Origin of the sequence: Flavobacterium sp. NPDC079362, assembly GCF_050267765.1 — a bacterium.
In the GTDB taxonomy this organism is placed as follows: domain Bacteria; phylum Bacteroidota; class Bacteroidia; order Flavobacteriales; family Flavobacteriaceae; genus Flavobacterium; species Flavobacterium azizsancarii.
Map to the genome: position 1 here is coordinate 57,672 of NZ_JBNNFM010000013.1, position 57,671 is coordinate 115,342.

The window sequence follows — 57,671 nt, forward strand, 5'->3', positions numbered from 1 at the left end:
GTATCGAAAGTTCGTGTGAATTTATGTAATTTTAATGTATGAATCTAAAAACTAAACAGTTATGTCCTTAAAGAAACAATTTATTAAAACAAAGCCTGTAGTTAAAGTTACATTTTCTATAGTTGCCAAAGATGCTGATTCGGCAGCGGTTGTTGGTGATTTTAACAACTGGAATATTGAAGAAGGAGCTTTAAGTAAGTTGAAAAACGGAACGTTTAAAGCGACTTACGACCTGGTTAAAGATGCGATTTACGAGTTTAAGTACGTGATTGACGGAAGTTATGTTAATGATCCTGAGGCAGATTCGTACAAGTGGAATGATTTTGCAGGAAGCGAAAACAGTGTTTTGGTAATATGAAAAATGATATAAAAAAATCCGCTTAATCGATTAAGCGGATTTTTTTATATTTTATACAGCAACACTGCCTTTTATACCGGCATGTGGTTCGTAATCTACAAGTGTAAAGTCATTATAATCAAAATCAAAAATATTCTTAATCTCTGGATTCAGGATCATTTTTGGCAATGGCTTTGGTTCACGGGTTAATTGCAGTTCTAATTGTTCAAAATGGTTGTTGTAGATGTGTGCGTCTCCAAAAGTGTGAATAAAGTCGCCAGCTTCCAGATCGCAAACCTGAGCAATCATCATTGTTAACAAAGCATAAGATGCAATATTAAAAGGAACTCCTAAAAAGATATCAGCGCTTCGCTGGTACAACTGGCAGGATAATTTTCCTTTTGTTTCTCCTTTTTCAAGATCAGGACTACTTACATAAAACTGAAAAAAAGCATGACAAGGAGGTAAAGCAGCTTTGTTATTAGCTACGTTTTCTTCAAATGATTTTTTAGTATCGGGCAAAACAGATGGATTCCATGCAGAAACCAGCATTCTTCGGCTATTTGGGTTTGTTTTAAGTTCTGTAATCAATTCAGAGATCTGGTCAATTTCTTCACTATTCCAATTGCGCCATTGATGTCCGTAAACAGGTCCTAAATCACCATTAGAATCTGCCCATGCATCCCAGATTTTCACTCCGTTTTCCTGAAGGTATTTAATATTTGTATCACCTTTTAGAAACCAAAGCAATTCGTAAATAATAGATTTTAAATGTAATTTTTTGGTTGTGACCATTGGGAAACCTTCACTTAAATCAAAACGCATTTGGTAGCCAAAAACACTTTTGGTTCCCGTTCCTGTTCTATCTCCCTTTTGACAACCGTTTTCTAAAACATGTTGTACTAAATCTAAGTATTGCTTCATGGTGCTTTAAGCTTTAGGCTTTAAGCTTTAGGCTTTCTCCTAATGCTTATAAGCTTGATTTTTATGTTGACGCTTAAGCTTACAGCCTAACGCCTATGGCTTATAGCCTTAAATTATCTTTTTGAGATTTCGTCTCTAATCTTAGCTGCTTTTTCATAATCTTCCTGAGAAACAGCCTGATCTAAAAGCTCGTTTAGTTCCTGCAAACTATGTTTAGCATAAAGATCGCCGGATTGATTGCTTTCTTCCTCGCGGCCAAAAGTTTCAGGATTAGAAAGTACATCATCAATTTCCTGAGAACCCTGATCAGTTTCTGCAGTATTCGATTTTAAATATATACCAGCTTTGTCCAAAATGTTTTTATAAGTAAAGATTGGTGCGTTAAAACGTAAAGCCAATGCAATTGCATCAGATGTTCTCGCGTCAATAATTTCTTCGATTTTGTCTCTTTCACAAATTAAACTCGAATAAAAAACACCATCAACTAACTTGTGGATAATTACTTGTTTTACAACAATATCAAACCTTTCTGCAAAGTTTTTGAATAAGTCGTGCGTAAGCGGACGTGGAGGTTTAATTTCTTTCTCTAACGCAATAGCGATTGACTGGGCTTCGAAAGCTCCAATAACTATTGGTAATTTTCTTTCGCCATCAACTTCATTCAAAATTAAGGCATAAGCGCCATTTTGAGTTTGACTGTATGAAATTCCTTTTATGGATAATTTTACTAGACTCATATATGTGGGTAAAAAAGGGCAATTAATGCCTCATTTTAAGACTTTTTTTGATTGAAAAATAAAGGTGCAATTTTAATCAAAAAATATGGAACAAAAAAGCCACCTAAAACAAAGATACGATTATCTTGTTTTTAGGCAGCTATATTTTTATAGAGAATTTTTAAATTAAGAATGTTGAGCTTTAAAAGCTTTCAATTTCTCAATTAATTTTGGTACAATTTCGAATGCATCTCCAACAACTCCATAATCTGCAACTTTAAAGAAAGGAGCTTCAGGATCGTTATTGATAACCAACTTTACTTTTGATGAATTAATACCTGCAATATGCTGGATTGCTCCGGAGATTCCAATAGCGATATACAAGTTTGTCGCAACAGGTTTTCCTGTTTGACCAACGTGTTCACTGTGAGGTCTCCATCCTAAATCAGAAACTGGTTTAGAACATGCAGTTGCAGCGCCTAAAACAGCCGCAAGATCTTCGATTAATCCCCAGTTTTCAGGACCTTTTAATCCACGTCCGCCAGAAACTACGATATCAGCGTCAGCGATAGATACTTTTCCACTTACTTTTTCTACAGATTCTACTTTTACTCCAAAGTCATTGTCGCCAATTGATGGATTAAAATCTTCTTCGGTCGCAGATCCTGCGCTTTCGAAGATTCCGTAAGAGTTTTTAGCTAAGCCAAGAACTTTTACATCTGTATTAATTTCTGTAATGTTGAACGCTTTGTTTGAGAAAGCATTTCTTTTTACCTGAAAAGGAGAAGTGCTTACCGGTAATCCAACAACATTTGATGCAAAACCAGCATTTAAAGCCACAGCAACCAATGATGAAAGATAAATACTATCTGTAGAAGAAGAAAGTAAAACTACTTTTGTTCCTTCTTTTTCAGCAGCTTGTTTGATAACATCGGCGTAAGCCTTAGCAGTAAAACCAGCTAATTTATCGTTAGTTACTTTTAATACTTTGTCAACTCCGTATTTAGCTAATTCGCTAACATCGCTGTTATTTATAGTTAGAGCTGTAACAGTTGTTCCAAGTGATTCTGCTATTTTTTTAGCATAAGAAGCTAATTCAAAAGCAACTTTTTTAAATTTTCCTTCTGCAGATTCTGCATATATTAATATTGACATAATTTTTTGTTTAGAGGTTGTAAGTTTCAGGTTTCAGGTTTGCTTCGCCTGTTCGAGCATAGCTCTCGGGTTAAGTTCATAAACTGAGACTGAAAACCGAGACTGAAAACTGATTACTAGATTACTTTAGCTTCGTTGTGTAATAAATTGATTAACTCATCTAAATTATCAGGAGAAACTAATTTTACTGCTGATTTTGGAGCTGGTTTTTCAAATTTCACTGCTTTTGTATTTACAGGAGCGTCAACTGGCTCAAGAATAGTAAGTGCTTTTGTTCTTGCAGTCATGATTCCTCTCATGTTAGGGATACGAAGATCTTTTTCTTCAACAAGACCTTTTTGACCACCAATGATTAAGGGTAAAGAAGTGCTTACAGTTTCTTTTCCACCATCGATTTCACGAACTGCTTTTACGTTATTCCCGTCAACGGTAATTGCAGTACATGAATTTAAAAAATTAGAACCTAAAATTCCTGCAATCATTCCGGGAACCATTCCGCCATTATAATCCAAAGATTCTTTTCCTGCAATTACAAGATCATAACCACCGTTTTTAATTACTTCAGCTAATTGTTTTGCAACAAAAAAACCATCAGTTGGGTTGGCATTTACGCGAATTGCTTCGTTTGCACCAATTGCTAATGCTTTACGTAAAGTTGGTTCAGTATCCGGTCCTCCAACATTTACTACAGTTACAGTAGCGCCTTGTTGTTCCTGGAACCAAATTGCACGTGTCAAACCAAACTCGTCATTAGGATTAATTACATATTGTACACCATTGGTATCGAATTCTGAGTCACCATTAGAGAAGTTAATTTTGGAAGTAGTATCAGGCACGTGGCTGATGCAAACTAATATTTTCATAAGTATATATTTTATAATTTATAATATGCTTTTACAAATTTAGAATATTATTTGGAATAATTATACTATGCATGCATAATAATTTTAAAAACTATTACGATTTCGCGGATTGTGAAATTTAGAAGCTGTTTCGTTGTAATCGAAAAGAGATTATGTATTCATTTCTGTTGATTCTTAGCAATTTTGCAATTTAGCCAACTTGTGCAACTGTTAAATTTTGTTTGGTTTATACTACTTTTTGAATTGTTGCGTTTTAGAAAAAGAATTTCGTGCACAGTAGAATTAAACAAAAAGAGCTGAATTTGTATGATAAGCGTTTTTATGAACGAAATAATTGCAATTATATCGATTTCGTAAATGTCACAATTTTTTTTAAAAAGTTAAAAGCGCAAGGCTGGAGGAAGATGATGTGATTTTAAATCTAATTTATGCTTTTAAGTTATTTAAAATAATTATTTTTGCTCTTCAGAAAATTCAACATACAATATAAATATGAGAACAATACAATTTAGAGAGGCCATTTGCGAAGCGATGAGCGAAGAAATGCGTCACGATGAATCCATATATTTAATGGGCGAAGAAGTTGCAGAATACAACGGGGCATACAAAGCTTCAAAAGGAATGCTTGCTGAGTTTGGCGAAAAAAGAGTAATTGATACTCCAATTGCTGAGCTTGGTTTTACAGGAATTGCAGTAGGATCAGCTATGAATGGTTGTCGTCCTATTGTCGAGTACATGACTTTCAACTTCTGTTTAGTAGGTATTGATCAAATTATAAATAATGCTGCTAAAATGCGTCAAATGACAGGGGGACAATTTAATGTGCCTATCGTTTTTCGTGGACCAACTGCTTCTGCAGGTCAATTAGGAGCTACACACTCACAAGCTTTAGAAAACTGGTTTGCTAATACTCCGGGTCTTAAAGTAGTTGTGCCATCAACTCCTTATGATGCAAAAGGACTTTTGAAAGCTGCCATTCGTGATAATGATCCTGTAATTTTTATGGAGTCTGAGCAAATGTACGGTGACAAAGGCGAAGTGCCGGACGGAGAATATACAATTCCTCTAGGAGTTGCTGATATCAAACGTGAAGGAACAGATGTTACTATTGTATCTTTTGGTAAAATTATCAAAGAAGCTTTTATTGCTGCTGATGAATTAGCTAAAGAAGGTATTTCTTGTGAAATTATCGATTTAAGAACAGTTCGTCCTATGGATAAAGATGCTATCTTGAAATCTGTTAAAAAAACAAACCGTTTAGTAATTTTAGAAGAAGCATGGCCGTTTGCAAGTATTTCATCTGAAATCACTTATATTGTTCAGGAACAAGCTTTTGATTTTCTTGATGCGCCAATTCAACGTATTACAACAGCAGATACTCCTGCACCTTATTCTCCAGTATTATTAAAAGACTGGTTGCCAAATGCAGGTGATGTAGTAAAAGCAGTTAAAAAAGTGTTATACAAATAATACACATTCAAAATACTCACAAAACTTCATCATTCATAGTTAATTGATGAAGTTTTTTTTTTTGCTCAGACAATGAAAAAAATAATTTTACTCAGCCTGTTTTTTGTATTCGCATTTGCGGCTATTGCTACTGCACAAACGAAAGTGAGTGGAATTGTTTTGGATAAAACGAATCAGCCTGTTCCGTTTGCAAATGTTGTTTTTAAAGGATCAAACACAGGAATCGTTTCAAATGAAGACGGTCGTTTCTATCTTGAATCTCCAGTTACTTACACAGCATTATTAATAAGTTCTGCAGGATTTTCAGACAAGGAAGTTCCTTTGGAGAAAGCTGTGAATTATGATTTCAAAATTATTTTAAGTGAAGCCGAAGCACTTAATGAAGTCGTAATTTATACCGGAAAAACTTCTAAAAAGAATAATCCGGCATTAGATATATTGAGAAAAATATGGGAACGAAAGCGTAAAAACGGTTTGTACCAGTTCAATCAGTATCAAATGCAAAAGTACGAGAAAGTAGAGTTCGATATGAACACAATCGACAGTGCTTTTATGAAAAATAAACTCTTTAAAGGAATGGAGTTTGTGTTTAAGCATGTTGACACGTCTGATGTTACAGGTAAAACTTATCTGCCAATTTTCATCAACGAATCAGTTTATGATGTTTATGGAGATAATAAATTAAAGAAAGTAAAAGAAAACATTACAGGGAATAAAATGTCTGGTTTCAACGGAAATCAACAGATTTTATCCTTCGTAAAAGATCTTTATTCAGATTATAATATTTACGATAATCACCTTAAGTTTTTCGATAAAAGTTTTACAAGTCCGCTTTCGAGAACCGGAATAGACGTGTATAATTATGTACTAAAAGACAGCGCTTATATTGACAAAAAATGGTGTTACAATATTGTTTTTTATCCAAGGCGTAAAAATGAATTAACCTTTAAAGGAGATTTTTGGGTAAATGATACCACTTTTGCAATCAAAAAAATTAATATGGGCGTTACTAAAAGTGCCAATATTAACTGGGTAAAAGATATTTATATCGAACAGGAATTTGAAGTAGAGAATGATTCGACTTTTTTGCTGACCAGGGATTATATGATGTCTGATTTTGCGTTGAATAAAAAAGAAAAATCAAAAGGAGTTTACGGAAAAAGAACCACTTTATATCGAAATCATAAATTTAATATTCCAAAGCCGGAGAAATTTTATAAAGAAGAAGTCAATTATATAGACAACGCTGTTTATGACCGACCGCCTGAGTTTTGGGAAGAAAATCGTTTTGAAAAATTAAATAAAGACGAAGCGGGTATTTATAAAATGCTCGATACATTACAGACTGTCAAAAGATTCAAACAGCTTTATAGCCTGGTTTCTATATTAGGAAGTGGTTATGTAGAATTTAAGAATTTTGATTTCGGGCCTATATTTTCGACATTTGGTTATAACGAAGTCGAAGGTGTAAGAATCCGTGCAGGAGGAAGAACCTATTTTGGACCAAATGATCCCTGGCGTATTCAAGCGTATACAGCTTACGGTTTTAATGATAATAAGTTTAAATACGGTGTTTCCGGAAAATGGATGCTCGATAAAAAAAATCGGGTTATTATCTCTGGAGGAAACAGGAGAGACATTGAACAAATTGGTGCCAGTTTAACCACAACAAATGATATTTTAGGGCGAAGTTTTGCATCTTCGGCATTGTTTACAACGAGCAGCAACGGAAAATTAACCAACATTAATCTGAGTAACGTTTCTGTTGAAATAGAACCTATAAAGAACTTTGTTGTTCAGGCAGGGGTTTCGTATCGAACATTAGAATCAGCTTCACCAACATTTAGTTTAGATTATTATACCACTATGCCAACTGCAGCAAATCCTGCAGGTGTTATTGCAAGTGCTGTAAAACAATCAGAAGCCAATATTCAGTTCGAATATATGCCAAATCGAAAAACAATTGGTTTTGGAGTAGAAAGAGATCTTGTTGACAGTCCGTTCAGTCATTTCTTTGTGAATTTTAGTTATGGATTGAAAGGAGTATTAGATAGTGATTTTGCTTATGAAAAAGTGCAATTATTCTACAAACAGCCTATTATAATAGGGCCATTAGGAAGATCGAATATTATACTTGAAACCGGAAAAACTTTTGGTACAATTCCGTTAGGGTTAATGAGCGTAATTCCTGGTAACCAGACTTATTTTACAATCGAAAATACGTTTAGTAATTTGAATTTCTATGAATTCGTAACCGATCAGTATACAACTCTACAATGGAATCATGATTTTGGCGGAAGGTTATTTGCCAGAATTCCGTTTATGAGAAAACTGAACTGGAGAGAATTTGTTGGTGTAAAAGGTGTTTACGGAACTATCTCAAATGCAAACAGAGCGATCAATGCATCTGGACAACCTTATAATGCGCCTGAAAACGTATATTGGGAATACAACGCCGGAATAGGAAACATTTTTAAAGTATTCCGTATCGATTTCTCCTGGAGAGGAAGTTATTTAGATGATCCGGGCGCCAATAAATTTGCAGTAAAAGGATCTTTCGGATTCTATTTCTAAGTTTTTTGTCCGGTTGAGCGAAGTCGAAACTTATTTGATAATCTCCCAAAAACGCCAAGTTGCTAAGTTTTATTTCTTGCAGCTTGGCGTTTTTGCTTGAGATAAATACATAATATTGTCATTGCCTGTTCGCAAAACCCGACAGGTTTTTAAAACCTGTCGGGTTTACTATGCGTTAAGGTTGGGATATGATTTTTCTTTTGTAATTACAAATTGAAGCGTTTCTGTTTTTTTATCATAAGAAAGATCAAAAAAAATCTGCTTAATCTGCAAAATCTGCGTGAGAAAAAAACTTTGCGTTTACGAGTCATTGCGAGATTTTTAATTAATTTTAGGAGCTAATCCCGCTATTCGTTCCAATCTTTTGTGTCTCCCGAAGCCTCGGGTCGACACAAAAGGATTTCCACTGCTATCGGGGCTAAAAAAACATATTATGCAAGAAGCCATTGATTTTCTATCAGCTAAAAATCTAATTTTTCTGGAAATCATCGAGAAATATGGATTACCACCAATCCCGAAACGTCCGCAAGGTTTCGAAACTTTAGTTTTATTGATTCTCGAGCAACAAGTTTCTATAGACTCAGCAAAAGCCACATTCTTAAAAATAAAGGCTTATGCCACTTGTAATCCGGAAACGATGTCTGTCTTGCCAGACGAAGAATTTCGTGCTCTTGGAGTAAGCAGGCAGAAAACAAAATATATTAAAATCCTTGCTGATGCTGTTTTAAATAAAGAATTAGATATCGAAAGTTTAGCCAGTAAATCAGCAAAAGAGGTTAGGGAAGAGCTCATCAAATTGAAAGGAATTGGAAACTGGACAATTGATATTTACTTAATGTTTTGTCTTGAGGAACCGGATTTGATTCCGTTAGGAGATATTGCAGTTGTAAATACGATCAAGGAATTACTCAATATTCACGACAAACAAGAAATGGAAATCCATGCCCAACAATGGAGTCCGTACCGATCTTATGCAACATATTTGCTGTGGCATTATTACTTAAACAAGCGAAACAGGAAAATTACCTATTAACTGTCTGTTATTTAAAAGAAATGTAAGTAGATTAATGCCGTTTTGTATTGTAAAAAAGGATTCTTTAGTTACTTTTGCAATCGAAATTATAGAAATAATAAAAAACGAAAATGACCGCAGACAAACTAACAACTTTCGATGTATTAATCGAAATACCAAGAGGAAGCAGAAATAAATACGAGTACGATTTTGAAATCAAAAGAATGCGTTTCGACAGAATGTTATTCTCTTCAATGATGTATCCGGCTGATTACGGATTTATTCCGGAAACTTTAGCACTTGACGGAGATCCTCTTGATGTATTGGTTTTGGTAAACGAGCCAACTTTTCCAGGATGTGTTATGGAAGTAAAACCAATTGGTGTTTTCCATATGGCAGATGATAAAGGACCGGACGAAAAAATTATTTGTGTACCTGTTTCTGATCCAATCTGGAATTCTTTGACTGATCTTTCAGATATGAATCCACACTTAGTAAAAGAGATCGAACATTTCTTTCAGGTTTATAAAGATCTTGAAAATAAAAAAGTAGATGTTGGAGGTTGGGGAGACGTAAAAGAAGCATTTGCAATTATTGCTGAGTGCACGAAGCGTTTTGATGATATCGAAAACAAACCGGAAGGATTATTTAGTATTAAATAATTTTAACCCTATTCTATTATAAAAAAAGCAATATTACGGTCAGTAGTATTGCTTTTTTGTTTAAATTCGTTTTAGTTAGTTTATTGAATATTAACCAATAACCATTAAAATATTATGAACGAATTTATGATTTACTTGCCAATTGTTATGGCAATTATAGGTTTACTTTTCATGGCAATAAAAAGAACTTGGGTTTTAAAGCAAGATGCCGGGGATGGTAAGATGAAAGAGATTTCAGATTACATTTATGAAGGCGCATTAGCATTTTTAAAGGCCGAATATCGATTGCTGACCTTTTTTGTAATTGGTGCAAGTTTAGTTTTAGCCGGAATATCTTTTATTGTTCCTACTACACATATATTAATAGTGGTGGCGTTTATTTTTGGAGCATTTTTCTCGGCTTTGGCCGGAAATATGGGAATGAAAATAGCGACTAAAACAAATGTCAGAACAACTCAGGCTGCTCGTACGAGTTTGCCACAAGCCCTGAAGGTTTCTTTTGGCGGTGGAACTGTAATGGGATTAGGAGTTGCTGGTTTGGCTGTTTTAGGATTGACAGGATTCTTTATTATTTTCTTTCAAATATTCATGCATGGGGTTTGGACTTCATCCGAAGATATGACTAAGGTTTTAGAAACTTTAGCAGGATTTTCATTGGGTGCAGAGTCAATTGCTTTGTTTGCCAGAGTTGGTGGCGGAATCTACACAAAAGCTGCCGATGTTGGAGCCGATTTAGTGGGGAAAGTTGAAGCCGGAATTCCGGAAGATGACCCTCGTAATCCGGCAACAATTGCAGATAACGTTGGAGACAATGTTGGAGATGTTGCAGGAATGGGAGCTGATTTATTTGGTTCTTATGTGGCAACAGTTTTGGCAGCGATGGTTTTAGGAAACTACGTAATCAAAGATATGGGTGGAAATATTCAGGATATTTTTGGCGGAATTGGTCCAATTTTATTGCCAATGGCGATTGCCGGTTTCGGAATCTTATTTTCGATTATTGGAACTACTCTGGTAAAAATTACCGATGATAACGCCAAAGAAGCACAAGTACAAAAAGCATTAAATATAGGAAACTGGGTTTCGATTGTCTTAACTGCAATTGCGTGTTTCTTTTTAGTAAGATATATGTTGCCGGAAACTATGCAGATGAGCTTTTTTGGAGAAGGTTTTAAGGATATCTCATCAATGCGTGTTTTCTATGCGACTTTAGTTGGTTTAGTAGTTGGTGGAGCTATCTCATCAGTAACAGAATATTATACAGGATTAGGTACAAAACCCGTTATGGCAATTGTGCAAAAATCATCTACAGGAGCAGGGACAAACGTTATTGCAGGATTGGCAACCGGAATGATTTCTACTTTTCCAACCGTATTATTGTTTGCAGCTGCAATCTGGATTTCATATGCATTAGCAGGATTTTACGGAGTGGCGCTGGCAGCTTCAGCAATGATGGCAACTACAGCGATGCAATTGGCAATTGATGCTTTTGGACCAATATCTGACAACGCAGGTGGAATTGCAGAAATGAGCGAATTACCAAAAGAAGTTCGTACCAGAACAGATATTTTAGATTCAGTAGGAAATACAACTGCAGCAACCGGAAAAGGTTTTGCAATTGCTTCAGCAGCATTAACATCATTGGCTTTATTTGCTGCTTATGTAACGTTTACAGGAATTGATGGAATTAATATTTTTAAAGCACCTGTTTTAGCGATGTTATTTGTGGGCGGAATGATTCCGGTAGTTTTCTCGGCTTTGGCTATGAATTCAGTAGGGAAAGCAGCTATGGATATGGTTTACGAAGTTCGTCGCCAGTTTAGAGAGATTCCGGGAATTATGGAAGGAACAGGGAAACCTGAATACGCAAAATGTGTAGATATTTCGACCAAAGCAGCTTTACGCGAAATGATGTTGCCGGGAATTTTAACGATTGGTTTCCCAATTGCAATTGTGCTTTTAGGTAAATTAGTTTACGCAGATAACAATCAGTTAATTGCCGAAATGCTAGGCGGATATATGGCCGGAGTAACTGTTTCAGGAGTACTTTGGGCAGTTTTTCAAAACAATGCCGGAGGTGCCTGGGATAATGCTAAAAAATCTTTTGAAGCAGGAGTTCTTATCAACGGAGAAATGACGTACAAAGGTTCTGATGCACATAAAGCGGCCGTAACTGGAGATACAGTAGGAGATCCGTTTAAAGATACTTCTGGGCCATCAATGAATATTTTAATCAAATTAACTTGTTTGATTGGTTTGGTAATTGCACCTATTTTAGGCGAAGGACATTCAGCTCCAGGTTTGACAGAAAAAGGTTCATGTTGTACCAAAACAGAAATGCATGCAGCTGGTGTTTCTAAATGCGGAGACATGGCAGGTATGACCAAAGAAGAGTGCATTAAAATGTGCAAAGACAAAGGTTGTACACCAGAAGAAACAGCAAAATGTTTAGCGCATTATGATGCAAAGGGAAAATATCTGTACCAAAAAACAGATTGTTTTGATACAACTAAATACAGTAAAAACAGGCTTGAGGTTAACCTAGCAACTGTAAACGGTATTACAGTAGGAACGGTAACCAAAACTGTAAACGGTACAACAACAATCGAAGTTTATGAAGGTACAGAAGCTGAAGTAAAAGCGAAAATCGAAGCAGCGAAATAAAAAATATCCTATCCTGACAGGTTTTAAAAACCTGTTAGGTTTAGTTAAGTTAATTCAAATAAACAGAATAAAAAATGCCTCTAATTTTAGAGGCATTTTTGTTATTACAATTTTTTAATTCTAAGTATATCTGTTTTATTATTCTCCAGGCAATGAATTTCGATAGGCATCCCGACATAAACTTCTGAAAAGATAAAAATAGGGTTATTGACCAAGGATCAATCCTTCTATATTCGGTTTGTATTACATATTGGCGTGATCCATTGTAAATCCATCCTGATTCTATATTGGTAACAAATGTAGATATGATCAATTTATTTACCTCTTTAAGATTTTTGTATGATCTTCTGTAAAATGGTATTACATATTTAAATACTAAAAAACAGATTAGGCTAATTAACGCGATAGGAAAAAATGATAGCTCAAAATCATAATATGGAGAAGTAACATAATCAATAATAAAGAACAATACTGGGGAAACGAGTAAAATCGAAAAAATCAAACGAATTTTAAATGCTCTTCGGAGTAGTTTTTTTTCATTATCTGATAAAGGCTGAGTTGTAATCGTCATCTGACTTCAAAATTAAATTCAGATCAAAGGTAATCTTTTTCTTTAAAACGATGTGTTTGATCAAAGTATTAGACAAACTGTAAAGTTATGTAACTAAAAATGCCTCTAAATTTAGAGGCATTTTTTATTCTATAAGTCTGTAAAATTTTTGTTTTCTAAAACAATCCGTTCAATTCAGCATCGATTCTATTAATGATATTTCCTAAATCTTCAGGATTATCCACAAAATTGATATTGTCAACATCGATAATTAATAATTTTCCTTTCGTATAAGTTTGTACCCAGGCTTCATATCTTTCGTTCAGACGACTTAAATAATCGATAGAAATGGAGTTTTCGTAATCACGTCCGCGTTTGTGAATTTGTCCGACAAGATTAGGAATCGAGCTTCTTAAATAAATCAATAAATCAGGAGCTTTTACCAATGATTCCATTAATTCAAAAAGAGAAGTATAATTTTCGAAATCGCGGCTGGTCATTAATCCCATCGAATATAAGTTGGGAGCAAAAATATACGCATCTTCATAAATCGTTCTGTCCTGAATGATTTTCTTACCGCTTTCGCGAATTTGTAATACCTGACGGAAACGACTGTTCAAGAAATAAATTTGCAAATTAAACGACCAACGTTCCATTTGGTGGTAAAAATCATCCAAATACGGATTATCAACTACATCTTCATAATGAGGTTCCCATTTGAAATGTTTGGCTAATAATTTAGTTAAAGTTGTTTTGCCTGCTCCTATATTTCCTGCTATTGCTATGTGCATTACCGTGTTACGATTTTATAATTTGTTATTTCTTAATCTGTAAAAATAGATAAAATTTGGTGTTTGCAGCAGAATTTGTTAAACGATTTTTTTAAAATTTCAATTTCAGAAAATCTGCTTCAATTTCTAGCCGTAATGTCTTTAAAATACAACAAATTAGCTTTGCTGAAAAAATGTGGATTGATTGGTAGTTATTTCAATTGAATTAAAATCAGACACCTTCCGTAAAGTAATTGCTTTTCTAAAAAAAATACACAATAATATAGAAGAACAAGCAAAGTTTGTTTATGAGATCCAGATCATTTTAGAGCCAAAATAGAAAAAACTGCAATAAGCATTACTTCAATAATCGAGATGTAATCTATAAACCTTATTTTGATGTAATGGTCTAATTAATAGCCTATTTTGTCTATGTCTTAGAGGTGTTGATATATTTAATTTTTTGTATTTTAAAATAAACAATACATTTGAGTGTAGGTATTATGGGATTTATCCAAATTTAAAAAAAATGTAATGAAAAAAACAATCTATTATATGTTCATGATGCTTGTATTTACTCAAATGCAGGCTCAGAAAGATTTTCAGGGAATGGCAGTTTACGAATCCAAAACACAACCGCCAAAGTTGGATGGTATGCGTGGTCCTCGTGATATCACACCAGAAATGCAAAAGAGTATGGAAGAGCGAATGAAAAAAATGCTGGAAAAAACATTTATCCTGAATTTTGACAAATCGGCTTCGATTTATAAAGAAGAAGAAAGATTAGAAAATCCGGGACAACAAGGAGGTGGAATGCGTGTGATGATGAACTCATTTATGGGCGGTGGAGGAACTTTTTATAAAGATGTAAAAAACAAATCCTATACTGTTGATAAAGAATTTATGGGGAAAGAATTTCTGGTAGTAGATTCTTTGCCGAAGTTGAATTGGAAAATGGAATCTGAAACCAAACAAATTGGTGGTTATACCTGTTATAAAGCAACGGCCGTTAAAGAAGCCAGCAAAACTGATTTTAGAAACTTCAGACCTAAAAACAACGATGATAAAAAACCGGAAGAGAAAAAAGAGGATGTAAAGAAAACTTCGGGAGTAACGAAAACCAACTTTGAGGATAATTTCGAAATGCCAAAAGAAGTAACTATTACTGCTTGGTATACACCAGAAATTCCCGTAAATCAGGGACCTGAGAATTATTGGGGATTGCCGGGTTTAATTCTCGAAGTAAATGATGGGAGAACTACTATTTTGTGTTCAAAGATAGTCTTGAATGCTAAAGAAAAAGTAGAAATAAAACCATCTAAAAGAGGAAAAGTAATTTCTCAGAAAGATTATGACGAAACAGTGATCAAAAAGATGGAAGAATTTAGAGAAACGAATCGTGGTCGTACACTAAGTGCCCCTCCAATGATGGGAAGATAAAACGTCAGTCTAAAATTATTTTATCCTAAATCATTTTTTTTAATGAACAAGTCTCTTTTTATACTCGCCTTTTTGTTTACTTCTATATGTTTTTCTCAAAGTGTCCGTTTTGATGGTTTTATTCAGGATGAGCAAAAAAATCCCTTAGAAATGGCCAACATTATGGCTGTAAACATTACTACAAAAGCAATGGATTCTTACGGGATTACCAATGACAAAGGAAAATTTCAACTTACATTAAAGCCTAATACGTCTTATTCAATAAAAGTCAGTTATCTGGGAATGAAATCGAAAGAGATTTCAGTTGTGACTCAAAGTGCAAATATTGTTCAGAACATTGTTATGGATGATGCCGGAATTGAACTTCAAGGCGTTGAGATTGTGCGTGAAATGCCTGTTTCTATAAAAGGGGATACCATTGTATATAATGCTGATTCGTTTAAATCAGGAACAGAAAAAAAGCTCGAAGATGTATTGAAAAAACTGCCGGGAGTTGAGGTAAATGCTGACGGAGAAATTGAAGTTGAAGGTAAAAAAGTTACCAAATTAATGGTTGAAGGCAAAGATTTTTTTGACGGAGATACAAAACTTGGTGTTAAAAATATTCCTGCAGATGCCATTGATAAAATTCAGGTTTTAAGAAATTATAACGAAGTTAAGGCTCTAAAAGGATTGGAAAATGATCAGGATAATGTGGCGATGAATATTAAACTGAAAGAAGGTAAAAAGAATTTTTGGTTTGGTGATGTGACCGCCGGAACTGGAGTTGGAGAACTTGACAGCAGGTATATTATTAATCCAAAACTGTTCTATTACAGTCCAAAATATAGCATTAATCTAATCACTAATTTTAATAATATTGGTGAATTACCTTTAACAGCGCAGGATTATTTTAAGTTTACAGGAGGGTTTAAAAACCTGATGAAAAAAGGCGGAAGTAATTTTAATGTTTCCTCAAATGATTTAGGAATTTCGATATTGAGAAACAATCGCGCAAAAGAAATTGAAACAAAATTTGGAGCAACAAATTTTGCTTATTCCGTTACTAAAAAATGGAATATTAGCGGTTTCGGAATATTGTCGACTTCAAAAACAGACTTGGAAACAAAATCTCAAACTACCATTTTAGACTCTGGAGATGAGCAAAAAAGGGAGGAAGAAACACATCAAAAAAATAATCTGGGACTTTTTAAATTAAGTTCGACTTATAAGCCAAATGACAAATTTCAGTTTGATTATGATATTTTGACGAAGATATCCAGACAAAATGAAAATACTGATCTGTTGCGTGAATCTGTTGTGAATAATGTATCTGCTTTAGAAACAATTTTAACCAATAAAAAGCAAGATCCTACATCTATCAATCAAAATTTGAGTTTGTATTATACACAAAGTGACAAGAATATTTTTGCTTTTGAAATGCAACATTTGTATCAGGAAGAAAATCCATTTTACAATGCCAATCTAAAAACACAACCTTTTGATCTTTCAGGTTATACTTCAGGGCAAAACAGGAACGATCTTAATCAGGATAGATTTGTAAAAACCAATAAAGTAGATGCCAAGCTAGATTATTACTACATGGTAACGCCAAAAAGCAATATCAATATTACGTTAGGAAACACATATTCGTATCAGGATTTTAACTCTCATATTTTTCAGATGCTGGATAATGGAGATAAAAATGATTTGAATGATCCTGAAAATAATAATAAAGTCAACTACGATTTTAATGATGTTTTTATGGGTTTTCATTACAAGATTTTATCCGGAAAATTTACCTTAACTCCCGGAGTCAGCGTGCATTCATATACAATGAAAAACACACAATTAGGAACTGATTATTCGCAGAATTTCATGAAGGTATTACCTGATTTTTTTGCTTTGTATCAAATTAAAAAATCAGAAACACTAACGTATAATTTCTCATTGTCAAATGATTTTACAGATATCAATCAATTGGCTTCGGGTTATGTTTTGTCAGATTACAGTAGTTTGTTCCGCGGAAATCGTTTCTTGGAAAACGCTACGTCGCAAGTACATTCGTTACGTTATTTTAAATATAATATGTTCAATTTTGAGAACATTTTTGCCAATGCAACGTATACCAAAAAAGTAGACGCCATTAAAACCAAAGCTGATTTCGAAGGAATTAATCAATCATCATCACCTTATAATTCTAATTTAGCCGATGAAACTTTTTCAGGAATGGGAAATTACGGACGTTCTTTTTTAAAGAATTACAAAGCTTCCGTAAATGCAACTTTCAATTGGTCAAAATTCAATAATATCCAAAATGATGTATTGGCAACAACAGAAAGTTTTAGTCAAAGTTATACCGTAAAAGCTTCAACAAACTATAAAAACTTTCCCAATATCGAGTTTGGTTATAATGCGCTTATTAATAAATATAGCGGCTCTACTTATTACACAGATAAGCCCTTTGCGAGATTGGATTATTATTTTCTGGAAAGCTTTTCGTTTGTTTCAGAGTATGAATTCTATCATTATTACAATGGCAATAAAACAGTCGATAACGAATATGATTTTTTAAGTGCCAGTTTAATCTATCAGAAAAAGAACAGCAAATGGGAGTATAAAATAGCGGCAACTAACTTACTCAATACAAAATATCTCAATGATGACAGCTTCTCTCAGTTTTCTACAAGGGTTTCACAATATACTGTGCAGCCTCGCTACATCATGTTTTCGATGAAATATAATTTATAGTATTTTGGTTACAAATTTTTGTATCTTTTGGTGCTTTTTTAAATAAGAAAGAAATACCTTTGCGCTAATTAGTAACAACTAAAATAATAGTTATGCGTAATTTTATATGGAGTTTCTTAGCGTTCTTTTGTTTAATATCCAGCGCTTTTTGTCAAACAACAAATATTGAAAAAGGATCTTATTTGTCTACAGGCCAAAGTCAAAAAATCAAATTGAATTTATTAGATAATAATAAATACGAATTGGTTTTTTACTCCGGCGATTATGAGATAAAAGGAGATTCATTATTATTTACTCCAAGCGTAAAAGCAGAGAATATGTTTGATCTTACCTTTAAAAATGATAAAAAGGCAAAGAAAATTAAGGTAAAATTCGTAAATCCTAACTACAATTCTTTTTATATAGGGACACAAAAAAAATCAGATCCAATTCAGTATGAAAGATTAGCTGACATAGGAGCCAGAGTTAATCCTAATTATGACAAAATAGATGTAGATTTTGAAATTGATCGTGCTGATTACTTGTATTTAATTTATGAACTATATGGAGGAGACAGCAAAGTTTCGAAATTTGCTTTACCAAAAGATGTTTCAGAAGTTACAATCCAATATAATTTAGATGCTACAGCTGATTTGAATATTACCGGTTTTTATGATCAAAAAACAAAGGATTTAATGATCTTAGAACAATCAGTACCAACCCCATTGATTTTTCGTAATGCAAAGGATGTTCAGCCTGAAAAAGTTTCAAAAGTAATTGCTTTAGAAAATAAAACAATTACCAATTGGACTTATCCTGGAAAAGAACCTTTGGTTAGTGACGATTTTGGGACAGCAGTTGATTCTACCGTCGTCGTAGCTGATACTACTTCTGTAGCAACATATGATTTTAAATTAAAAATCGAAAACAATTTAAAAAGTGCTATTTCATTTAATAAAACTGCTAAAACTAAATTTTTGGTAGTGGAACTTGATAGTAAAAATGCTTCGGCAAAAACTGACTTCGATGCTTTTATTAAAGATCAGGAAACGCAGATTGGTTATGCCATGAGTGATTCATACAAAGCTGAATATGACTTATATAATTTTTATTTGGCTACAGCCGATGATGCAAAATGGTTAAAAGCAAATAAAATTACACATATACCAAGTTTAGCAATTTTGAACGCAGATGGAAATATTATAGCAACTGTAAAGTCTAATTTAGACGATAAAAAATATGAGTTAAATTATTACGATCCCTTTTACAAAAAATTACAAAGTGTAAGTGGATTATATGATTTTGATAGAACAATAAAAGATAAGAAAGCAAAAGATACAGATTTAGTTCTTGCTTTTAATAAAGTAGCTCTTCTTGAAATACCATACGATTATTATGCGGATACTGGTGAAACACCTGTTGAAACCCCTATGGATTTTAAGTATGTAAGTACGGTTTTAGATAAAAAAGAAGTTGCTCAAATCTGGAAGAAACTAATAGAAGCACATCAAAAAGATGCTAAACCAAATATGTATTTGGTAGAAACTATTGTAAAAGAAATTAAAAATCAGGGATTCTCGAAACAGTTTATTAAAGATGATAAAGTTTTAAACGATACTGATTATCTGGCGATAGATTATTTGATCAGGCATTATGATGCTATTGATGCTCAACGTTTAGAATTTAATAGTAAAGAAGGTGAAACACATTCAATAGAAAGCCTGAATACTGAAATTGCGGCAGCATTACAGCAAAATAAAGATGTTGAACAAAATGACATTTCAGGAAGCAAAAATAAAAATCAAAACAAAACAATTTCAATTTATAAAAAATTAATTGCCCTCGGGAAAGGAAACTTTGACTGTTACCAGAATTACTTTATCTATCTCGCAGAATTGGAAGATAAAGATGGATCTAACACCACCTACTTAAAAGAATTCAGTACTTATTTTGATAGTTACTTAACAACAGATAGAGTAAATCCTATTGTACGATTAGATGAATTGTTTACTTTGTTAGATGAGAATTCAGGTTACTCTAGTTGGAATTACTTCAAAGAATATCATTCTAATTTGGCCAATTCCGCCGCATGGACCGTAGTTTCAAAACCCGGAAATACCGCTTTTATAAAATCAGCAATTATCTGGTCTGAATATAGTCTGGTAGTAACGAAAAATAATCCTTATTACTTAGATACTCTGGCTCAGTTGTATTATAAAGATGGGCAAAAACAAAAAGCAATCGAAACACAAACTCTCGCGGTTAAGTATTTAACTGATTATGTAGAAGAAGAAACAGCAACAGAAATAAAAGAGACGTTAAGCAAAATGCAAAACGGAACGTATTAAAATGAGAAAGCCTTTGAAGTAGTTCAAAGGCTTTCTTTTTAGTTCTTAATTTTTACCAGAAGCTTTATATTGTAACTGTTTAATACTTTTTTATTGTTTTTAATTTTGCCATTGGCATTCAGATAAGTGATCAAAATTTTATACTTAGGGGTTTCTAGTTCCTGAGTTATTTTTTTATTTAGATTGTTGTTTTGATCAAAATCAGAATTTTTATTCACAAAATTACTAATTTCCAGCGGAATACTATCTTGATTAATCTGTAGCTTGATACCGTAATCTTCAACGGTCGCTTTAATCGAATAGCTCTTATTTTCAATCTTTACACAATCTTTGCATTCAAAATTTTTATCATAAAAAGACAGCGTAAATGCCATATCATATCCGTGAATGTTTTCTATAGTGTTTTGGTCATTTTCATAATAATAGTAGTAAAATTCGTTTTTGTATTTTTCTGGTCTATCATAGGATGTTTTGTAATTATAACCCAAAGCTTCCATTATTTTATAATCACTGGGAGACTTGTCTTTTTTAATCAGCGCTTCTAACTTGGTTTTCGCATAAGGAACCATAATTTCTACACCATAATTATTTTGGAGAAAAGAAACAATACTGCTTAAATCCTGTTCTTGTTCGAAAGTTAGTTTTTTGTGATTTGAATTTTGCACATAAGCTTCAAATCGGGATAACTGGCTGTGTTTTGAGATAGAGTTCGCACTTTGCGGGCCAGCAATCGAAAACAATCCGGCCAGACACATACTTATTGGAATAAACTTAATTTTAGGATTCTTTTGAATTAAAAAATATCCCACAACAATAGAAAGCCATATCGATAACAAGAGAACATAATAACGTTCATGGGTAAATCCGTAAAGATTGATTCGGTATAAAATTGCCCAAAAAAGTAATCCAAGTAGTGGAATCAATAGAAAGTAAAACCAACGATTGAAGGTTCGCATCCAAAGATTACTGGTTTCAGTCGCAATAGGATGAACCAATAAAAAGGAAAGAATCCCAAAAATTGCAAACACCAAAACAAGATACGAAACCCAGCCAACAGGCAAGGAAAGCGTAACAAGAATTTTAGCTTCATAACAGATTAAAATCACGAGATAAAGGCTTATCAAAGGCAACAAAACATATTGAGTAAAGTTTTTAAGCCCTTTTGGGTAATTCAAAACCAACGGAACCTCGTTATTATTGGTTTCCGGAACTCCGCTTAAAAAGAAAATGGTATTAAAAATGCCGACAATGACAAAAAAGATGTGAAAGTAAATATGATCATAGAATTCAACCTTAAACAGCTTATCAACGGCTAATATAGCCAATGCCAAACCCGAATAAAGTACAATGCTGTACAATGCTGCCGTTAAAATTCGAAGAAAAAGCTGTTTATTGAACTCCCAGAATTCATCCTGATTATATTTCCTTGGTAAGAAACCCGCAAATGAAACCAACAAATGCAGAGCAATATTAAGTACTAAAAATTGTTGTATTTCAATTTCTGTAATGTATTTATGAAAATTAAAAATAAAAAGAACGATAAAACCGCCAAGAACTAAACTCGTTATGAAACGTAAAAGAATGCCCTTTTTTGAAGCTAAGAAAAATAAACTGACAGAAAGAAATAAAACCAAACATAAAGAACAGCTCATTATTGCTTTTTGATAAAGCTCTCTATTAGGATCATTATATTCTTTCTCGTTAAGAATTATTGCCAGAATAGTACCCAAAATCACAGTTATAGTTTCTAACGGAAATCTAAGAACTGTTTTTAGTGTTGCACTTAGAACATTTTGTAACGAAGGAAGTCTGCCCATTTTTTATCAGTTATTTTGTATAAAGTAAACTAAATTGCAAGGGATAACCAAATAAAATAATGATACAAAAAAAAGGAGACCATCATTTTGTCAAATTTACATTTCAGTACTATTTCAAATGTAAACAGGCTTTTTTTCTCTATAAATTACTAAGTTTGGGTTATTAAATTAAAACGTATGAAAAATAAAATGATTCTCGTTTTGATTGCCTGTGGAGGAGTAGTTTTTTCGCAAGCAATTAAAAAACCGCTAGTTTCAGCAATTACAGATAAAGACCTGAGAACGGATATGTATCAAATGGCCGGTGATCATTTTAATGGTCGTGAGGCAGGAACTTTAGATGAATTAAAGGTCTCGATGTGGCTGGCAAATAAAGCAAAAGAAGCAGGAATGGCTCCAGCGGGTGATGATGGAACTTATTTTCAGTTTTTTGATTTGTACAGGCATCAGGTAACTCCAAATACAAAATTCAAAATTGGGCAAAAAGAATATAAACTGTGGAAAGATGTTCTGGTAGCAGAAACGACAAACATAAAAGTTGATGCGCCATTAGTATATCTAGGAGCAGCAACAAAAGAAGAAATCGAAAAAGCAGATATCAAAGGAAAAGCAGTAGTCATATTAGCTTCTAAAGAAGGAATTGCAGATGATATTTCGCTTTTTGACAGACGTTATCCGGGTCTTGTACGAAATAAATATTATGATCTTGTAGTCAAAAAAGGCGCTGCAGCAATGATTATGGTAGCAGACCAATTAGGAGAGGAAAGCTGGTCTCAGGTTGAACCACAAATGACAAGAGGTATTTACGGAATCGAAGGTGTTCGCGATAAAATTGGCGCTACAATGCCGGTTTTTTGGCTACACAACGATCAATTAGCATATCTTAAAACTACGAAAGATCTTTTATCAACAGAGGTAATTTCTGAAACCTATAAATATCCTTCAGTAAATGTTGTAGGTAAGATAGATGGAACTGATGCTAAATTAAAAAACGAATATGTTCTTTTTAGCGGACATCAGGATCATGATGGTGTGAGACAAAAATACGGGCAGGATTCTATTTATAACGGAGCCGATGATAATGCAAGTACTTGTGTCGCAATGTTAGCCATTGCAAGAGCTTACAAGAAACAACCCGGGAAAAGATCTGCCTTATTCGTATTTCATGGTTCAGAGGAGCGCGGATTGTTAGGATCAAGATGGTATGCGTCGCACCCTACAGTTCCGGAAAAGGATATTATTGCGGTACTAAACGGTGATATGATTGGTAGAAATAATGTAAATCAGGCTGCTTTATTGGGTTCCAGTTCACCTCATGAAAACTCTTCAGATTTAGTGGCTATTGCCAAAAGAGCAAATGATGAAGGCCCTAAATTCGATTTAGATAAACTTTGGGACAGACCAGAGCATCCGGAATATTTTTATTTCCGTTCAGATCACTTGCCATATGCAAAAAGAGGAATTCCAGCTGTTTTTTATACCAGTGTTTTACACAGTCAATACCATACGCCAATGGATGAATCTGAAAATATTGATTTCGTAAAATTGCATAAAATGACTGAATGGATCTACCGTACAGGCTGGATTTTATCTAACGAGGCCAATCGTCCTAAAACATTACCAAATGTACAATTAGAGCGATAAAGGATTTACAGATTATATTATATTTGGATTGAAATTTAGACGCGGATGAAACGGATTCGCTACCGCGAAAACGCAGATAAAAACAGATTTTTTTCTTTATTTATTTTCTACTTTAAGCAGGATATAAATAAAATCCGTTTTTATCCGCGTCTTTACGAAGTAAATCCGTTTCATCCGTGTTCAAATAAACACATAGAATATTGCAAAATCTACTAAATAAGAGAGGCTGTCCAAATAAATAGACAGCCTCTCTTTGTATGTAAATGTTTTCAGATTGAATTACAATCCAAATTCAGCTTTTACTTTGTCTACGAAATCAAGTTTTTCCCAGGTAAATAACTCAACAGTAACAGTTTTTACATTTCCTCCCGGAGCAGAAAAAGTTTTAGTTACCACTTCCGGCGTACGTCCCATATGTCCATAAGCAGCAGTTTCGCTATAAATAGGATTTCTTAATTTCAAACGTTGCTCAATAAAGTAAGGACGCATATCAAAGATAGCTTCTACTTTTTTAGCAATTTCACCATTAGTCAAGTTTACTTTAGAAGTTCCGTAAGTATCAATGAAGATTCCCATTGGTTGAGCAACTCCAATTGCGTAAGAAACCTGTACTAAAATCTCGTCAGCAACACCAGCTGCAACTAAATTTTTAGCGATATGACGTGTAGCATAAGCAGCACTTCTGTCTACTTTACTTGGATCTTTTCCAGAGAATGCACCACCACCGTGAGCACCTTTTCCACCGTAAGTATCCACAATGATTTTTCTTCCTGTTAAACCAGTATCTCCGTGAGGTCCTCCAATAACGAATTTTCCTGTTGGGTTAATATGATAGTTGATCTTGTCATTGAATAAATGCGCGTGACTTGGATTTTTAGCAATGATTCTTGGAATCAGGATTTCGATAATATCTTTTTTGATTTTAGCCAGCATTGTAGCTTCTTCATCAAAATCATCGTGTTGAGTCGAGATTACAATCGCATCAATACGAGTTGGTTTGTTATCGTCGCTATATTCTAAAGTTACCTGCGATTTTGCATCAGGACGTAAATAAGTGATTTCTTTATTCTCACGTCTTAAGATTGCTAATTCCTGCAATAAACTATGAGATAAATCAAGTGCCAATGGCATGTAGTTTTCAGTCTCGTTAGTTGCGTAACCAAACATCATTCCCTGGTCTCCTGCACCTTGCTCCTCTGGCTTAGCTCTGTCAACACCTTGATTAATATCTGCAGATTGCTCATGAATTGCAGAAAGAATCCCACAAGAATTTGCTTCAAACATATATTCACTCTTAGTATATCCAATTTTACGGATTACGTCACGAGCAATTTGCTGAACATCAAGATAGGTATTCGATTTTACTTCACCAGCTAAAATTACCTGACCTGTAGTAACAAGAGTTTCACAAGCTACTTTTGAGTCAGCATCAAATGCCAAAAAGTTATCAATTAATGCATCCGAAATTTGATCTGCAACTTTGTCTGGATGCCCTTCACTAACAGATTCTGACGTAAATAAATAAGCCATAATAATTTATTAAATTAAAATTAAGTGAGGAAAAAAATTGCTAAAAAGGGCTAAAGGAGAATGTCTGCTTTAGCATTTTTTACTACCGAAATTAAAAACTTTCAGTATTCATAACGAACCATTTCATTATGAAGAGGTTGCAATCAGTTCAAATTTTTCCTCTGTATTAGGGTGCAAAGGTATAAAACCATTTTGATTTGCAAATTAAAGTTTTGATTTTTTTGATTTTATAAGTAGAAATTTAACATAACATACTATTTTGATAGGGTAATAGAAATTATTTCTGTTTTTGTTTGGTCGATTAAAAAATAGTTTGCAAATTTGCCCCATCAAAATAATAGAAAAGATGAAATTAACAGTTTGCAATATGTCTTGTAAGATGCCGGAGCCTTCCGCAGAGACGATATTGTAGTTTTATTTCAAAAATACATATAGAGCCTCTGCCAACTGCAGGGGCTTTTTTTTATTTCAAAAAGTACCAAATTGTAAATAACTTCTTAACTTTAAATAGTAATTAATCAAAGAAAACCAAATGAAAAAAAATGTACTATTAGCATTGGGTCTTTTAACATTTTCTGGAATCTATGCTCAGAATAATAAAAAAGAGCAAGATACTTTAAAGAACAATGAACTGTCTGAAATAACGATAGTAGGATCCAGAAGTAAAAACCGGGTAAAAACTGATGTTCCTGTTCCTGTAGATGTTTTTAATATCTCAGAGATTACAAAAGGTTCGCCGCAAACAAGCGTTACTCAGATCTTAAATTATGTCGCACCTTCTTTTACCAGTAACGCGACTTCTACAGCAGATGCTACAGATCACGTCGATCCGGCACAATTAAGAGGTTTAGGACCGGATCAGGTTTTGATTTTGGTAAACGGAAAAAGAAGACATTCAAGTGCATTAGTAAATATTAACGGATCTCCGGGAAGAGGATCTGTTGGAACAGATTTAAATGCAATCCCATCATTCGCTATCGAAAGAATCGAGGTATTGCGTGATGGTGCAGCAGCTCAATATGGTTCAGACGCCATTGCGGGAGTTATCAATATTGTATTAAAAAAAGATGCTAATTTTATTTCGGGAGGTATTCAATATGGATCGAATTTATCTTCAGGGTCTAACAATTTTAAAGGCGGATCTGATGGACAGAATTTACAAGTAGATTTAAACTACGGTACATCATTAGGTAAAGCAGGAAGTTTCCTGAATGTTACCGGAAGTGCCGTAACCAGACAAGCAACAAGCAGAGCGGGAATTAGAAATAATGGTATTTTTAATGCTTACAATGCTGTAGAGAATAGAGCAGCCCAAAATGGTGTAGCTATTAATTCATTGTTTAGTAATATCAATAACACGCCAAACTCAGCACAAATTCTTACTTCATTAAAGCAATATGCACCGCAGGTAGGTTATTTTACACCGGCACAGCAAACTGCAATTTCATCTGCCGGAACACTAGCCCAAATGCAGACAGCTTTGAACTTTGATGTAACCAATAACGAGATTGCTTATAGAGGTCAGGAAAGAAGCGATTATAATATGAGTGTAGGTCAGTCAGAATTGGCTTCAGGACAATTGTACTATAACGCTAAATATCCTATAAGTGATATTACATCTTTGTACTCTTTTGGTGGAGTTTCGTATAGAAATGGTAAATCGTATGCATTCAACAGACTTCCTAATGGTTCAGGAACTTTTACGCAAGTGTATCAAAACGGATTCCTGCCAGAAATACAATCTAATATTTTAGATGCATCTTCTGCAGTTGGAGTAACAACAGAATTATTTGGTTTTGATACTGATCTTAGTACAAACCTGGGAACAAACTCTTTTCAATATGATGTGAACAATACTATTAATGCTACTTTAGGAGCTAATTCGGCTACAAGTTTTGATGCCGGAAAAGTTTCATTTTTACAAAGTACAACCAATCTTGATTTCAGTAAAAAGTTAGATGTTTTAGAAGGACTAAACGTTGCTTTTGGTGGAGAATTCAGATATGAAAACTATCAAATTAAAGCAGGAGAAGAAGCTTCTTATGGATTATATGATATAAACGGAAATTTGGTTTCAGGAATTCTGCCAAGTAATTCACCATTAATAGTTACAGACTTTTTTGGAAACAAACGTGGAGCAGGAGCACAGGGTTTTTCCGGGTTTCAACCAACAGATGCTAAAGAAAAAGACAGAAAAAGTGGCGCTGCTTATCTTGATTTAGAATTAAATGCGACGAAAAACTGGCTTTTGAACGGAGCAGTTCGTTATGAGAATTATTCTGATTTTGGAAGTACGGTGATCTTTAAACTAGCCTCTCTTTTAAAATTAAACGATAATATCAATTGGAGAATTTCCGGACAAACAGGATTTAGAGCACCATCATTACAGCAAAAATATTTTGAAGCGAGTTCAACCCAGTTCATAAATGGTTCACCTTATCAGGTAGGTTATTTTACAAATGATTCTCAGGCAGCAAAAAGTATAGGAGTTGAAAGTCTGAAACCTGAAAAATCTAAAAGCATCAGTACAGGATTTACATTCAAAATTCCTGCAGCAAATATTACCATTGCAACAGATGCGTATTTTACAAGAATCAATGATCGAGTTGTGTTAACAGGGCAATATGCAAGGCCAACAGATGCGCAGATAAATGCGGCAACAACGCCACAGCAAAAAGATGCATTGACATTGTTTCAACAAGCATTTGATTTAAAAGGAGTAGAAAGAGCTTCGTTCTGGACCAACGGAATTGATTCTGAAACAAAAGGTATAGATGTGGTAATTTCTCAAAAATACAATGTAATCCAGGATTTTACCATCAGAAACGATTTTGCATTAAGTTATAACACTACAAAAAGAGTAGGTAAGCTAAATGTACCTCAATCTATTATTGATGCAGGTGGAGATCCTTATGTATATTCGTTTTTCCCGGAATCAAGCAGAATTTATTTAGAAGAAGCAATTCCTAAATTGAAAGCAAATTTAATGACCACTTTCAATATTAAAAAACTGGATATTTATTTAAGAAACAGTTATTTTGGAAAAGTTACTGATCCGGGAGCAACAGATGTAAATTTAGACGGATCATCTTCAGTTTACGAACATCCTGAATACAGTTCAAAAATAGTTACAGATTTATCTTTCGGATATCAAATCAACGAAAAGTTCAGATTCACACTTGGATTTAATAATATAGGAGACGTTTATCCGGATAGAAATAATCCTGCAACTCCTGCATTTACCAATACAACCCCAACATTGTCTCCTGCACCAAGTACAGATTTAACGAATGCAAATCAGTTTGCTTATTCAAGAGCAGTATCACAATTTGGATTAAACGGAAGATTTGGTTTTGCCAGATTAAGTTTCAAATTCTAAAAGTAAAAGATTTGCCCACGGATTGTACGGATCAAACGGATTTGCACAGATTTTTTAATCCTTTTAATCTTTTATCCCGATAGCTATCGGGAGCGGCTAATTTTAGAAGTAGATAAAGGAGAATAAAAAAAATAATCCGTATTCATCAGTTTAAATCTGTTCAATCCGCGTGCTAAATTTTTTAGTCAGGAGAGAAAAATAAAAAAATCCGCGTAAACCGGTTTAAACCAGTACAATCCGTGGACTAATATTTTTAAGATATTCCCTGTATTTGCAGGCTAATAAAAAAATAATGTTAAATGTTCTTTTTTGATTTGGTAGATCTAAAAATAGTTTCTATATTTACTCTATCAAATTAGTCGAGTTTAAAAAAGAGAATTAATTTAAATAAAATGATAATGAAAACAATAGCGAATAATATGATGATATGTTGTGAGATGATGCAAATGTGCATCCAAAATCGCTGTTGCTAAAAGTGAAAGAGTAAATCTTTGTTATAGTTAGAACTATAAGCCCTTTTGGTAGCCATCCGAAAGGGCTTTTTTTATTTCAACACTTTTAAATCAAAAATCATGAAAACATTAAATTCAATAGCAATAGAATATTTATTAAGAAACGATTCTCAAAAAAACAACAATAAATCAGAAGACATAACCAGAGAGGTTATAAGGATAAATGCAGAGCAACTTATAAAAAGTCAAAAATCCTTATTGTTTCACATGTATGATCTTGAAGAAGAAGGAGAAGAGTTTTTTGTTTAAATCAAATTCATCCTCTTTCAAAACTAATTGCATGAAGATGAAAATCTTTTTGTATAACTTAGAAACATTTTTATAAAAAAAATATAAACGAATTAACAACATTAAAAAACTAAGAAATCATGAGTACAAAAAAATTCGCCACCAACGCATTACACGCAGGACACGATGTTACTAAAAATGCAGGAACCAGAGCAGTGCCAATTTATCAGACATCGTCATATGTTTTTAACGATTCAGATCACGCTGCTAATTTATTTGGTCTTGCCGAAGCCGGATTTATCTATACGAGATTAAATAATCCAACAAACGACATTCTTGAACAACGACTTGCAGCGCTTGAAGGCGGAATTGGAGCTGTTGTTACTGCATCAGGAGCATCAGCAATTTCTACAGCTTTATTGACTTTATTAAAAGCGGGTGATCACATTGTAGCTTCAAACAGTTTATACGGAGGAACTTATAATCTACTAAACGTAACTTTACCTCGTTTAGGGATTACAACCACGTTTGTAGATCCATCTCAACCGGAAAACTTTACAAAAGCTGCTAAAGAAAATACAAGAGCCTTTTTTGTAGAATCTTTAGGGAATCCAAAATTAGATGTATTAGACTTAAAAGGAATTTCGGCAGAAGCCAAAAACTTCAAAGTTCCTTTTATTGTAGACAATACGGTTGCTACACCTTATTTATTGAACCCAATTGAATATGGAGCAGATATCGTAATTCATTCCTTGACCAAATATATTTCAGGAAACGGAACTTCATTAGGAGGTGCTATTATTGACGCTGGAAAATTTGACTGGTCTAACGGAAAATTTCCTGAATTTACAGAACCTTCTGCAGGATATCACGGATTAGTATATCATGAAGCTCTAGGAAATGCAGCTTTCATAGCAAAAGCAAGAATCGAAGGTTTGCGTGATTTTGGCGCAGCTTTAAGTCCTTTTAATGCTTTTCAGATTATTCAGGGATTAGAAACATTACCAATTAGAATCCAGAAACATAGCGAAAATGCTTTGGCTTTAGCCTCTTGGTTAGAAAAACAAGATGAGGTAGTCTGGGTAAATTATCCAGGTCTAAAAACTAATAAATATTATGATTTAGCACAGCAATATTTGCCAAAAGGTCAAAGTGGCGTGATCACTTTTGGACTAAAGGGTGGTTTTGATGCTGCTAAAAAAGTGGTTGATAGCACGAAGTTGTTCTCGCTTTTGGCGAATATTGGTGATACAAAATCATTAATTATTCATCCGGCAAGCACAACGCACCAACAATTGTCAGATGCAGACCAACTAGAAACAGGAGTTTCTAAAGATCTGGTGCGACTTTCTGTCGGGATAGAAGATATCGAAGATTTAATAGCTGATTTGAAGGCTGCATTCGCAAGCGTGGCCCAATCGCAATACAGCGTTAATAAAAATTAGGTTTTTTTGTTTTTTGTTTGAAAAATTGCCTTTAGTAGCGTGAGTTCTGCTAGAGGTGATTTTTTATAAAAAGCATTCCATATAAAAGTTTTTTCACCATATAAGTGATATGAGTTCATTTTAGTAGAGGCGCACATTAGTAGAGACGCACAGCAGTGCGTTTAACATTGGATGACGATTATACGTTGATAATTAAAATGAACTTATATCACTTATATGGTTTAATTAACCCCCAATAAATTAAAAATTATGTCAAAGCTTAAAATAAATATCATCCTTTTTGGAATTGGAAATATCGGAAGTACTTTGATCAATCAAATCATCGAAAGTCAGGAGTTTTTTCTCGAAAGTAAAAATGTCGACTTTCATTTTCCGATAATCACAAATTCAACAGTAGCTTTTTTCGAGAAAGAAGGCGTAGGATATGCTTGGGAAACCAATTTTTTAGAATTGGCAGTTCCGTTTAAAGTGCAGGATATTATTGAATTTGCCAAAGAAAATGAATTTGAAAATCTAATTGCAGTGGATGCAACGGCAAGCGACGAGCTAATTCATCATTATAATACCCTGATCGAAAACGGATTTAATATTGTAGCGGTAAATAAAAAAGCCAATACATTACCTATTGATTTATATAAAGAAATTAGGGTAAATCTTAAAAAATACGACAAAGAGTTTTTGTACGAGACATCAGTAGATACAGGATTTCCGGTTTTGCAAACCTTAAGAGATTTGTATTACTCCGGAGAGAAAATCACCAAAATACGAGGTGTTTTCTCTGATAATCTAAGTTATGTCTTTAATAGATTTGCCAATGAAGAATCTACTTTTTCGTCACTTCTAAAAGATGCCAGTTTACTCGGATTAATGCGTTCTACTTTTAAGGAAGATTTATCCGGAAATGATACAGCAAGAAAACTATTGATTCTGACCAGGGAAATAGGAAAGGATTTTGATCTTTCGGATATTAAAATCAACTCTCTTATTACAGAAGAACATCTGGAGAAAAACGGAATACTGAACAAAGATGCAATCGACAAATCATTTAAAATTGCAAAAATAACCCAAAAAGACAATCACGTATTAAGATATGTGGGAGAATTTGATGTCGAGAAAAATACGCTGGAAGTCAAGTTGGTTTCAGAACCGGTTACATCAGCAATTGGTCAGTTAAAAGGATCAGATACCATTTTCGAAATCTACACACAATCATACGCAGATGTTCCAATAGCAATTCAAAGCGCTTCGGCATGTAAACAAGCTATTTCAAGAGGGATAATAACTGACATTTTGAAAATAGCAGAAAAAATTAAAAATAAAGAAGCAGTTTGGTCGTAAGTGGTTTTAATAGTAGTTAGTTGTTCTTTGATATAATGAAACAGGAAAATCATTAGATATTTTTTTGTAGGTTTTTACGTTAATTTTTTTAAATCTTAAATTTGTAAGATGTTTTTTAACGTTAAAAAGGTAATTTTTAACGTTTTTTAAGATTAATTTGCTGATCCTCACTTGCGTAATTGAAAAAATATTCGCACATTTGTAATACCTCAAAACTACCAAAAGTAAATTTTCAATTCTGAAGAATTGTTATGTCGATTGGAACAAATGTTGAATGACTTTATTTCTTATTTAATTAAAAAAAGAAGGATAAAAGTAAAAACAGTCAATAGTTTCGAGAAGTTAAATAAAACAAAAAAATGCAAGAATTTTTTCAAATAGCAAGTAAATCACAGATGAATAAATCCCTACAGATGAACAAGATGTTTAACGTCGCACGTATTTGTGTATGCGTCTGTTGATACTAAAAGTATATATAAGTTGTAAAAAACTTAAACCCTTTTGGTATTCAAACCCAAAAGGGTTTTTTTATTCCATTTGGTTGCCATAACAAAAAATTAAACAAATAATAAAGATTATAAAATATAAACTAACGTAAACTTAAATATCATGAGCACATTAAACTACTTAACAAAGACTTTTTCTACATTGAAAAACTTAAGAGCAAAAAGAAACAATCCGCCACCGCCAACAAATGAATTAGTACACCCGAGATTCGGAATTACTGAGGCAGATAAAACAGCGGAGAAAAAAGAGCCAAACTCATTATTGTTTTTGATGTATTCAAAAGAAAATGAAACACTTTTTATCTAAATCAAAAAGTATCATAAAATAGGGGAATACCTGCTTAAATTTACTGGGCTGATAGTTCGGTAATTTTTTGCGTACAAGAGTTTGTGTTTGAATTATCTTTAAGAAATTGCAGAATCAGTTTCGATAAAATTTGTTTGTTTAAGAAATTAGTAGTTAATTTGCACCTTTAAGTTCAAAAACGTATTGAAATGTTATAAAGAAAGGACGAGGGATTAGACCCGATGAATCCTTAGCAACCCTTCGTTAATTCGAAGAAGGTGCTGCATTCTACCACGCCCAAACGTGGAAAGATAACAACAAGAATTTTTCTAGTTTCACTCTAGTACTTTCTTTCTAATATTTCCACATACAAATCAATAATAAAAAGATTTGAAAATTGGAAAATATACCAAGTCCCATCATAATTCACGATTTCATCACAGAAAGTGGTGCATCATATCATTCATTACCATTAAGCTTTACCCTTTCTGGTTTGCCATTGTATAGCGCGCCTATGGTTTTGGTCAATCATGCATTGACCGGAAATTCTGAGGTTACAGGTAAAAATGGCTGGTGGAATGACCTGATTGGCGACGAAAAAACAATCGATACCCAGAGATATACCATATTGGCATTCGACGTTCCCGGAAACGGAAACGATTCGTTTATAGTAGAAAACTATCAGGACTTCACGACAAGAGATATTGCCCGAATTTTTATAAAAGGATTAGAAGCCTTAGATATCGCACAATTACACACAATTATTGGCGGTTCTGTTGGTGGAGGAATTGCCTGGGAAATTCTTGCATTAGAACCCAACATTACTCAAAACTTGATTCCAATTGCAACAGACTGGAAATCGACAGACTGGATGATCGCTAATTGTTACTTACAAGAGCAAATACTGAAAAATTCTTCAAAACCTATAGAAGATGCCAGAATCCATGCCATGTTGTGTTATCGCTCTCCTGAATCATTCAAAGAAAAATTTCAACGTACAATCAACAACGAGCAGCTCATTTTTAATATAGAAAGCTGGTTGGCGCATCACGGACAAAAATTACAAAAGAGATATCAATTGGCATCATATAAACTGATGAACCAATTGCTTAAAACCATAGATATTACCAGAAATAGTCAAGATTTCGAGACTTTATTGTCCAGAACAAATGCAGCGATTCATATTATAGGAATCAACTCTGATTTGTTTTTTACACCAAAAGAAAATCGCGAAACTTATAATGAATTAAAAAAGTTCAAAGACAATGTCTTTTACAGCGAAATAGATTCGGTACACGGACATGACGCTTTTTTAATCGAGTACAAACAATTAGATCATTTACTTGCCGATATTTTTAAGGCAGAAACAATAGAAAAATAAAATGAAAATATTAAAATTTGGAGGTAAATCGTTATCAAACGGAGAAGGACTTAATAAAGTAGTTTCAATCATTTCTGATAAAGTAAATCAAGGAGAACAAATTGCGGTTGTCGTTTCGGCCCGCGGAAAAGCTACCGATGAGTTAGATTATATTTTGAAACTTGCTGCTAAAAATGGTAATTACAAACCATTATTTGAAAATTTCAAAACCTATCAGATTTCAGATTATCCTCAGGTAGATTTTTCTGAAGAATTTAATATTTTAGAAAAACTTTTTGAAGGCGTAAGCTTAATTGGAGATTACAGCAATAAAATCAAAGATCAAATTTTGTCAAAAGGAGAATTGCTTTCGGCTAAATTATTGACCGCAATTTTAATAGAAAAAGGAATTCCGGCTAATTTTGTTGATTCAAGATTATTATTAAAAACCGATTCTAAATTTGGAGATGCACAACCGTTAGAACAGCTTTCTAAGAAAAATGTCATCAACTATTTCAAAGAACACAACGGTAAAACTGTAAATATTGTAACCGGTTTTATTGGTTCAAATAACAATAACGATACTACAACTTTAGGTAGAAACGGCAGTAATTATACCGCATCATTAATAGCGAATTACTTAAATGCCGAAGAACTTCAAAATTTCACCCACGTTGACGGAATTTATACAGCAAATCCTGATTTGGTTGCTGATGCTAAAAAAATCGAATTTTTGTCTTTTAATGAAGCAAACGAATTGGCGAATTTTGGTGCGACAATCCTGCACGCTAAAACGATCATTCCTTTATTAGAAAAAAATATTCCCCTTCGTATTTTAAATACTTTCAATCACGAAAACCGTGGAACTTTAATCACTTCAGATTCGGCTAAAGAAGGAATCAAAACCCTTTCGGTTTTAGAGAATTTATCATTGGTAAATCTTGAAGGACGCGGATTACTTGGGAAATCAGGTGTTGATGCCAGAATTTTTAAAGTAATGGGCGATCACAATATCAGTGTAAGTATCATTTCGCAAGGTTCTTCAGAAAGAGGAATCGGGTTGGTTGTCGCTACAGATAAAGCTACAACAGCCATGATCGAATTAGAAAAAGAATTCGAAAACGACTTTTATTCTAAAGATGTCAATCAGATTACAGTAACAGATAATGTTTCGGTAATTTCGATTATTGGTCAGGATTTGAGCACTTTCCACAAACCATATACAGCATTAATTAAAAATAAAATTGTTCCAATCTTGTTTAACAATACCGTTACGGGTAAAAACGTGAGTTTGGTTGTTAAAAAATCAGAACTTAATAAAGCATTAAACGTAATTCACGGAGAGATTTTTGGAGTTTCCAAGAAAATCAACATTGCTATTTTTGGTCACGGATTAGTGGGAGGAACTTTAATAAATCAAATTTTAGAATCGGCTGCAGCAATCGAAAAACGTAAAGACATTAAACTGAATGTTTTCGCAATTGCCAATTCTAAAAAAATACTTTTAAACAAAAATGGCGTAACATCAAACTGGAAAAATGACATCCAGCAAGAGGGCCTTGAATATACCATCAATGACGTAATTGCTTACGCGAATCAACATCATTTAGAAAATTTAATTGCGATTGACAACACCGCAAGCGCGACTTTTGTTGAGAATTATATTTCGCTGATTGAGAGTAGTTTCGACTTGATTTCATCTAACAAAGTTGCCAATACATTAAGCTATGGTTTTTATAAAGAACTGAGAAAATCTTTAGCAGAAAATCAGAAGAATTATTTGTACGAAACCAATGTTGGTGCAGGATTACCATTAATTGATACCATAAAATTATTACACCTTTCGGGTGAAAATATCACAAAAATAAAAGGAGTTTTCTCAGGAACATTAAGTTATTTATTCAATAATTTCTCTGCAAAAGATGCTCCGTTTAGCGAAATTCTAAAAGAAGCAATTGATAACGGATATACAGAACCAGACCCGCGTGAGGATTTATGTGGAAATGATGTAGGAAGAAAATTATTGATTTTGGCAAGAGAATTAGATCTGCAAAATGAGTTTGAAGAAATATCAATTCAGAATTTAATTCCGGAACATTTACGTGAAGGAAATGTATCCGATTTCTTAACCAAGCTAAAAGAATTCGATCCGATTTACGATAAAATAAAAGCAGATCAAAAGCCAAATCACGTATTAAGATACATTGGCGAATTGTCCGGAGATTTGCAAAATGACAAAGGAATTCTGGAAGTAAAATTAGTTTCTGTACCTTCTGATACAGCTTTAGGCGGATTGAAGGGATCTGATTCTTTCTTCGAAATTTATACAGAATCTTACGGAGACAGACCTATCGTAATTCAGGGAGCCGGTGCAGGTTCTGCAGTAACGGCAAGAGGAGTTTTTGGAGATATTTTGAGATTATCAGATAAAGGATAAGAGGATTTTGGATTATGGAGTGTAGATTTTAGATTGCAGCGAGTATAATCTGTATTGTTTGTCATTTCGACGAAGGAGACTCGAGCGATAGCGAACAGGCGAAGCAAATCACACACTAAGCTCTACAAACAAAAGTCTCCGTCTTTATCAACAATCGATTGTGATAATTTAATTGAACAAAAACAAAAAAGGAAAGTTACTTTAAACAGAAAATGAAGATTCTAAATTAAAGCTATAAGATACGAATGAAAAAAATACTGATTTTACTATTGTTCTCAAATATTCTAACGGCTCAGGTTTCTAATGTTATTAGAAATAAAGACAGTTATACGCAAGATGTTTTTCCTTATAAAGGAGTCAGGGCGATTCAGATAGATGAAGTAAGCTCTCCAGGAAACGAGGACAACGTATTTATTTTTTCTAAAATTGAAAAAAACGCTAATCCGGATAAAATGTATTTTCAGCGGTTTACAAAAATGAACAATAAATGGATTGTAAAATCTATTCTTGAGGTAAATCATAACGGAATTATTTCGGCTTGGGGAAGCAGAAAAGCTTTTGGGGATTATAATAAAGATAAAAGTATCGATGCTCTTTTTATTTACGGACTATATGATGCTGATTTCAAAGAGCAATCAGTTCATTTGATATTTTCGCAAAAAGATCAATTTTATACTATAGAATCTAGTGTTTCTGATGATTTTAGGACAGATAAATTCTCGGATAATTTCAATTCTTTAGACTCGGAATCTAAAAAACAGGTTTTAGAATATTGGAGTAAATTAGATAAAAAAGACAAATAACTTAGGAAAACAAAAAACATGAAAGTAACCTTAAACAGAGTAAACGACGCGTTTCATTTTAAACTCAAAAATGAGCGTGGTCATGTAGTTGATGTTGATAGCAGAACCGAATTTGGCGGAAGCGATTTAGGGGCAAGTCCGATGGAATTGGTATTAATGGGAGTTGCAGGTTGCAGCGCTATTGATATGATTTCGATATTAAAGAAACAACGTCAGGAAATAAGTTCTTTTAATGCTGAGGTAGAAGGAGAACGCGTAAAAGTTGGAGAAGCAACACCATTTAAAGAAATCAATGTGGTTTTTTATTTAGAAGGCGATATCAATCCTGAAAAAGCAAAAAAAGCGGCACAGCTTTCTTTTGAGAAATATTGTTCAGTAGCCAAAACGGTTGAGCCAACAGCGATGATCAAATACAAAGTTGTATTAAACAACGAAGAATTATAGAATTAGAAAATAGGTCAATTAGAAAATTAGATAATTTTTTAGACTATCTATCACGTAATAAATATTCGCATCAAATTCCTTAGTGAGTCTCTGTGTTTCTTTTGCGAGTCTTTGTGAAATTAAAAATAAGTGACGAATTAGTGCTAATCAGTGCAATTCGTGTTAAAACAAAAAAAAATGAACGAAGAAGAATTTGGCTTTGAAACTTTAGCCATAAGAACACATTTAGAAAAAACGCAATTTCAGGAACATTCTACTCCCTTATATTTATCATCAAGTTTTGTGTTTGATGATGCAGAGGATATGAGAGCATCTTTCACTGAAGAAAAAGTACGTAATATCTATTCACGATTTAGCAACCCAAATACAACCGAGTTTGTAGATAAGGTTTGCGCCATGGAAGGTGCTGAAGCAGGTTATGCTTTTGCAACCGGAATGGCAGCAATATATTCGACTTTTGCAGCTTTGCTTGAATCAGGCGATCACATAGTTTCTGCAGGAAGTGTTTTTGGGTCGACGCATGCGTTGTTTATGACTTATTTTCCAAAATGGAAAATTGAAACCTCTTATTTTGATATTAATAAACCGGAAACAATAGAGAGTTTTATTAAACCAAACACTAAAATTTTATACGCTGAAACACCTACAAATCCGGGTGTAGATGTAGTTGATTTAGAATTGTTGGGTCAAATTGCAAAAAAACACAATTTGATTTTAATAATTGACAACTGTTTTGCAACACCATATATTCAGCAGCCTATTAAATATGGTGCGCATTTAGTAATTCACTCAGCAACAAAATTAATAGACGGACAAGGTCGTGTTTTAGGAGGAGTTGCAGTTGGAGAAGCGGAATTGATTCGTAAAATATATTTGTTTTCAAGAAATACAGGACCGGCAATGTCACCGTTTAATGCATGGGTTTTGTCAAAAAGTTTAGAGACTTTGGCAGTTCGTGTTGACAAGCATTGCGAAAATGCTTTAAAAGTAGCTGAGTTTTTAGAAAATCATCCTAATGTAGAAAGCGTAAAATATCCGTTTTTAAAATCGCATCCAAAGTATGAAATTGCCAAAAAACAAATGCTTTTAGGCGGTAACATAATTGCAATTGAAATTAAAGGCGGAATCGAAGCAGGAAGAAAATTTTTGGATAAGATTAAATTATGTTCGCTTTCGGCAAATATTGGAGACGTAAAAACGATTGTAACACACCCGGCATCAACAACACACAGCAAATTATCTGTTGAAGAAAAACTTGCTGTTGGAATTACAGAAGGATTAGTACGAGTTTCTGTAGGTCTGGAAACCGTAAAAGATATTATTGCAGATTTAGATCAGGCGCTTTCTTAAGTAATTTTATATTTAAGAGTTTAGATTATAATGTAAATGGCGATTTTTGACTGTAAATTATTTACCGTTAAAAATCGCTTTTTAGTTGTAATTTATTAAACTATACTAATTTAGTAGAACTTAGTTTTTCATTGTGTTATTTTTCTCATTCAAAAAGCTTATTTTTGTTGCAGAAAAATATTTAGCTGTTGTTTTTTGAAGAAATCTAAAAAAAACAACAATCTAAAATCTAAAATATATATAAGTGCTTTCAAAGAAAACAAAATACGGAATTAAAGCTTTAACTTACTTAGCCAGACGTGAAAATAATGATCCTGTACAAATTGCTGAAATTGCGAAAAGCGAACATATTTCGATAAAATTTTTAGAAAGTATATTATTGCTTCTTAGAAATTCGGGTTTCCTTGGTGCTAAAAAAGGAAAAGGCGGAGGTTATTACCTGATAAAAGATCCAAAAGAGATCAGCATGGCCAAAGTATATCGTATTCTGGAAGGTCCTATTGCTTTACTGCCTTGCGCAAGTCATAATTTTTATGAAAGATGCGATGATTGCGATGATGAAACTACTTGTGCAGCAAGACGTTTGATGATGGAAGTACGTGATAATACACTTAAAATATTAGAAAGTAACTCTCTGGCAGATATCGCATTTTAAAGAGAATTTTAAAACATATAAGTTATGGATCAATTGAGTATAAATTAGGGATGAATTTTTACCGCAAAGCACGCTAAGATTTAATTTTACTTTACAAATAGAAAAACAAAGTTCGCAAAGCTTGATCGACACAAAGCTTTGCGAACTTTGTGTTTTTTGCACCTACTATTAGATAAAATCTTAGCGTGCTTTGCGGTAAAATTATTTACAAAACAAAATCTTTTGTATTTCTCCACAGGTTTTTGTGTTGCCTCTAAGCCATGTAAGGCAATATAAGTGTTGCTTTAATTAAGGAATGTAAGTTTTATTAAATGAACTTATGTTACTTATATGGTGGATAAATTAAAAAATCAATTTATATCCTGCTAGAAAAAGCATTATTGCAATAGCATTTCTAAGGAATGCATCTGGTACTTTTCCGCTTAACATACTTCCTATAAAAATTCCGGGTAGCGAGCCTAATAATAGCTGACCTAGTAAAGCCAAATCTAAATTCCCCATTGAGGCATGCCCAATTCCGGCAACAAGAGTTAAGGGAACGGCATGAGCAATTTCAGTTCCTACCAAGCGAGGTGTTGGTAAAAGAGGGTAAAGGAAAAATAAAGTAACGGTTCCTAAAGCTCCGGCACCAATAGAAGTCAAAGTAACGGTTGCTCCCAATAATACCCCAATTCCAATTGTTAACATATTTTGAGTATGACTTTCAGTATGAAATCTGTCACCGGCATGTTTTTGAGAGTATACTAATAATTTCTTTTTAAATAAAATGGCAATAGAGGTAAAAAGCAGTGCCCAGCCTAAACTGTATTTTATTACAGCATTTATTGTAGAGATATCTGTTTTAATGCTATGCAATATCCATAAAGTCAATAAAGCTGCAGGAACACTTCCTAAAGTCAACCATCCGGTAATTGTCCAATTAATATTGCCCTTTTTATGGTGTACAAATACACCACCCATTTTGGTGAAAGCTGCATATAATAAATCGGTGCCAACTGCTGTCGTTGGAGGAATACCAAACCATAACAAAATTGGAGTCATTAAAGAACCACCGCCAACACCTGTTAGCCCAACTACGAAACCTACAACTAAACCAGCAATTACAAGACCTATCTGAAAATCCATGAAAAAATATTTACTGTAAAAATAAGAACAATTTTATAATAATCCTATGGATTTGGTAGACTTTAAAATACTATATTTGCAAAAGAATATCTTTAATGTTTTTATCTTGTTGGAATACAGTCTGATACGGTTTTTAACTTATGAAGCCAATTTGTTATATTCTTCGAAATTGGTAGTTGCTTGATCAAAAGAGGATTAGAGTTGTAAAAAAATAGAATAATGTTTTGATATTTAGAAATAAGTACTAATTTTGCATAGTAATCTATTAAGCCGATAGGGCAATAGTTTTCTGGGCTAAAAACCAAGCCATTAAGATGGAAAAAGAATTAAAAATAAATAGTGTTGGAGTAAAGGCTTATGCCGCAATAAATGAGAAATTATGGGTTGTAATACCTGTTGTTTTATTGACAGGTTTATTACTTACATTGATGTACAATCATCATGCTGAATTTTCCTGGAATGCATTTATTGAAGGCTTTGATCAGGAATTTTTAGTCTTTTTTGCTATTGGTCTTTTTGCTCAACTAGTTGATGGTACTTTAGGAATGGGATATGGAGCGACTTCTACCTCATTTTTATTGGCTTATGGAGTTCCTCCGGTTATAAGTAGTACAGGAGTTCACGTTGCAGAAATGTTTACTACCGGAGCATCGGCTATTTCGCATCATAAATTTGGAAATATCAATAAAAAGCTAGTGAAGCATTTGTTGATTCCAGGAGTTTTAGGTTCGATTACGGGAGCATATTTATTGTCTGATGTTATTAGTGGAGATGTTATAAAGCCTTTTATTGCTATTTATATGATTGTTTTGGCAGTTATTATAATTAAAAAAGCATTGGCAAAAACGATTGTTAAAAAGAAAACAAAGAAATTAGGAATTCTTGCCACATTTGGAGGTTTTATGGATGCTGTTGGTGGTGGCGGATGGGGACCAATCGTAACGTCTACATTATTAGGACGCGGAAGAAACCCAAGATATACTATAGGTTCTGTAAATGCTGCTGAGTTTGCTATTTCATTTGCAAGTGGAATTACTTTCATGCTTTTTGGAGGAATTCACGGCTGGCAAGTAATTATAGGTTTGATTTTAGGAGGCGTAATTGCAGCACCAATTGGAGCTTATCTTGTAAACAAAATTAAAAGAAAGCCAATGATGGTGGCAGTTGGAATATTAATTATATTATTAAGTTTGAAAACATTATCTAAAATTATTGTAAATATTTTTTAGAAAAGGAAAGAAAGAGATTATGAGTGCGACGAGTATACAATCATTATTAGATAGAACAAAAGATTTTTCGCTGGATGAGACCTTGGTTTTTTTAGCAAATGAATATCCCGGAAAAGTAATTTTTTCGACTTCTTTTGGTCAGGAAGATCAGGTAATTACTGATTTTATTGCAAAAAGTAATACTGATATTACCATTTTTACATTAGATACAGGAAGATTATTTCAGGAGACTTATGATGTTTTTCACAAGACATTAAAAAAATACAAAAAACAAATAGAGGTTTACTTTCCTGAAGCAGCTTCTGTAGAAAACTTATTGAAACAAAAAGGACCAAACAGCTTTTATGATTCGGTTGAAAACAGAAAAGAATGTTGTTTCATCCGTAAAGTAGTTCCGTTAAGGAAAGCTTTAGCAGGAAACTCAGTTTGGATTACCGGATTAAGAGCCGAGCAATCTGAAAATAGAAATGATTTGCAATTGTTTGAATACGACGGAGGTTTCGAAATGATCAAATTCAACCCATTATTAAAATGGAGTTTAGAAGAAGTTGAAACGTATCTGTCAGAAAATAATGTTCCTCAAAACGCCTTACACAAACAAGGCTTCGTAAGTATAGGTTGTGCTCCATGTACAAGAGCAATTTTTCCTGGCGAAGATATCAGAGCCGGAAGATGGTGGTGGGAATCAAGCCATAAAGAATGTGGTTTGCATAGTGCGAAGAAAGAGTAGAGGAGTGAGAGGATAGAATCAAGAGACAAGAGAATAGAATAAAGAATATAGATTTTGAGTTCTGGAGGAACGGTTCATATTGTAGCGTCGGGTTTTAACCTGATGGAAAATGAAGATTTTAATCCGTTGAATAAATAAAAACAAAAAACACAGAATAACGATAGGTAATAAGTTTTAGATTAAACTCACAACGATCTGAAACTAAAAACTATCAAGCATTAAACAAAATATCAAATGAGTTCAAGTTCAGTATTAAAAACAAACGCTTTAGAGAGTGAAGCGATATACATTTTCAGAGAAGTAATTTCACAATTTGACAAGCCTGTTTTACTTTTTTCTGGAGGAAAAGATTCTATAACATTAGTGCGTTTGGCACAAAAAGCATTTTTTCCTGCTAAGATTCCGTTTCCTCTTTTGCATGTTGATACAGGACACAATTTTCCTGAAACAATTGCTTTTAGAGATAAATTGGTTGAGGAATTAGGATTGGAATTAATTGTTCGTAATGTTCAGGATGCTATTGACGAAGGAAAAGTAGTTGAAGAAACCGGAAAATATTCTAGTAGAAACAGCTTGCAAACGATCACACTTTTAGATGCTATCGAAGAATTTAAGTTTGATGCTTGTATTGGTGGTGCACGTCGTGATGAAGAAAAAGCAAGAGCAAAGGAACGCATTTTTTCAGTTCGTGATGATTTCGGTCAATGGGATGAAAAAAACCAACGTCCTGAGTTATTTGATATTTTGAATGGAAAAATAGAAAATGGACAAAACGTTCGTGTGTTTCCAATTTCAAACTGGACAGAATTAGATGTTTGGAGTTATATCGAAAAAGAACACATTGAGATTCCATCTATTTATTTTTCACATAAAAGAAAAGTTTTTTTGAGAGACGGTTTAATCTGGTCACATTCTCCTTTTGTGTATCAGGAAGAAGACGAGCAAATCGAAGAAAGAATTGTTCGCTTCAGAACCGTTGGAGATATGACTTGTACAGCGGCGGTTGATTCGTATGCTGCAACAATTAAAGAAGTTGTTGGAGAAATCAGAGAGTCAACTATTTCTGAAAGAGGAGCCAGAATTGATGACAAACGTTCTGAAGCCGCAATGGAAAAAAGAAAACAACAAGGATATTTTTAATAATTGTAAATTATTAATTATGAATGCAATTCAGAAAGTGAAAATCAGAAACAAAAAAACATACAGCTTTAAATTTTAGTTCAAAGGGAATCAACTTTAAACTTGAAACCGGAAATAAAAATTTTAAACCTGAAACAAAATAATAGAATGGAAGTTTTAAAAATAGCAACAGCAGGAAGTGTAGATGACGGAAAGAGTACTTTGATCGGGAGATTATTGTATGATACAAAATCATTGACGACTGATAAAATAGAGGCAATCGAAAAAAGCAGTAAACAAAAAGGTTACGATTATCTTGATTTCTCTTTGGCAACTGACGGATTGGTGGCAGAAAGAGAACAAGGAATTACGATTGATGTTGCACACATTTATTTTTCGACTGCAAAGAAAAGTTACATTATTGCAGATACTCCGGGACACGTAGAATATACCAGAAACATGGTTACAGGAGCATCGACTTCTCAGGTTTCTATTATTTTAATTGACGCAAGAAAAGGTGTAATTGAGCAAACATATCGTCACTTTTTTATCAATAATTTATTAAGAGTAAAAGAGGTAATTGTAGCGATTAACAAAATGGATTTAGTTGATTATTCTGAAGAAGTTTACAATAAAATCAAAGCAGATTTTCAGGCATTAAATGCTAAAAGTACTTTCAAAGAGCAAAACGTAAGTTACATTCCGTTAAGTGCTATCAACGGTGGAAACGTAGTGGAACAATCGAAAGATATGCCTTGGTATACTGGTCAAACCGTTTTAGAGCATTTAGAAGGATTAGACTCTGCGGATGTTTTTGAAACAGGAAAAGCGCGTTTTCCGGTTCAGACTGTTATTCGTCCAAAGACAGAAGAATACCATGATTTTAGAGGTTACGCAGGAAAATTATACGGAAACTCTATTAAAGTTGGGGATGCTGTAACAGTTTTGCCTTCTTTAACTGAATCTAAAGTAGCAAAAATTCACTTTTTCGATAAAACATTTGATGAAGCCGTTGCAGGTTCTTCGATTACTATCGAATTAGAAAACGATATCAATGTAACAAGAGGTGATATGATTGTAAAATCATCAGAACTTCCAAAAATTGAAAAAGAAATAACTACAACAGTTTGCTGGATGGATAGCAAAAAACTGGTTGCCGGTACAAAATATATTGTACAACACAACACAAACTCAGTTTTGGCAAAAGTAGAAAGTATCAAAAATACCATCTCAACTGATTATTCAGGAACAACAGAAGCATCACAATTAGCTATAAATGAGATTGGAGAAGTAAGCATTAAATTAAGCAAGCCTTTATATTTTGATGCCTATAACGATAATAAATCAAACGGAGCTTTTATCTTAATTGATACAGCAACAAATACCACAGCAGGAGTAGGATTTATTAGGTAAACCTGCTATAAGCTTTAGGCTGTAAGCTTTAAGCGAAAATGTATAACGAGTTATTTAAAAAAGCTTATGGCATAGCCTAAAGCTTAAAGCTAAAAAAAAGCCTAAAGCCAAAAACAAATGGAAAGTTTTAGAACAGAAATAGAAAATCCGATCGTTCAGAAAGAGATCATCGATTTAGAAAAAAAGATTCATTTATTCCGTGGAGGAAAAATTGATGATGAGCGTTTTCGTAGTCTTCGTTTAGCACGTGGAATTTACGGACAACGTCAGGAAGGCGTTCAAATGATTCGTATTAAATTGCCTTACGGAAAAGTAACCAGCGAGCAATTGGTACGTATTACTAAGGTTTCTGATGAATATTCTACAGGACGTTTGCACATTACAACACGTCAGGATATTCAGATTCACTATGTAAGTTTAGACAGAACCCCGGAACTTTGGGCAAATTTGGCTAAAGACGATGTTACTTTGCGTGAAGCTTGTGGTAACACCGTAAGAAATATTACAGGAAGCGAATTAGCAGGTGTAGACGTAAACGAACCATTTGATGTTTCGCCTTATGCACATGCTTTGTTTCAATACCTATTAAGAAACCCAATTTGTCAGGAAATGGGACGTAAATTTAAAATTTCGTTCTCATCATCAGATGAAGATACCGCTTTGAGTTATTTGCATGATTTAGGATTTATTCCAAAAATTGTTGATGGAGTTCGTGGTTTCAAAATCATGTTAGGAGGAGGTTTAGGATCTCAACCGGCACATGCTGAATTACTTTCAGAATTTGTTCCGGCAAACCAAATCATTCCAACAGCAGAAGGTGTAATTCGTATTTTTGACCGATACGGAGAACGTGCAAAAAGAATGAAAGCGCGTTTGAAATTTTTAATCAAAGAAATAGGAAGAGACACTTTCATGGATTTGGTTGAAAAAGAGAAAAAAGCAATAGCTTTTGAATCTTACGAAATAGATACAACAGCTTTTGAAGCTCCAATTCCGGAAACATTATTACCAGTTCCATCAGTAACAATTGATGATACGGCAGCTTATGAAACGTGGAAAAAATCTAACGTAATTGCTCAAAAGCAAGCAGGTTATTCAGCTATTGGAATCAAAGTTTTATTAGGGGATTTTTATACTGATAAAGCAAGATTATTAGCTGATTTAATAAAAAATTACGCCGCAAATGAATTGCGTTTTACATTGCGTCAGAATATTGTAATTCGTCACGTAAAAAATGAAAATTTACCATTCTTTTATCAGGAATTGGAAAAACTGGGATTTGTTGATTTAGGATATAATTCTACAGCAGATATTACAGCTTGTCCAGGAACAGATACTTGTAATTTAGGAATTGCAAGTAGTACAGGAATTGCAGAAGAATTAGAAAAAGTGCTGAATGCAGAATATCCGCAATACTTAAACAACCGCGAAATCGAGATTAAAATCTCGGGTTGTATGAATGCTTGTGGGCAACATAATATGTCTGCAATAGGTTTTCAGGGAATGTCAATCAATTCAGGAAAATTAGTAGCTCCGGCATTGCAGGTTTTATTAGGTGGAGGAAGATTAGGAAACGGTTCAGGACGTTTTGCAGATAAAGTAATTAAAATCCCAAGCCGTAGAGGACCAGATGCATTGCGTACGATCTTAAATGATTTTGATGCGAATGCAAACGGAGAAAAATTCCTTAATTATTATGACGCAAAAGGAGAGAAATATTTCTATGAAATTTTAAAACCTTTCGCAGATGTAACCAATTTAACCGAAGCTGATTTTGTAGACTGGGGAAATGCTGACAACTACGTAAAAGCAGTTGGAGTAGGAGAATGTGCGGGAGTTGTGATCGACTTGGTTGCTACTTTATTATTAGAAGCAAAAGACAAATTGACATTCGCACAAGAATCATTCGACGAAGGAAAATGGTCAGATGCAATTTATCACGCTTACGCAGGATTTGTAAATGGTGCAAAAGCATTATTACTTTCCGAAAACGAAAAAACAAATAATCACGCAGGAATTGTAGATTTATTCGACACCGTTTTCATTGCAACTGATAAAATTCAATTATCAACATCATTTAGAGAATTAGTATATCAAATCAATACAACGGAGCCTTCAGAAGCATTTGCGAAAGCATACATTCAACAAGGGATTTCATTTTTTTATACTATAGAAAAATACAGAGCTCAAGAATTAGCAAATGCATAATATAATAAAACCCAAAGTAACTTTAGTTGGCGCAGGTCCCGGAGATCCTGATTTGCTTACGCTGAAAGCCGTAAAAGCCCTTGCTGAAGCGAATGTGGTTTTGTACGATGCATTGGCCAATGACGAAATATTAGCACACGCACCTAAAAATGCCATCAAAATTTTTGTTGGAAAAAAGATAGGAAATCACGCTTATACGCAGGATCAAATCAATCAGTTAATTGTGGATAATGCATTGACTTATGGAAATGTAGTGCGTTTAAAAGGCGGAGATCCGTTTATTTTTGGGCGTGGAAGCGAAGAAATAGAATTCATAGAAAGTTTCGGAATACCAACGGCAGTTGTTCCAGGAATATCTTCGGTAGTGGCAGTTCCGGCAAGTCAGGGAATTTCGATTACCAAAAGAGGAGTTTCAGAAAGTTTTTGGGCGATTACAGGCACAACTTCAGATAGAAAATTATCTTCAGATGTAGCTTTGGCAGCACAATCATCTGCAACAGTAGTTATCTTGATGGGAATGCACAAATTGCCTCAGATTATAGATTTATTTCAAAAAGAAAATAAAGGCAATTTACCCGTTGCGATCATTCAAAACGGAACAACATCCGAAGAAAAAGTAGGCGTTGGAACAGTAAATTCGATTTTAGAAGTTGTAAAACAAAAGAAATTGAGTTCACCAGCAATTATTGTTCTAGGAGAAGTTGTCCGCGAAAGCAACAAATTAAAGGGCTTTTACGAAGAATTTCTATCAAAAGAAATTGCAAGATAAAGTTCCGGCGGAACGATCCATATTGTAGCGTGGGGTTTCAACCCGATGTTGACAAAGATGATCAATCAGTCAATAAAGTTCCGGAGGAACGATTCATATTGTAGCGTCGGGTTTTAACCCGATGTACGCAAAAACATATCGACATGGTAATTAAAATCATGTAATAAATATGTAAATTGGATTTTTTATCCAATGAAATTAAATTAAAATGGAACAGAACGAATTATATCCAATATTCTTAAAACTTCACAATCTGAATGTTTTAATTGTTGGGGGAGGAAATGTAGGATTAGAAAAGCTTTCTTTTTTACTAAAGTCGAGTCCAAATGCAAATGTTGAGGTTGTAGCAGCTGATTTTCATTTAGAAATTAAAGTTTTAGCAGAAAATCATCCTTCAATCAAATTGACGGAAGCGAAGTTTAAGAAAAAGATGCTCAAAAAACGCCACATGGTAATCGCTTGTACCGATGATTTGGAAGTCAATAAAAGGGTATATGATTTATCCAGAAAACGTTATTTAATTTGCAATATTGCCGATACGCCAGATTTATGTGATTATTATTTAGGCGGAATTGTAACAAAAGGAAATGTAAAAATTGCCATTTCGACCAACGGAAAATCACCAACAACAGCAAAAAGACTTCGTGAGTTTTTTGAAGATGTAATTCCGGAGGATATCAACAAAATGGTCGAAAACCTCAATGAATACAGGAAGACACTAAAAGGTGATTTTGAAGACAAGGTTAAAAAGATGAACGAGATTACGGATTCATTGAAAAATAAAGAATAACAAAAAGTCCGGGGGGACGATTCATATTGTAGCTTCGTGTTTAACCCGATGAAAAATTACACAAAGAAATCAATGACAAAAATCATTGGCAGAAGAATAAATTATTTGTTTCTTTGTATTATTAAGAATGATTATAAACAACAACCATAATGATTAAAACAGATATACTTATAATTGGAGCAGGACCAACAGGTTTATTTGCCGTTTTCGAGGCAGGATTATTAAAATTAAAATGTCATATTTTAGATGCTTTACCACAAGCAGGAGGACAACTTTCAGAATTGTATCCAAAAAAACCTATTTATGATATTCCTGGTTTCCCGGAAGTTTTAGCAGGAGATTTAATAGATAACTTACAAGAGCAAATTAAGCAATTTGAGCCAGGTTATACATTAGGAGAACGTGCTGAAACAATCGAAAAACAAGAAGACGGAAGTTTCATTGTAACCTCAAATAAAGGAACTAAATTTCACGCACCGGTAATTGCTATCGCTGGAGGTTTAGGAAGTTTTGAACCACGCAAACCACTTATAGAAGATATCGACTTTTATGAAGATAAAGGAGTAAAATACTTCATCAAAAATCCGGAGAAATTCAGAGACAAAAGGGTTGTAATTGCCGGAGGAGGAGATTCAGCTTTAGACTGGAGTATTTTCCTTGCCAATGTAGCTTCAGAAGTAACTTTAATTCACCGTAGAAACGAATTTAGAGGAGCTCTTGATTCAGTAGAAAAAGTACAGGAATTAAAAACATCCGGAAAAATTAAACTAATTACTCCTGCAGAAGTAATCGGAATCAATGGTGCTGAGCACGTTGAATCGTTAGATATCGAAGAAAACGGAGCACACCGCAAAATCGAGACAGATTTCTTTATTCCACTTTTCGGATTAACGCCAAAATTAGGTCCAATCGGCGACTGGGGATTAGAAATCGAGAAAAATGCGATCAAAGTAAACAATGCATTAGATTACCAAACGAACATTCCTGGAATCTTCGCCATTGGAGACATCAATACATATCCTGGAAAATTAAAATTAATCCTTTGTGGATTCCACGAAGCGACTTTAATGTGTCAGGCAGCATACGGAATCATCAATCCGGGTAAAAAATACGTACTTAAATATACCACAGTTTCTGGTGTAGATGGTTTCGACGGAACTCGTAAAGAAGCGCCAAAAGCGGTTGTTAAGGCGATAGTCTAAGTTGCTAAGGTTCTAAGATACTAAGACGCTAAGATTTTTATATATTAAGCTCAAACTTGTAATACAGTTTGAGCTTTTTTTATTTGTATCTTTGTAATATATAAATTTTGAGTATCATGAATTTAGAAGCTAGAAAATATCAATTTATTCAAGAGCTGGTTAAGGTTGAGGATGAAAGCGTTTTAGAAAAACTGGAATTAATTCTGAAAGAAAATCAAAACAATTGGTATGATGAGTTATCAGAATCTGAGAAAGCTGAAATTCAAATTGGACTAGATCAGGCTGAAAAAGGCGAATTTACAAGCCATGAAGATGTTATGAAAAGATTTTCTAAATGGCACTAAAATTTATATGGACAGCGCAAGCAGTTAAAGGTTTTAATAAAGTTGTTGATTATTTGGAAGCAAAATGGACGATAAAGGAAATTTTAAACTTAGAGAATAAAATTCAGCAAGTTATTAATCAAATTAACCTTAATCCCGAACAATTCCCAAGATCCAAAAAAAGCGAATCTTTGTATAAAGCAATTGTAGACAAAAACAACTATTTGGTTTATAGAATAAATAAGGAATCCAATCTTATTGAGATTATCAATTTTAGAGGAACAAAACAAAAGCCGAAACACTAAAGTTGAATTCTAGACTTAGAATCTTAGCAACTCAGAACCTTCAAAAAAAATGGCTTTTGACGAAAATAACGCACAAAGAATAAGAACATTTCTCCAGCACAAAGAAGCTGACTTTTTCGAAAAGAAAATGTTTGGTGGCCTTGTTTTCATGGTAGATAAAAAATTATGCTGCGGAACTCGACTTGACAAACAAACAGGAGAAAATCTTTTACTCTGCAGAATCGATGATAAAGCTTACCAAGATGCTTTAGAAAGAGATGATATTATACCAATGCCAAATGCCGAAAGGCCAATGAAAAACTATATTTTTGTCACAGAAAATGGCTGGCAGAGAAATCCGGATTTAGAGTTTTGGCTACAGATTTGTTTAGAGTTTAATCCCATTGCAAAAGCAAGTAAGAAAAAGTAACAACCGAAATTGTTTATAATATAAATAAATCCCGGCGGGATGTAATATTTATAGAATTAACGATATTTATGGAAATAAACCCCATCGGGGTGATATATTGATACGACAATAACATATCGCGGTAGCTTTGGTTGAATGAAGAATCTAAAGCTAGAAATATTACATTCTTCCAGAGCTTAATACACCTAAAGTAGTAAACTCAGCACCTTAAAATCTTAGAACTTTAGCCACTTAAAAAAAAACTTAGAACCTCACAATCTTAGCACCTTAGAAACTTTAAAAAACACTTGCAATTGTTGAGTCTATGTCTTTACTTTGCACTGTTCTTAAATTTATTGAAAGTTATCACGAAAGGCGGAGGGAAAGACCCAATGAAACCTTAGCAACCCTTTATCATAAAGAAGGTGCTACATTCTACTTTATACTATTCTTAGTATCAAAGATAGATAACACAAATACATAAAAGTATTTCTCAAAACACTTCCTGACAACCATACAATATTATTTTACTGAATTCAGTATCATGAGCGAATCATTGACGCATTTTTTCTGTCAATCGTTCCCGATTTTCGTTGCAATCTTTTGCTTTTTAAAGAAAAAAGCAAAAGGATTTCCACTTCAAACGGAGTTCAGTGAACTCCTATGAAAATAGAAATTAAGTGAAGTAATCGGGGCTAGATAGTCATCAATAGTGAATTCTTGGAATTAATGTGAATAAAAACAGCGTATCCTAACAGGTTTCAAAAACCTGTTAGGTATTATATATTCAAGATAAAGATTATAATTAAATAAAAAACTTAGCATCTCAGCGCCTTAGCGTCTTAGTAGCTAAAAGATGAAAGTCATGGCAATAACAATTCAGGAAGCAATTAAAAAAAATATCCTAATCCTTGACGGAGCAATGGGAACCATGTTGCAGCGCTATAATTTCTCCGAAGAAGATTTTCGTGGAGAGCGTTTCAAAGATTTTCCGCATCCGTTAAAAGGAAACAACGATTTACTATCCATAACACAACCACAAGCCATTCGCGATGTCCACGCCGCTTATTACGAAGCGGGTGCAGACATCGTAGAAACCAACACATTCTCAGGAACCACAATTGGTATGGCCGATTATTTCCTTGAAGAGTACGTTTACGAATTAAACTACGAATCGGCTAAACTTGCCCGTGAAGTAGCTGATGAATTTACAGCCAAAAACCCAAACAAACCACGTTTCGTTGCGGGATCAATTGGGCCAACAAACAGAACCGCAAGTATGTCCCCGGATGTAAACGATCCGGGTTATAGAGCCGTAACGTTTGATGATTTGCGAATTGCTTACAAACAACAAGTAGAAGCTTTAATGGATGGTGGTTGCGATTTACTATTGGTAGAAACCATCTTTGATACTTTAAATGCCAAAGCAGCACTTTTTGCAATTGAAGAAGTAAAAGACGACCGAAATATTGATATTCCAATCATGGTTTCAGGAACGATTACAGATGCTTCAGGAAGAACACTTTCCGGGCAAACGGTAGAAGCGTTTTTGATTTCAGTATCGCATATTCCGTTATTAAGCGTAGGATTCAATTGTGCTCTTGGAGCCGATTTATTGAAACCATACTTAAAAACATTGGCACAACATACTAGTTTTAATGTTTCGGCACACCCAAATGCAGGTTTACCAAACGCATTCGGACAATATGATGAAACCCCGGAACAAACTCAGGCTTTCATTAAAGAATATTTAGATGATAATTTAATCAACATTATAGGTGGTTGTTGCGGAACAACTCCGGATCATATTCGATTAATTGCTGAAGTTGCGAAGGATTATAAGCCACGTGTGGCGCCGGTATTTGAATAATAATTATAACTATGAGAGTATTTCTATTTCTATTAGTCTTCTTTTCTTTTGCTGCAACTGAGAAATTTTATGCGCAAACTGCAGAGATACATTTTGAAAAAGGAAAGGAAAGCTACGAAAGAGAGGACTATGTAAATGCTCTTATTGAATATAATAAAGCAATAGAAATTAATCCGAATTATTCAAGAGCATATTGTGGGATTGGTATTATAAAAGCGAAAAAAGAGCAATATAAAGAAGCTATTGTTGATTATAATAAGGCAATTGAACTTAATTCCAAATATATAAATGCATATTTTAATAGAGGAATAGCAAATAAATTTCTAAAGAATTATAAAGAAGCAATAAATGATTTAAATAAAGCTATACAATTAAATAATGATGATTTAACCAATTTTCCTGATATGTATTATTCTGAAAGAGCTTCAGCCAAAGCTGAGTTTAATGATTACGGTGGGGCGATAACTGATTATAATAAAGCAATTGGGTTTAGTAATAAAGACGCTGATTTATATTATAGCAGAGCAATTGTAAAGTATAATGCCAGTGATGCTACAGGATCAATAGCAGATTATGATAAAGCAATTGAACTTAATCCAGATTTTACCAATGCATATTATAATAGAGGGCTGATTAAATATAATAATTTAGATTATAAAGGAGCTATTAGTGATTTTAGTAAAGCGAGTGAATTAAGACCTGACTTTTCAAGACCTTATTCTGCTAAAGGAGATGCACTTTCTAAATTAGAAAAATACGATGATGCAATTGTTTATTATGATATAGCGATTAAACAAAGTCCGGATCGTGCAGAGTTTTATCATAATAGAGGGTTGAGTAAATTAAAATTAAATAAAAAAGAGGAAGCTTGTTCTGATTTTCAAAAAGGAAAAAAATTAGGAGGAAAATCTTCAAGTGAAGCAGTAAAAGCAATTTGTAATTGAATAAATTACTAAACCAATAGGTGAATGTAATATAATTAATTACTGTTTGTTCAATATTTATTTTCTCCAAGAATTTTGAGAAATATATATTGAAACCAAAAAACTTCTGCTAGCGCGAGCTTCTAGCTCGTGCACGCAAAGAAAGATATTATTATAAGATTTTAAAATTTACAATTGAAATGTGCACGAGCGTGACGCTCGCGCTAGCAAAAGAAAAAAGACAATTAAAATCTCGGAGAATCATAATTTTTTTATGAAACCGAGATTGCGTGAGGGATAGAAGTGAAAAGCCCAAAGATCAATGTAGTGATAACGAAATTGGTCGAGGACTTGTAACGGATAGCCCGGTTCGCCGCGGCGAAACACGCCCAAAAAGATATAATGAAGATAAAAGGCCTTAAAACCTTATAAAAATAGAATTGAAAAACTCAGAACCTAAGCAACTTAGGAACTCAGTAACTTAAAAAGAAATGGCAGAAAAAAGAAGAGACCTTGTATTAGCAGGATTAGAACCGTTGATTATTACGCCAACTAGTGTTTTTGTAAACATTGGAGAACGTACGAATGTTACGGGTTCAAGAAAATTCCTTCGCTTAATCAAGGAAGAGAAGTATGACGAGGCACTTGATATTGCAAGACAACAAGTAGAAGGTGGAGCACAAATCATCGATATTAATATGGATGAGGGAATGCTTGATGGTGTTCAGGCAATGACAAAATTCCTGAATTTAATAGCATCAGAACCGGATATTTCGAGAGTGCCGATTATGATCGATAGCTCGAAATGGGAAATCATTGAAGCAGGTCTAAAAGTAGTACAAGGAAAAAGCGTTGTAAACTCGATCTCTTTGAAAGAAGGAGAAGAAGCCTTTATTCATCACGCAAAATTAATCAAGCGCTACGGAGCTGCGGCTATTATCATGGCTTTTGATGAAGTAGGTCAGGCCGATAATTTTGAGCGTAGAGTTGAAATCTGTCAGCGGTCGTATGATATATTAGTCGATAAAGTTGGATTTCCACCTCAGGATATTATTTTCGATTTGAACATTTTTCCAGTTGCGACCGGAATGGATGAACATCGTTTGAATGCGATTGATTTTTTTAGAGGTACAAAATGGGTTCGTGATAACTTGCCACATGCACATATTAGCGGTGGAGTAAGTAACGTTTCGTTCTCTTTTAGAGGAAACGATCACGTTCGTGAAGCGATGCACTCCGTGTTTTTATACCATGCAATTCAGAACGGAATGACAATGGGAATCGTGAATCCGGAAATGCTTTCGATTTACGATGATATCCCAAAAGATTTATTAGAACACGTTGAAGATGTAATCTTAAACAGACGTGATGATGCGACAGAACGTTTATTAGACTTTGCTGAAAACGTAAAAGGCGAAGTAAAATCAGATGAAAAAGCGATTCAGGAATGGCGTTTAGGAACGGTTCAGGAACGTATAACACATTCATTGGTAAAAGGAGTTGATGCTTTTATTGAAGAAGATGTTGAAGAAGCGCGTTTGGCTGCCGTAAAACCTATTGAAGTTATCGAAATCAATTTGATGACAGGAATGAATGTCGTTGGAGATTTATTCGGAAGCGGGAAAATGTTCTTGCCTCAGGTAGTAAAATCGGCACGTGTAATGAAAAAAGCCGTGGCGTATTTGTTACCTTACATTGAAGCAAGCAAACAAGCCGGTGACAAATCTGGAAATGGAAAAATATTGATGGCAACCGTAAAAGGTGACGTTCACGATATTGGTAAAAACATTGTTTCGGTAGTTTTGGCCTGTAACAATTATGAGATTGTAGATCTTGGTGTTATGGTGCCTCCGGAAAAAATTATTGCGGCAGCTATTGAACATAATGTTGACATTATTGGTTTAAGCGGACTAATTACGCCTTCGCTTGACGAAATGGTGTATCTGGCCAAAGAATTAGACAAACAAGGAATTAAAATTCCGATTATGATTGGTGGAGCAACCACTTCGCGTGCGCATACTGCCGTGAAAATTGCGCCTCAATATAGAGAAACTGTAATTCACGTAAACGATGCTTCGCGTGCCGTTACGGTTGCAGGAAATCTATTAGATCATAACCGAAAAATATATGCAAGTGATATTCGTGCTGACTATGATGCGTTTAGAGAAACGTTTTTGAATCGTTCGAGAGATAAAAACTTCCTGACGATCGAACAAGCACGTAAAAACAAATTACAATTGGATTGGGCTGAATACACGCCAACAAAACCAAAATTTATTGGTAAACAAATTGTTGAAGTAGAGTTAGATGTTTTGGTTCCGTATATCGACTGGACACCCTTTTTTAGAACATGGGAATTGTTTGGGAAATATCCGGCAATCTTAACGGATGAGGTTGTGGGTGAAGAAGCAACTTCGGTTTTTGCAGATGCACAGGAAATGTTGAAAGTGATTTTAGCAGAGAAAAAACTAACTGCAAAAGGTATCTACGGAATTTTCCCTGCGAATCAAATCGATGATGACGATATCGAATTGCGTGATGAAAACGGAAAAGTGTTGGAGAAATTCTTAACGCTTCGTCAGCAATCACAAAAAACAAAAGGAGCACCAAATATCGCTTTGTCTGATTTTATCTTACCAAAAGATTCAGGAATTACAGATTATATAGGAGCATTTTGTGTTACAACCGGTTTTGGTGTTGACGAATGGGCAGCCGAATTCGAAAAAGATCTGGATGATTACAATTCGATTATGGTAAAAGCATTAGCGGATCGTTTTGCTGAGGCTTTCGCGGAATATCTGCACGAAAAAGTACGTCAGGATTTCTGGGGTTATGATCCTCAAGAATCACTTTCGACAGAAGATTTGATCGAAGAAAATTACAAAGGAATTCGTCCTGCGCCAGGTTATCCCGCATGTCCGGATCACTTAGAGAAACCAACAATCTGGAAACTCTTAGATGTAGACAAGGAAATTGGAGTAACCTTAACAGAAAGTATGGCAATGTGGCCGGCATCTTCAGTTTCAGGATATTATTTCGGGAATCCAAAAAGTAAATACTTCGGACTTGGGAAAATAAAAGAAGATCAAGTAGTAGATTACGCCAAACGCAGAAGCATTTCAACAGATAAAGCCATGAAATGGCTAAACCCTAATATAGCAGATTAGCCCCCTAACCCCGAAGGGGGAAGAGAAAGGCAGAATAAAATAACACAAACCTGATGACCCCTTTCAGGAATTCCCCCTTCGGGGGTTAGGGGGCTGACTATGAAAGTAACACAACATATAGAAAACGCCAAAGGAAATACATTATTCTCATTTGAAATTATTCCGCCTCAAAAGGGGAAAAG

At 34.0% G+C, this 57,671-nt stretch carries 44 protein-coding genes and 2 riboswitches (1 of these 46 only partly in view); of the genes, 36 read left to right on the top strand and 8 right to left on the bottom strand.

What is annotated here, in order from left to right; genetic code table 11:
* Window positions 1–61 precede the first annotated feature (61 nt).
* Window positions 62–358, top strand: a complete 297-nt coding sequence (locus tag ACQKCJ_RS13060) for an isoamylase early set domain-containing protein (protein ID WP_271336994.1) — start codon at window positions 62–64, stop codon at window positions 356–358.
* Between the two features lie 51 nt (window positions 359–409).
* Here ACQKCJ_RS13060 and ACQKCJ_RS13065 read toward each other — a convergent pair whose 3' ends face one another.
* The 4 genes from ACQKCJ_RS13065 to ACQKCJ_RS13080 all read right to left on the bottom strand — a co-directional run bounded on the left by ACQKCJ_RS13065 (window position 410) and on the right by ACQKCJ_RS13080 (window position 3,995).
* Window positions 410–1,261 carry a thymidylate synthase gene (locus ACQKCJ_RS13065; RefSeq protein ID WP_271336995.1) on the bottom strand — a complete coding sequence of 284 codons (852 nt, stop codon included), beginning with the start codon at window positions 1,259–1,261 and terminating at the stop codon, window positions 410–412.
* Between the two features lie 113 nt (window positions 1,262–1,374).
* Window positions 1,375–1,998 (bottom strand): bifunctional nuclease domain-containing protein, encoded by a 624-nt coding sequence (locus ACQKCJ_RS13070; protein WP_427402129.1) that lies wholly within the window; start codon window positions 1,996–1,998, stop codon window positions 1,375–1,377.
* Between the two features lie 165 nt (window positions 1,999–2,163).
* Window positions 2,164–3,132 (bottom strand): electron transfer flavoprotein subunit alpha/FixB family protein, encoded by a 969-nt coding sequence (locus ACQKCJ_RS13075; protein WP_271336997.1) that lies wholly within the window; start codon window positions 3,130–3,132, stop codon window positions 2,164–2,166.
* 116 nt (window positions 3,133–3,248) lie between these two features.
* On the bottom strand, window positions 3,249–3,995 hold the full coding sequence (locus ACQKCJ_RS13080) for an electron transfer flavoprotein subunit beta/FixA family protein (protein WP_194615919.1): 747 nt from the start codon (window positions 3,993–3,995) through the stop codon (window positions 3,249–3,251).
* Between the two features lie 492 nt (window positions 3,996–4,487).
* On the opposite strand from ACQKCJ_RS13080, the gene ACQKCJ_RS13085 reads away from it, so the two are divergent.
* The 5 genes from ACQKCJ_RS13085 to ACQKCJ_RS13105 all read left to right on the top strand — a co-directional run bounded on the left by ACQKCJ_RS13085 (window position 4,488) and on the right by ACQKCJ_RS13105 (window position 12,377).
* Window positions 4,488–5,465 carry a pyruvate dehydrogenase complex E1 component subunit beta gene (locus ACQKCJ_RS13085; RefSeq protein WP_173970884.1) on the top strand — a complete coding sequence of 326 codons (978 nt, stop codon included), beginning with the start codon at window positions 4,488–4,490 and terminating at the stop codon, window positions 5,463–5,465.
* A 72-nt stretch (window positions 5,466–5,537) separates the two neighbouring features.
* Window positions 5,538–8,039, top strand: coding sequence for a DUF5686 family protein (locus ACQKCJ_RS13090; RefSeq protein ID WP_427402130.1), 2,502 nt, complete (start codon window positions 5,538–5,540; stop codon window positions 8,037–8,039).
* A gap of 433 nt (window positions 8,040–8,472) precedes the next feature.
* Window positions 8,473–9,072 carry a DNA-3-methyladenine glycosylase family protein gene (locus ACQKCJ_RS13095; RefSeq protein WP_427402131.1) on the top strand — a complete coding sequence of 200 codons (600 nt, stop codon included), beginning with the start codon at window positions 8,473–8,475 and terminating at the stop codon, window positions 9,070–9,072.
* Between the two features lie 110 nt (window positions 9,073–9,182).
* Window positions 9,183–9,713, top strand: a complete 531-nt coding sequence (locus ACQKCJ_RS13100) for an inorganic diphosphatase (protein WP_271337000.1) — start codon at window positions 9,183–9,185, stop codon at window positions 9,711–9,713.
* 114 nt (window positions 9,714–9,827) lie between these two features.
* The gene (locus ACQKCJ_RS13105) at window positions 9,828–12,377 is read left to right on the top strand and encodes a sodium-translocating pyrophosphatase (protein WP_427402132.1); all 2,550 of its coding nucleotides are present in this window, start codon (window positions 9,828–9,830) and stop codon (window positions 12,375–12,377) included.
* Between the two features lie 726 nt (window positions 12,378–13,103).
* Here the strand turns inward: ACQKCJ_RS13105 and ACQKCJ_RS13110 are convergent.
* Window positions 13,104–13,718, bottom strand: a complete 615-nt coding sequence (locus tag ACQKCJ_RS13110; RefSeq protein ID WP_041516522.1) for a deoxynucleoside kinase — start codon at window positions 13,716–13,718, stop codon at window positions 13,104–13,106.
* Between the two features lie 513 nt (window positions 13,719–14,231).
* On the opposite strand from ACQKCJ_RS13110, the gene ACQKCJ_RS13115 reads away from it, so the two are divergent.
* The 3 genes from ACQKCJ_RS13115 (at window position 14,232) to ACQKCJ_RS13125 (ending at window position 20,194) form a co-directional block, all read left to right on the top strand.
* Complete coding sequence (locus tag ACQKCJ_RS13115) at window positions 14,232–15,137, top strand: GLPGLI family protein (protein WP_271337849.1); 906 nt, start codon at window positions 14,232–14,234, stop codon at window positions 15,135–15,137.
* A 42-nt stretch (window positions 15,138–15,179) separates the two neighbouring features.
* Window positions 15,180–17,867: a carboxypeptidase-like regulatory domain-containing protein gene (locus tag ACQKCJ_RS13120; RefSeq protein ID WP_427402133.1), complete on the top strand. Its 2,688-nt coding sequence runs from the start codon at window positions 15,180–15,182 to the stop codon at window positions 17,865–17,867.
* Between the two features lie 92 nt (window positions 17,868–17,959).
* Window positions 17,960–20,194: a hypothetical protein gene (locus tag ACQKCJ_RS13125; RefSeq protein ID WP_427402134.1), complete on the top strand. Its 2,235-nt coding sequence runs from the start codon at window positions 17,960–17,962 to the stop codon at window positions 20,192–20,194.
* A gap of 38 nt (window positions 20,195–20,232) precedes the next feature.
* Here ACQKCJ_RS13125 and ACQKCJ_RS13130 read toward each other — a convergent pair whose 3' ends face one another.
* Window positions 20,233–22,011: a DUF4153 domain-containing protein gene (locus ACQKCJ_RS13130; protein WP_427402135.1), complete on the bottom strand. Its 1,779-nt coding sequence runs from the start codon at window positions 22,009–22,011 to the stop codon at window positions 20,233–20,235.
* 177 nt (window positions 22,012–22,188) lie between these two features.
* Between ACQKCJ_RS13130 and ACQKCJ_RS13135 the strand changes: the two genes are divergently transcribed.
* Window positions 22,189–23,655 carry a M28 family metallopeptidase gene (locus ACQKCJ_RS13135; protein WP_427402136.1) on the top strand — a complete coding sequence of 489 codons (1,467 nt, stop codon included), beginning with the start codon at window positions 22,189–22,191 and terminating at the stop codon, window positions 23,653–23,655.
* A 279-nt stretch (window positions 23,656–23,934) separates the two neighbouring features.
* Here the strand turns inward: ACQKCJ_RS13135 and metK are convergent, their stop codons facing one another.
* Window positions 23,935–25,185: a methionine adenosyltransferase gene (gene metK, locus ACQKCJ_RS13140; protein WP_427402137.1), complete on the bottom strand. Its 1,251-nt coding sequence runs from the start codon at window positions 25,183–25,185 to the stop codon at window positions 23,935–23,937.
* Between the two features lie 532 nt (window positions 25,186–25,717).
* On the opposite strand from metK, the gene ACQKCJ_RS13145 reads away from it, so the two are divergent.
* From ACQKCJ_RS13145 to ACQKCJ_RS13195, 11 genes are all read left to right on the top strand, one after another.
* Window positions 25,718–28,564, top strand: a complete 2,847-nt coding sequence (locus ACQKCJ_RS13145; protein ID WP_271337857.1) for a TonB-dependent receptor plug domain-containing protein — start codon at window positions 25,718–25,720, stop codon at window positions 28,562–28,564.
* A 572-nt stretch (window positions 28,565–29,136) separates the two neighbouring features.
* Complete coding sequence (locus tag ACQKCJ_RS13150) at window positions 29,137–29,325, top strand: hypothetical protein (protein WP_271337859.1); 189 nt, start codon at window positions 29,137–29,139, stop codon at window positions 29,323–29,325.
* 119 nt (window positions 29,326–29,444) lie between these two features.
* Complete coding sequence (locus ACQKCJ_RS13155; RefSeq protein ID WP_427402138.1) at window positions 29,445–30,749, top strand: O-acetylhomoserine aminocarboxypropyltransferase/cysteine synthase family protein; 1,305 nt, start codon at window positions 29,445–29,447, stop codon at window positions 30,747–30,749.
* A gap of 249 nt (window positions 30,750–30,998) precedes the next feature.
* Window positions 30,999–32,087 carry an aspartate kinase gene (locus ACQKCJ_RS13160; RefSeq protein WP_427402139.1) on the top strand — a complete coding sequence of 363 codons (1,089 nt, stop codon included), beginning with the start codon at window positions 30,999–31,001 and terminating at the stop codon, window positions 32,085–32,087.
* Window positions 32,088–32,696: 609 nt separating this feature from the next.
* Window positions 32,697–32,900 (top strand): hypothetical protein, encoded by a 204-nt coding sequence (locus ACQKCJ_RS13165; RefSeq protein WP_271337863.1) that lies wholly within the window; start codon window positions 32,697–32,699, stop codon window positions 32,898–32,900.
* Window positions 32,901–33,088: 188 nt separating this feature from the next.
* A riboswitch (SAM riboswitch) is annotated at window positions 33,089–33,197 on the top strand.
* A 79-nt stretch (window positions 33,198–33,276) separates the two neighbouring features.
* The gene (locus ACQKCJ_RS13170) at window positions 33,277–34,260 is read left to right on the top strand and encodes an alpha/beta fold hydrolase (RefSeq protein WP_427402140.1); all 984 of its coding nucleotides are present in this window, start codon (window positions 33,277–33,279) and stop codon (window positions 34,258–34,260) included.
* Window position 34,261: 1 nt separating this feature from the next.
* Window positions 34,262–36,676 (top strand): bifunctional aspartate kinase/homoserine dehydrogenase I, encoded by a 2,415-nt coding sequence (thrA, locus tag ACQKCJ_RS13175; protein WP_427402141.1) that lies wholly within the window; start codon window positions 34,262–34,264, stop codon window positions 36,674–36,676.
* Window positions 36,677–36,921: 245 nt separating this feature from the next.
* Window positions 36,922–37,479, top strand: a complete 558-nt coding sequence (locus ACQKCJ_RS13180; RefSeq protein ID WP_427402142.1) for a hypothetical protein — start codon at window positions 36,922–36,924, stop codon at window positions 37,477–37,479.
* A gap of 18 nt (window positions 37,480–37,497) precedes the next feature.
* Window positions 37,498–37,923, top strand: coding sequence for an OsmC family protein (locus ACQKCJ_RS13185; RefSeq protein WP_427402143.1), 426 nt, complete (start codon window positions 37,498–37,500; stop codon window positions 37,921–37,923).
* Between the two features lie 177 nt (window positions 37,924–38,100).
* Window positions 38,101–39,273 carry a trans-sulfuration enzyme family protein gene (locus ACQKCJ_RS13190; RefSeq protein ID WP_271337873.1) on the top strand — a complete coding sequence of 391 codons (1,173 nt, stop codon included), beginning with the start codon at window positions 38,101–38,103 and terminating at the stop codon, window positions 39,271–39,273.
* Between the two features lie 244 nt (window positions 39,274–39,517).
* Window positions 39,518–39,928, top strand: a complete 411-nt coding sequence (locus tag ACQKCJ_RS13195) for an RrF2 family transcriptional regulator (RefSeq protein WP_271337874.1) — start codon at window positions 39,518–39,520, stop codon at window positions 39,926–39,928.
* Between the two features lie 342 nt (window positions 39,929–40,270).
* On the opposite strand, the gene ACQKCJ_RS13200 is transcribed toward ACQKCJ_RS13195, so the two are convergent.
* Entirely contained in the window at window positions 40,271–41,053 is a 783-nt protein-coding gene (locus ACQKCJ_RS13200) for a sulfite exporter TauE/SafE family protein (protein ID WP_427402144.1), read from the bottom strand.
* A gap of 314 nt (window positions 41,054–41,367) precedes the next feature.
* Here ACQKCJ_RS13200 and ACQKCJ_RS13205 point away from each other — a divergent pair, with 314 nt between their 5' ends.
* From ACQKCJ_RS13205 to metF, 15 genes are all read left to right on the top strand, one after another.
* The gene (locus ACQKCJ_RS13205) at window positions 41,368–42,282 is read left to right on the top strand and encodes a sulfite exporter TauE/SafE family protein (RefSeq protein WP_427402145.1); all 915 of its coding nucleotides are present in this window, start codon (window positions 41,368–41,370) and stop codon (window positions 42,280–42,282) included.
* A 19-nt stretch (window positions 42,283–42,301) separates the two neighbouring features.
* On the top strand, window positions 42,302–43,012 hold the full coding sequence (locus tag ACQKCJ_RS13210) for a phosphoadenylyl-sulfate reductase (RefSeq protein WP_427402146.1): 711 nt from the start codon (window positions 42,302–42,304) through the stop codon (window positions 43,010–43,012).
* Between the two features lie 234 nt (window positions 43,013–43,246).
* Window positions 43,247–44,152, top strand: coding sequence for a sulfate adenylyltransferase subunit CysD (gene cysD / locus ACQKCJ_RS13215; RefSeq protein WP_072954699.1), 906 nt, complete (start codon window positions 43,247–43,249; stop codon window positions 44,150–44,152).
* Between the two features lie 147 nt (window positions 44,153–44,299).
* Window positions 44,300–45,544, top strand: coding sequence for a sulfate adenylyltransferase subunit 1 (locus ACQKCJ_RS13220; protein WP_427402147.1), 1,245 nt, complete (start codon window positions 44,300–44,302; stop codon window positions 45,542–45,544).
* 117 nt (window positions 45,545–45,661) lie between these two features.
* Entirely contained in the window at window positions 45,662–47,752 is a 2,091-nt protein-coding gene (locus ACQKCJ_RS13225; RefSeq protein ID WP_427402148.1) for a nitrite reductase, read from the top strand.
* Complete coding sequence (gene cobA / locus ACQKCJ_RS13230; protein WP_427402149.1) at window positions 47,745–48,521, top strand: uroporphyrinogen-III C-methyltransferase; 777 nt, start codon at window positions 47,745–47,747, stop codon at window positions 48,519–48,521. Before ACQKCJ_RS13225 ends, cobA begins: the two co-directional genes overlap by 8 nt.
* A 208-nt stretch (window positions 48,522–48,729) precedes the next feature.
* Window positions 48,730–49,311: a precorrin-2 dehydrogenase/sirohydrochlorin ferrochelatase family protein gene (locus tag ACQKCJ_RS13235; RefSeq protein ID WP_427402150.1), complete on the top strand. Its 582-nt coding sequence runs from the start codon at window positions 48,730–48,732 to the stop codon at window positions 49,309–49,311.
* A 149-nt stretch (window positions 49,312–49,460) separates the two neighbouring features.
* Window positions 49,461–50,513: an NAD(P)/FAD-dependent oxidoreductase gene (locus ACQKCJ_RS13240; RefSeq protein WP_427402151.1), complete on the top strand. Its 1,053-nt coding sequence runs from the start codon at window positions 49,461–49,463 to the stop codon at window positions 50,511–50,513.
* Between the two features lie 116 nt (window positions 50,514–50,629).
* Window positions 50,630–50,857: a hypothetical protein gene (locus tag ACQKCJ_RS13245; RefSeq protein WP_213294915.1), complete on the top strand. Its 228-nt coding sequence runs from the start codon at window positions 50,630–50,632 to the stop codon at window positions 50,855–50,857.
* Window positions 50,848–51,141: a type II toxin-antitoxin system RelE/ParE family toxin gene (locus ACQKCJ_RS13250; RefSeq protein ID WP_427402152.1), complete on the top strand. Its 294-nt coding sequence runs from the start codon at window positions 50,848–50,850 to the stop codon at window positions 51,139–51,141. Before ACQKCJ_RS13245 ends, ACQKCJ_RS13250 begins: the two co-directional genes overlap by 10 nt.
* 49 nt (window positions 51,142–51,190) lie before the next feature.
* The gene (locus tag ACQKCJ_RS13255) at window positions 51,191–51,550 is read left to right on the top strand and encodes a TfoX/Sxy family protein (protein ID WP_271338529.1); all 360 of its coding nucleotides are present in this window, start codon (window positions 51,191–51,193) and stop codon (window positions 51,548–51,550) included.
* A 339-nt stretch (window positions 51,551–51,889) separates the two neighbouring features.
* Window positions 51,890–52,003: riboswitch (SAM riboswitch) on the top strand.
* A 391-nt stretch (window positions 52,004–52,394) separates the two neighbouring features.
* Complete coding sequence (locus ACQKCJ_RS13260) at window positions 52,395–53,399, top strand: homocysteine S-methyltransferase family protein (RefSeq protein WP_271338530.1); 1,005 nt, start codon at window positions 52,395–52,397, stop codon at window positions 53,397–53,399.
* 11 nt (window positions 53,400–53,410) lie between these two features.
* Window positions 53,411–54,343, top strand: coding sequence for a tetratricopeptide repeat protein (locus tag ACQKCJ_RS13265; RefSeq protein WP_271338531.1), 933 nt, complete (start codon window positions 53,411–53,413; stop codon window positions 54,341–54,343).
* Between the two features lie 470 nt (window positions 54,344–54,813).
* Window positions 54,814–57,489: a methionine synthase gene (gene metH / locus ACQKCJ_RS13270; protein ID WP_271338532.1), complete on the top strand. Its 2,676-nt coding sequence runs from the start codon at window positions 54,814–54,816 to the stop codon at window positions 57,487–57,489.
* Window positions 57,490–57,588: 99 nt separating this feature from the next.
* Window positions 57,589–57,671, top strand: the 5' end (the start) of a protein-coding gene (gene metF / locus ACQKCJ_RS13275; RefSeq protein WP_271338533.1) for a methylenetetrahydrofolate reductase [NAD(P)H]. It continues 874 nt past the right edge of the window; only the first 83 of its 957 coding nucleotides appear in the window; its start codon is at window positions 57,589–57,591; its stop codon lies beyond the right edge, outside the window.

What these genes read in the sequence shown, in the direction of transcription:
- ACQKCJ_RS13095 (WP_427402131.1), top strand. Translation starts at nt 8,473, where the DNA reads ATGCAAGAAGCCATTGATTTTCTATCAGCTAAAAATCTAATTTTTCTG.
- ACQKCJ_RS13185 (WP_427402143.1), top strand. Translation starts at nt 37,498, where the DNA reads ATGAAAGTAACCTTAAACAGAGTAAACGACGCGTTTCATTTTAAACTC.
- thrA (WP_427402141.1), top strand. Translation starts at nt 34,262, where the DNA reads ATGAAAATATTAAAATTTGGAGGTAAATCGTTATCAAACGGAGAAGGA.
- ACQKCJ_RS13090 (WP_427402130.1), top strand. Translation starts at nt 5,538, where the DNA reads ATGAAAAAAATAATTTTACTCAGCCTGTTTTTTGTATTCGCATTTGCG.
- ACQKCJ_RS13065 (WP_271336995.1), bottom strand. Translation starts at nt 1,261, where the DNA reads ATGAAGCAATACTTAGATTTAGTACAACATGTTTTAGAAAACGGTTGT.
- ACQKCJ_RS13155 (WP_427402138.1), top strand. Translation starts at nt 29,445, where the DNA reads ATGAGTACAAAAAAATTCGCCACCAACGCATTACACGCAGGACACGAT.
- ACQKCJ_RS13075 (WP_271336997.1), bottom strand. Translation starts at nt 3,132, where the DNA reads ATGTCAATATTAATATATGCAGAATCTGCAGAAGGAAAATTTAAAAAA.
- ACQKCJ_RS13130 (WP_427402135.1), bottom strand. Translation starts at nt 22,011, where the DNA reads ATGGGCAGACTTCCTTCGTTACAAAATGTTCTAAGTGCAACACTAAAA.
- ACQKCJ_RS13150 (WP_271337859.1), top strand. Translation starts at nt 29,137, where the DNA reads ATGAAAACATTAAATTCAATAGCAATAGAATATTTATTAAGAAACGAT.
- ACQKCJ_RS13220 (WP_427402147.1), top strand. Translation starts at nt 44,300, where the DNA reads ATGGAAGTTTTAAAAATAGCAACAGCAGGAAGTGTAGATGACGGAAAG.
- ACQKCJ_RS13105 (WP_427402132.1), top strand. Translation starts at nt 9,828, where the DNA reads ATGAACGAATTTATGATTTACTTGCCAATTGTTATGGCAATTATAGGT.
- ACQKCJ_RS13125 (WP_427402134.1), top strand. Translation starts at nt 17,960, where the DNA reads ATGCGTAATTTTATATGGAGTTTCTTAGCGTTCTTTTGTTTAATATCC.
- ACQKCJ_RS13235 (WP_427402150.1), top strand. Translation starts at nt 48,730, where the DNA reads ATGGAACAGAACGAATTATATCCAATATTCTTAAAACTTCACAATCTG.
- ACQKCJ_RS13115 (WP_271337849.1), top strand. Translation starts at nt 14,232, where the DNA reads ATGAAAAAAACAATCTATTATATGTTCATGATGCTTGTATTTACTCAA.
- ACQKCJ_RS13080 (WP_194615919.1), bottom strand. Translation starts at nt 3,995, where the DNA reads ATGAAAATATTAGTTTGCATCAGCCACGTGCCTGATACTACTTCCAAA.
- ACQKCJ_RS13085 (WP_173970884.1), top strand. Translation starts at nt 4,488, where the DNA reads ATGAGAACAATACAATTTAGAGAGGCCATTTGCGAAGCGATGAGCGAA.
- ACQKCJ_RS13110 (WP_041516522.1), bottom strand. Translation starts at nt 13,718, where the DNA reads ATGCACATAGCAATAGCAGGAAATATAGGAGCAGGCAAAACAACTTTA.
- cysD (WP_072954699.1), top strand. Translation starts at nt 43,247, where the DNA reads ATGAGTTCAAGTTCAGTATTAAAAACAAACGCTTTAGAGAGTGAAGCG.
- ACQKCJ_RS13180 (WP_427402142.1), top strand. Translation starts at nt 36,922, where the DNA reads ATGAAAAAAATACTGATTTTACTATTGTTCTCAAATATTCTAACGGCT.
- ACQKCJ_RS13200 (WP_427402144.1), bottom strand. Translation starts at nt 41,053, where the DNA reads ATGGATTTTCAGATAGGTCTTGTAATTGCTGGTTTAGTTGTAGGTTTC.
- metK (WP_427402137.1), bottom strand. Translation starts at nt 25,185, where the DNA reads ATGGCTTATTTATTTACGTCAGAATCTGTTAGTGAAGGGCATCCAGAC.
- ACQKCJ_RS13255 (WP_271338529.1), top strand. Translation starts at nt 51,191, where the DNA reads ATGGCTTTTGACGAAAATAACGCACAAAGAATAAGAACATTTCTCCAG.
- ACQKCJ_RS13250 (WP_427402152.1), top strand. Translation starts at nt 50,848, where the DNA reads ATGGCACTAAAATTTATATGGACAGCGCAAGCAGTTAAAGGTTTTAAT.
- ACQKCJ_RS13225 (WP_427402148.1), top strand. Translation starts at nt 45,662, where the DNA reads ATGGAAAGTTTTAGAACAGAAATAGAAAATCCGATCGTTCAGAAAGAG.
- cobA (WP_427402149.1), top strand. Translation starts at nt 47,745, where the DNA reads ATGCATAATATAATAAAACCCAAAGTAACTTTAGTTGGCGCAGGTCCC.
- ACQKCJ_RS13260 (WP_271338530.1), top strand. Translation starts at nt 52,395, where the DNA reads ATGGCAATAACAATTCAGGAAGCAATTAAAAAAAATATCCTAATCCTT.
- ACQKCJ_RS13245 (WP_213294915.1), top strand. Translation starts at nt 50,630, where the DNA reads ATGAATTTAGAAGCTAGAAAATATCAATTTATTCAAGAGCTGGTTAAG.
- ACQKCJ_RS13240 (WP_427402151.1), top strand. Translation starts at nt 49,461, where the DNA reads ATGATTAAAACAGATATACTTATAATTGGAGCAGGACCAACAGGTTTA.
- ACQKCJ_RS13100 (WP_271337000.1), top strand. Translation starts at nt 9,183, where the DNA reads ATGACCGCAGACAAACTAACAACTTTCGATGTATTAATCGAAATACCA.
- ACQKCJ_RS13265 (WP_271338531.1), top strand. Translation starts at nt 53,411, where the DNA reads ATGAGAGTATTTCTATTTCTATTAGTCTTCTTTTCTTTTGCTGCAACT.
- ACQKCJ_RS13165 (WP_271337863.1), top strand. Translation starts at nt 32,697, where the DNA reads ATGAGCACATTAAACTACTTAACAAAGACTTTTTCTACATTGAAAAAC.
- metH (WP_271338532.1), top strand. Translation starts at nt 54,814, where the DNA reads ATGGCAGAAAAAAGAAGAGACCTTGTATTAGCAGGATTAGAACCGTTG.
- ACQKCJ_RS13210 (WP_427402146.1), top strand. Translation starts at nt 42,302, where the DNA reads ATGAGTGCGACGAGTATACAATCATTATTAGATAGAACAAAAGATTTT.
- ACQKCJ_RS13190 (WP_271337873.1), top strand. Translation starts at nt 38,101, where the DNA reads ATGAACGAAGAAGAATTTGGCTTTGAAACTTTAGCCATAAGAACACAT.
- ACQKCJ_RS13205 (WP_427402145.1), top strand. Translation starts at nt 41,368, where the DNA reads ATGGAAAAAGAATTAAAAATAAATAGTGTTGGAGTAAAGGCTTATGCC.
- ACQKCJ_RS13070 (WP_427402129.1), bottom strand. Translation starts at nt 1,998, where the DNA reads ATGAGTCTAGTAAAATTATCCATAAAAGGAATTTCATACAGTCAAACT.
- ACQKCJ_RS13060 (WP_271336994.1), top strand. Translation starts at nt 62, where the DNA reads ATGTCCTTAAAGAAACAATTTATTAAAACAAAGCCTGTAGTTAAAGTT.
- ACQKCJ_RS13120 (WP_427402133.1), top strand. Translation starts at nt 15,180, where the DNA reads ATGAACAAGTCTCTTTTTATACTCGCCTTTTTGTTTACTTCTATATGT.
- ACQKCJ_RS13145 (WP_271337857.1), top strand. Translation starts at nt 25,718, where the DNA reads ATGAAAAAAAATGTACTATTAGCATTGGGTCTTTTAACATTTTCTGGA.
- ACQKCJ_RS13135 (WP_427402136.1), top strand. Translation starts at nt 22,189, where the DNA reads ATGAAAAATAAAATGATTCTCGTTTTGATTGCCTGTGGAGGAGTAGTT.
- ACQKCJ_RS13160 (WP_427402139.1), top strand. Translation starts at nt 30,999, where the DNA reads ATGTCAAAGCTTAAAATAAATATCATCCTTTTTGGAATTGGAAATATC.